Raw genomic sequence first — 42,084 nt, 5'->3', positions numbered from 1 at the left:
CTGCACATCGGCGGGGCCCGCACCGCTATCTACAATTGGGCGTACGCCCGCCGTCACCACGGGTCGCTCATCTTGAGAATCGACGACACCGATCCAGAACGTTCCCGTGAGGAGCACACCCGTCAGATTCTGGAGTCGTTGCGCTGGCTCGGCATCGACTGGGACGAAGGTCCTGACGTAGGCGGCGCGTGGGGACCGTACTTCCAGGCGCAGCGAGGCGACACCTACACTGTCGCGCTCAAGCGGCTCAAGGCCTCAAAAGCGGTCTACCCTTGCTTTTGCTCCCCGGAAGAGCTCGACGCAGCACGCGAGGCGGCTCGGGCACACGGCGGACACATCGGGTACGCCAAGACGTGCCGCGCGCTTTCGGCACAGGAGGTGAGTGAGCGAATCGCCGTCGGTACGCCCCACGCATGGCGGCTGAGAGTGCCCGACGACCGTGGTGCTGTCTCGTTCGAGGACGCGGTGCGCGGTACCAGCACCTTCGCCGCCGACGTGCTCGACGACTTCATCGTGGTCAGATCGGACGCAACACCCACCTACAACTTCGCGACCGTCGTCGACGACGCAGCCATGGAGATCACACACGTGATCCGCGGGGACGACCATCTGTCAAACACGCCCCGCCAGATACTTGTCTTCGAAGCGCTTGGAGCGGCTGTGCCTGTCTTCGCCCACTTGTCTATGATCTGGGGACCGGACGGCAAGCGCCTGTCCAAGCGTCACGGTGCGGCAAGCGTCGAGGACTACCGGGACCTCGGCTTCATTCCCGAGGCGATCGTCAACTACCTTGCCCTTCTCGGCTGGTCGCTCGATGACAGGACGACAATCATCGACCGCGAGACCTTAGTGTCCTCCTTCTCCCTCGAGCGAGTCTCAAAGAATCCGGCCGTTTTCGATGCCGAGAAGCTCGCGTGGATGAACGGCGTCTACCTTCGGGAGATGTCTGCCGAGACATTCGTCGAACATATGGTGCCAACACTTGTTGAAGCGGGTCTGATCTCAAAGGACGAGGCGGATTCCCGGCGTTCGTGGCTCATCGAGCTCGCACCACTCGTATCAGAGCGTGCAAAGCGGCTGGACGAGATCGTGCCGATGGTTGCGTTCCTGTTCTCAGACGCTGTGCAGATCGATGAGGACGCACGGATCAACGTTCTTGGAGTGGACGGGGCCACAGCCGCCCTTGACGCGGCTGCTGACGCACTGGGCACCCTCGACGAATTCACTCCTGAAGCAATTGAGGCCGCGCTCAGGTCCGTGCCCGAAGCGACGGGCGTAAAGGCAAAGATTGCGTTCCAGGCCGTCCGCGTTGCGATATCGGGATCGACCGTAAGTCTTCCGCTGTTTGAGTCGATCGCACTGCTAGGAGCTAAGTCCACGCTTGATCGAATTCGAGCCGCGTGCAACAGCCGATCGGCGGACGCGGGGAACGGCTCCATGCGGTGACTGGGTCAGAACCCGTTCGTGCCCTGTTGACAGGCCCTGTGGCCCCCCGTAATATACCTGTTCGTGCCCTTTGGCGCACAGGCGAGGTACTGGGGTATGGTGTAACTGGCAACACGTCGGATTCTGGTTCCGAAGAGTCTAGGTTCGAGCCCTAGTACCCCAGCCAGAACGGCCCGTTGGTCTAGCGGTGAGGACGCCGCCCTCTCAAGGCGGAAACCACGGGTTCGAATCCCGTACGGGCTACCAGCAACGAAAGAAGACCCCCGCTCATTAGCGGGGGTCTTCTCACGCTTCGGGGAGGCAATTGCGCGGCGGTCCTGTGGTATCCTCGTCCACCATGGATGCGAACACATCATCTCCGCCGGAGCGCTCGGATTTCATTCGCGATATCGTCGCCTCTGATCTTCGCGAGGGCCGTCACCCGAGCGTGATTACTCGCTTTCCGCCGGAGCCCAATGGCTACCTCCACATCGGCCACGCAAAGTCGATCTGTCTGAACTTCGGGATCGCAGGAGAGTTTGGCGGGGCGTGTCACCTGCGATTCGATGATACGAATCCGGTCAAAGAGGAGCAGGAGTACATCGACTCTATTGAAACGGACGTCCGCTGGCTTGGATTTGACTGGGGCAACCACCTCTACTTCGCCTCAGACTACTTCGAACAGCTCTACCAGTGGGCGCTTGCCCTCATCAGGTCTGGTAAGGCGTACGTAGACGATCTTTCCGCCGAGGAGATACGTGCCTACCGTGGAACCCTCACGGAGCCCGGGCAGGAAAGCCCATGGCGTGGCCGTACGGTGGAAGAGAACCTCGATCTGTTCGCCCGCATGCGCAACGGTGAGTTTCTGACCGGGTCGAGGGTCCTGCGGGCAAAAATCGACATGGCGTCCCCAAACATCAACCTTCGCGATCCGGTGATGTACCGGATACTCCACACGGCGCACCATCGCACAGGTGACGCCTGGTGCATCTACCCCTCGTACGACTTCGCGCATGGGCAGTCCGACGCGATCGAGCACGTCACGCACTCCATCTGCACGCTCGAGTTCCAGGACCACCGGCCGCTGTACGACTGGTTCATCGACAATCTGCCGGTCCCGTCCCGTCCCCGGCAGTACGAGTTCGCGCGCCTAAACCTAACCCACACCGTACTTTCCAAGCGCGTTTTATCTCGTCTTGTCAGTGAGGGCCACGTGCGTGGCTGGGATGATCCGCGGATGCCTACGCTCTCGGGACTGCGCCGCCGGGGATTTTCTGCCGAGGCGATCCGCGACTTCGCGGCGATGATCGGGGTCGCGAGAGCGGATAGCGTCGTCGAGGTCGAGATGCTCGAACACGCAGTGCGCGATGTGCTCAATCGCGACGCGCAGCGGCGGTTCGCCGTACTCAAGCCCCTTAAGCTCATCATCGAGAATTTCCCGGAAGGCGAGCTCGAGTACGTCGACGTCCAGAACAACCCCGAGGACCCGGATGCCGGTACACGAAGGGTTCCCTTCTCAAGGGAGCTCTGGATTGAGCACGACGACTTCATGGAAGACCCGCCCAAGCAGTTTTTTCGCCTTGCCCCTGGCCGAGAAGTGCGTCTTCGCTCGGCGTACTTCATTACTTGCACTGAGGTTGTCAAGGACGAGACGGGTCGCGTCGTAGAGCTACGGTGTACGTACGATCCGCAGACACGGGGAGGAAGTTCTCCGGATGGCAGGCGACCGAAAGCGACCCTTCACTGGCTGTCCGCGGAACATGCCATTCCGGCCGAGGTTCGCCTCTACGACCATCTGTTCACTGAGCCGTACCCTGGAAGAGATGGCAAAGATCTGCTTGAAGACCTCAACCCGTCATCAGAAACTGTCTTAAGCGGCTCCTTTGTTGAACCGGCGCTCGCTCAAGTCGAACCTGGCGTCACGGTGCAATTCGAACGCCTTGGATATTTCTGTGTTGACAGGGATTCTCAGCCGGATGCGCCAGTCTTCAACAGGACAGTTTCGCTCAAGGACACGTGGGCCAAACTGCAAGCACGCGGGCGGCAGAGCTAGGTCACCCTTCGACCCCGCATGAACCTGCTAGAATGGTTAGCGGAGTGGGTCAGGCGATCGCGCGCGCACACGATGCGCGTGAGGAAAGTCCGGACTCCACAGGGCAAGGTGCCTGCTAACGGCAGGGCGCGGTGACGCGACGGAAAGTGCCACAGAAAAGAAAACTCCCCCGCACGCGCGGGAGAAAAGCTGAAACGGTGCGGTAAGAGCGCACCAGCGTCACGGCGACGTGACGGCTTGGCAAACCCCACCTGGAGCAAGGGCGAATAGGAGCGGTTAAGGCCTGCCCGGCCGTCGCTCGGGTCAGCCCGCGTGAGGCCGTCGGCGACGGCGGTCCCAGATAGATGATCGTCCTCGACAGAATCCGGCTTACCGGCCCACTCCCCAATTGCATGAGAAGAGGCGGCCACCGTGTGGCCGCCTCTAAAATCCGGAGTGCGTATCGGCGTTCATCGCGCGAATCTAGCGCGGAATAACCCGAACCGCGTTAGGCGCGACGCGTACGATCTCGTAATCCCGTATCGTCGTGTGCCCTCTTCCCGACCAGGTCACGTTGCCAGCCCAGTCGTTCACGCGGAGCCTGTACGAGTACGTTCCGGTGCTGGTTGAGCCGTCGGCGTCGTGTGCGCCGTTCCAGGAGATGTTCGCGTTCCCGGCCGCTCGGCGCCCTTGACGCGTCGCCACGAGTTCGCCATCTGAGTTGTATACGAACAGCATGACGTGGACGTCTTTGGTGAGATTCATGTGGACGGTCATGTTGTCTTTGTAGCCCTCACGGATGATTGGATAGAACGGATCCGGCGCGTCCCGCACATCACGTATGTGCGGAATGATCTTGTCAAGATTGAAGGGCCGGGTCTGCTTGACGATGCGACCGAGCATGTCTTGAGTCTCGACAGTCAATGTATGAGCGCCGTTCCTGTACTTTCGCATGTCGAGGGCCAAGCGGTATGGAGGTTTGGTGACCGTGCCAACCGGGGCTCCATCGATCGAAAAGCGCACCCAGCGGATGCCTGCAAGGTCAGTCGCCTCGGCTTCGAAGGTGTAAAACGCCCCTATGAGAGCGTTATCCTTGGCTGGGCGGGTGATCTTCAACGTTGGCACGTCGGGATCAGAGCGAAATGTGGTGGTGGCCCACGGCCCCGGATTGGTTGCACGGTCTACGGCGCGTACCCGGATCGTGCTTGTACCGGGCGGCATGTCGTGAATCGTGACGTAGGGCTTGGTGGGCGGCAGATAGAACACCGGCTTTCCGCGTGTTTCGCCGTTGACCTGCACCTCGAAGTTCGCGGTGCCCGACAGGTCGTCGTACTGACGGTCCTCCCAGAAGACGAACGCCTGTGTTGAGGCGGTCCATGGACCGGTGGGGCCCGTGTACCGCTCCGACGGTTTCGCTGTAAGTGTCCGCACCTGCAGTGGCGCAGTGACGTCGATGCCTAAAGTGATCGGGCCGATGGTGTTGGACGACAGCACGCTTTCGTTGCCTAACGGGCCATCAGCCTCAAAACGGTATGCAAAGCTCCAGATCCCCTCAAAGGGGTGCTTCTGAGCCGCGAGCGGAACGTAGCCCCACGCCGATTCTGGTTCCAAGTACCAGTGAGATACGAGGTCCTTCTGGATATCGACGACGCCGTCCGCGGGAAATACCGTGCTCATGTCGACGCGTTCACCGCCAGGTATGACATCCCGAACGAGGAGGCTACGGTCGAATCGGTAGTGCACGTGCCGGATGTTGCCCTCGCGGGAGTGGTCGTACTCGTCCATCGCTGGAAGGTTGAGCAGGTACTTAACCGTTGTCGAATTGCCCCATCCCTGACGCCAGTTGAGGTCCGGGTTGTTCCAGTCGACCCACCCGTGGGGGTTAGTGACAAATTCGCCGAGGGGGCTCGGGATGTCGCTCACCGAACCAAAAGCGGGCTGCGGGATAAGCGACACGACCAGGAGGGCCGCGACGAACACGCTACAGACCTTGCTGCGACTAGAGTGTGACATGATCTCCCCGTTTCAGAGGCGCGCGTACACGATCCATACTACTGTATCGGCCCAGAAGCGTCACCCTTGAGCCCACGACCGTGAAGAGACGGGTGCGACGACGGCCCTACGTTTCCGAGGGAAGGAACACAAGGTGCGCTAGATCGGTCTCGATCCTTACGCGGACGTCCGGCGCGAGAAGCCGGGTGGATGACATGAGTGAATGAAAACGCAACCCGTTTTCCAGCTCTAGGGTGTAAAGCGCGCTTCCGCCGAGGAATTCGATGTCGATGATCCGCGCGATGCCGAGCGGGTCTTCGGCGATCGTGATGTCGTCGGGACGAACCATCAGTTTGCCGCTGACGCATCCGGCAGGTAATGGGGAACTCGCCAGGAACTCCCCGAGTCCCGTGATCAGCCGGTCTCCGCATACCTCGGCAGGAAGAAAGTCCACTTTTCCCGTGAACTCCGCCACAAACGCGTTGACGGGATGATGGTATACGTCATAAGCGGCCCCCACCTGTTCTAGCAGCCCATTGTTGAGCAAGCCGATGCGATCGGACAGTGAGAATGCTTCTTCCCTGTCGTGTGTGACGAGGATCGTGGTGGCACCTTGGGACTTCAGTATCTCGCGGGTCTCTTCACGAAGTGATGCCCTGAGTTCGGCGTCGAGATTCGAGAACGGCTCGTCGAGCAGCATGATCTCGGGCGCGGGAGCCAGTGAGCGCGCAAGCGCCACACGTTGTCTCTGACCTCCGGAAAGTTCGTGTGGATAGCTGGAACCCAGAGACGAGAGCCCCACAAGGCCAAGCAACTCTGTCACGCGGTGCCGCACTTCAGCTTTTGGACGCCCGTGGAGGCCGAAAGCGATGTTCTCATCGACGGTCATGTGGGGAAAGAGCGCGTAATCCTGGAAGACGATCCCAACATGCCTGCCCTCGGGTGGCGTGTGTGAGGTGGCGCTCGCTACCTCCATCCCGTCGATCAGGACCGAGCCCTCCGTCACCGTTTCTAGTCCAGCGATGAGTCGAAGGGTCGTCGTCTTTCCGCATCCCGATGGGCCGAGTAGAGAGAAGAACTCCCCCCTGCTAACCGTAAGGCTGATCCCATCGACCGCGGGAACACCGGATACGTACTCCTTGCGCACCGCGGTCAGGACCACATGTGGCGAGGAGTCAGGCGATGTTGTTGAGGGAGACTCAATCTTGTTCATGACACTACCGCTTCCTTTCATGTGTCTCGCTCGCATCAAGCAGTAGCTTGACGGGGAGAAGGCCGGTCACGACGATCGCAAGCGCTGGCAGCGCTGTGCTCGACCACAGTGACTCGGCGGCCATCTGCCACACCCAGATCGCCAGGGTGTCGTAGCCAAATGGGCGCAGGAGAACCGTTATTGGCAGCTCTTTCATGACATCGACGAAGACGAGGATCGCACCGGCGGTGATGCCAGGGATTATCAGCGGCAACTGTATGCGATAGCCAACCCGAAGCGGTCCCGCTCCCAGGGCGCGTGCCGCGAGTACCGTCTGTGGAGCGATCTTTTCCATGCTGGAGTCAATGCTACTGTGGGCAACAGCCATGAATCGAGCGGTATACGCATACACAAGCCCAACGAGGGAACCGACGAATATGAGGCCTGGAGCCACACCGAAGAGCACCTCTCCGGCACGATTGGCGGTCCTGTCGAGTGCGGCGAGAGCGAGGATGACGCCCACGCCGACTACCGCGCCTGGCATCGAGTACCCGATCGACACGAGGGCTGTCGCTGCCCGTGTGATGCCGCTAGGACGGACGCGCGAGAGCGCCGCGAATGTCAGGCCGACGAGAGCGGCGCATCCGGCGGCAAGCAAGGCAAGTGTGAGACTGTTGAGTGCAAGCTCGCCATAGGTGCGCAGTTCACCGCGCGTCGCGTCGCCGATCTCCCGGTAAGCCCAGATGAGAAGTTGAGTAGCCGGTATACCAAAGGCGATAGTCACCGTGGCGGCACACACCGAGGTCGCCCCTGCCGCACTCCATCCCTTGAGACGAGTGACTGGTATGCCGGGAATTCTGCCCTTCGACTGATGGTACGCCCGTCTGCGTCTTGAGCTGCGCTCCAGTAGCAGCAAGACAAGGGTAAACATGGCAAGCACGCCCGCGAGCTCGGACGCGGCCCCCAGGTCCATCAGTCCGTGCCAGACTCTCAACACCCCGTCCGACACGGTCGGGAAGTTGAAGTACCTCACTGTCGCGAAGTCGGCAAGCGCCTCCATTGCCGCAAGTCCGGCACCTGCCGCGATCGACGGACGGGCGAGCGGTAAAGCGACTTTGAAAAAACGCCGTGATCGGCTCGCTCCGAGCGCGCGCGCCGCCTCGAACATCGATCCGGATATCTCGTCGAATCCCGCTTTAGCGAGCAAATACACGTAGGGATAGAGAACAAGCGTCATGACGGCGATCACGCCCGCGGCTGACCTGATCTCAGGAAACGCGGCCGTCTGAACACCCGCGTCGCGTAGCGCCGATTGGAGTGGGCCCGAGCCGTCGAGCAGCGCGATGTAGATGAATCCCATGATATAGGCCGGAACCGCCATGGGGAGCACGAGCAGCCACTTGAATGTGCGGCGGCCCGGAAACTCGTACGCGGTCACGATCCAGGCGAGGCCAGTTCCCAACACGAGCGTGCCGCTGACGACGCCGGCGATGAGCAGCACGGTGTTCAGCGCCATTCTGGGGAGAATGGTCTCCCACAGGTGTGACCACACTTCGAACGTGGGTGTCAGCAGAGAACTCGCAACAACTCCCACGGGAAGGACGGCGAGACCAGCGATCAACAGCGCGACGAGAGGTGGGGCGCTGTTCGCGCCCCACCTCTTCATGATCTTTCGCGTGACTCTACCGTGACGCTCTGACATCAACCGTTCTTGCCTCTATCGCACACTACTCGTAGCCGACAGTGTTTAGTAGCTTAACCGCGTCAGCCTGAAGGCGTCCAAATTCTCCCTTGTTAAGCGGGTCGGCCTTGAACGGACCGAACTCCTGAATGATGGGATGTGCTTCAGCTTCCGGGTTGGCAGGGAACTCATGGTTGCTGCTCGCGAAGATCTCCTGTCCGGTTCCGCTCAGCCACTCAAGCAACGCAAGCGCGTTGTCGCGATTTGGTGCGTTTGCGGTAATACCGGCTCCACTGATGTTGACGTGAGCTCCACGATCATCCTGGTTCGCCCAGAACACGCGAATCGGGAAGTCGGGGTTTTCTTCAAGCAACCTGCCGAGATAGTAGTGGTTTGTGATAGCGACGTCACCCTCGCCTGCCGCCAGAGCCTCGAGGATCTTAGTATCACTGTCGATGTAGGTTGGCTGGTTCGCCACCCAACCGCGCACGATCTCCTCGGCACCTGCCGGTCCGTGCTCTGCGATGAGGCTCGAGACCAGCGATTGAGTGTAGGAGTGAGTCGAGGGACGCATGAATAGGCGGCCGTTCCACATTGGATCGGCGAGCGCCTCGTACGTCGACAGCTGCTCGGGAGTCACTCTGTCAGGGTGGTAGAGGATAGTGCGCACGCGCTGAGTGAGGCCGAACCAGCGCCCGTCAGCATCGCGCAACTCCTCGGGGATGTTGTCCCGTAGCGTTTGACTATCGATGGATTCCAGGAGTCCGTCCTCGGCGGCGAGCCAGAGGTTGCCCGCGTCGACAGCGATGTACATGTCAGCGGGCGTGTTCTCGCCCTCCGCCTTGAGGCGTTCTCTCAGAAGCGCGTCGGCACCACTGGTGAAGCGGACCTCGATGCCGGTCTCCTCCGTGAAACGCTCGAACACAGGCTCGACACCGTAGTGACGGGACGTGTAGACGTTGACAAATTTGGGTGCCTCGTCAGGGCTCTCCGCGGTTGGAGTCTGCTGCGGTTCGGCGCCACCGAGAAATCTGCCGGCCACGAAGGCCACGGCGACGAGGACCACGGCGAGGACCACGTACATACTCTGCTTGCTCATGCGTCTGCTGCCACCTTTCTGTTGAGCGTCTCGCTTGTGTAACCGGTACACAAGCGAGACATTCGTGTGTACGGTGCACACGTGTTCGTACGTGCTAAGTACAAAATGTTATGCGACAGAAGGGTGCGTGTCAAGCAAGACACGAAAGAATGACGATTACGCAGGTAGAGGCGGAATGAGGCGCGCTAGAGCAGGTGGGTGTCCTACACCGATTTCCACTGGAATGAGCCGCACGACGCGGGAGTGCTCTCCCCCTTCTTGGGACACGTGTTCAGGTAGACACATTCATCGCACGTGAGATCGGCGATATCCGATGAGCCCGGCTCGTATTGACCGGTATCGTCGGATACGCCGATCTCTTCGAGGTCGGCGAGCAAACCGGAGTCATTCTGGACGGGAGCTTGTGGTGGGCGCGTATCCTCCACACCCCCTGTGAGGTCCATCGATTCTTCAGCCGCAACAAACTCCCCGGGGTCGTTGTACGCTCCCATTATCACGGGGCGGCCAAGGGCGATCGCCTCATCGGAACCGTCGGCGCGGACGAGGTCATCGACATCACGGGCGGGTTCTTCCAGCGGGTCCGGCACGTACTCGACTATCGCAGCCGGAGTGTCGCCCACGGCGATATCATCATCGGCGCGAGCGTGTGAAGGCGGCTCGACGAGACCAGCGTTTCCGTCTACTTGAACGTCTGTCTCTGAGACATCCCACGGCCAGGCAGCTGAGTGAGTGACAGCCGAGTCTGCGGCAGGGGGCGCAGCCGGGACCGACTCTGGCGCGACGATGCCGGAGGACTCGAGGGCTCCAGCAGCCCTTCGCAGCGCGTCCGTGAGGTCTCCCACAGGCGCCATGGGTGGGGCGAGTAGCGCCGCTGCTTCTTCGGCGTCCATGTCCGGAACACCGTCCGCTGGTGCCTGAGGCGTCTCGGGCTCGAGCTGTTCGACAGTGGGCGTCTCCCACGCTCCGGCACTTGCCTCGGAAGGCGATTCCGAGCGCGCCACCGGATACGGCTGCGGGACGATGAGGACGGGCACGGCGTCATCGAGATCGGCGATAAAAAACTCCTGGGAGTCCGTAGCGGCACTTACATCCGGCAAGGCCCCCAGCGCCTCCTTGCGGGTCTCGAACGCCCGCCCGGCAAGTAGTTCGACGTCAAGACCATCACGTGAAAGCAGGATGAACGCCATCGAAGGCACCTCTCATCATTATCACACTGACCTGTCATCGCGCCTCCTATGCTAGAGGCACACGCGTATGCGGGCAACCGTCGAGCTTGGCTGATCCGCTTGGCGCTCCTTTCGCGTCTGTCCTCAGGCGCTTGAGGCGTCCAATGTTCTCCATATCCTTTATCGGCACCTCGCCTGGCATCTCGGTGAGGATACACACGTCCTCGTCGAGCGGTGCTCCCAACATAGCCGAGAACCCCTGGTATCCGATGGTGCCATCGCCTATCCAGGCGTGACGGTCGCGCTTCGACCCGAACGGATACATCGCATCGTTCGCGTGCAGCGCGCGTATCACCCCTTCGCCGCAACCTGACTCAACAGCGGCAACGAGCGCGCGCCATGCATCCGGGCTGCTTACGTCGATACCCGCAACGTGGGCGTGGCAGGTATCGATGCACACTCCGAGTAGGGGCCGAACTTCAGGTGATGCGGCCGAGAAGACCGCGGCCAAGTCAGCGACGTCACGCCCGTACGTTCCACCGGCACCAGCGGTGTTCTCTAGCAAGAGCCGGGGGGTGCGCGCGCGGTCAGCTTCTACGCTCGCCTCGGCAAATGCTGCCTCGATTGCGCTTGCTATCCGCGAAGCGGCGCTACCGCGATCACCGTAGGGATCGGTACCGAGGTGCGTGATGACAGCGTCGGCGGCGAGCAGACGTGCGCGATCGATTTCATCGGCAAGGGCTTTGATCGAACGGGAACGCGCGTCCGGCTCGACAGCGGCGAGGTTGATCAGATACGCGGTGTGAGTGAACACCGCGTGTACGCCGTACTCGGCGCGATGCTGTGCGAACGCGCGGGACGCCTCGACATCGGGGGTCTTTCCCACCCACCTGCGAGGGCTCTTTGCGAAGACTTGCACGCACTCGCAGCCGACATCGCGCGCGTAGGCGAGCGCCGCGAGCGGGCCTTGGGCCATCGAGATGTGTGCGCCGATGCGCATGTGACTCCTTTAAGACGTCGTGGGCGGGTACACTGTGAAGCAGTATGGACGAGACGTCGACACCGTGGACAGGCCGAGCGATTCTTCACCTCGACATGGACGCGTTCTTCGCCGCCGTCGAGCAGCTCGACAATCCGGCTCTGCGTGGGATGCCCGTTATCGTGGGCGGCGACCCGGCTGGCCGGGGGGTTGTTTCGACCGCTTCGTACGAGGCGCGTGCCTTTGGGGTGCGCTCTGCGATGCCTGCCTCACGCGCCGCGTCGCTGTGTCCAGGGGCGATCTGGGTCAAACCACGATTCGGGCGCTACGCGGAGCTATCCGAAGCGGTGCGTCGCATTCTCGAAGCCGAGACGCCCTATCTCGAACCGGCGTCCATCGATGAGGCGTATGCCGACATTACTCCCGGCAGAACCGGCTCGCACCCGGTTGTTGTCGCTCGCCGTATTCAGACCGCCGTGGAACGGCTTGGCGTCACCTGCTCTATCGGGCTTGCGACTTCGAAGACGGTCGCGAAGATCGCTTCTGACCATGTGAAACCACGCGGATTGACCATCGTCGCCCCCGGAACGGAGAGCGCGTTTCTCGCGCAGCTTCCGGTTCGCGCGCTTCCGGGTATCGGTGCGGTGAGCGCTGAGCGGCTCGAGCGTGCTGGTGTCACCACGCTCGGCGTACTCGGCGCACTCGATCAGCTGACAGCAGGCGAGCTTCTCGGCTCGCACGGTTCTACTATGGTTGCTCGCGCAACCGGTGTCGACGACCGTCCGGTCGCTGTGCGTCAAGGCGCGAAGTCTGTTTCCAATGAGCGGACGTTCGCTGTCGACGTGCGCGAGGCCGCCGAGATTCGATCGGCCATCATCGCACTTGCACGAAAGGTCTCGGCGCGCCTGCGTCGCAAAACATCGGCTGGACGAACGGTGACTCTGAAAGTGCGATACAGTGATTTTACGACTCGCACCGCGCAGCGTACCCTTCCGGTGGCGACTGCTGATGCCGATGAGATCGTGGCAACAGCGCTCGACTTGCTTTCTGGAGTATGGTCTCCTGGCGTCGGGATCCGGCTGCTCGGAGTTGCCGTAAGCGGGTTCGAGACGCCATCGACCCAGCTCGATTTGCTCGGCGAGGTTGTCCACCACGAGAGTCGTGAACGTGAGCGGCTCGCGCGAAGCATCGAGTCGGTCAAGGAGCGGTTTGGCGAGGACGCGATTCGCTCAGGCAGGACGATAGGTGGACGCCCGACGCCGTGAAGCCGGTGTGACAATCGGGAAGATTACGGAGGATGTCGATGGTTACTCGGATCGCGATCGCTGCCGTGCTTGTGTCAATTGTCATGATCGGCGGATGCGGGCGGGAGAACGCTCCGTCCGTCACGCAACCTTCCGGGAGTACCCAGGCCGTTGATCCCCCCGGTCTCTATGAGATCGATGAGACGACCGTACGCGCGGTAGGCATCTTGGATCGTGTCGAACTAGAGGGTGGGTTTTGGGCGGTCACGGGCGTAGCGAGTTCCGACGGTGCCGAAAGCACGGTCATCGCCGTGATCGCCAACGCTGACACAATCGAGTCGGAACTGGCCAACTTGCGGGGCTTCTACGTCGAGGTGACCGGTCGTCGTTTCGACGGTGTCTCCATTCGTATGGCAGGACCTGAGATCATCGCCGATGAGGTCCGAGCTCTCGAAGGCGTCATCGAGGGCGACGCCGAGTAGCCGGCCAAAGCCGTCCTCACCCCGCCGCTTCCCACGAGTCTTCTTCAGGCGCGCCCGCCCCGCCGAGCGCAGGACCCATCGGACCGCTCGGCACGCCGCGCCGCAGGCGCACAGGGTCTCCTGCGGCGGTGCGCACGACGTACGGCACGACCGTCTTCGCGACGATAGCCAGACCGCGCTCCGGGTTGTTTTGGAGCACGCCTTCGATGAGGTAGCAGCGATGTTTCACGATCGTCTCCCCCGCCTTGTCGAGCACATCCTCGAAGATGACGATGTCGAGCAGACCGGTGGCATCCTCGAGCGTAAGAAAGCACGTGCGCCTGCCTGAGCGCGTGCGCGGCGTTTGCGCCCGCTCGCGCACCCCGCACACGCGGACACGCGTGCGGTCGGGTGTCGCGGGCAGGTCGCGCGCGAACGTCACCCCCCGAGCGTGAAGGTCGCTTTCGGCGATTTCGAGCGGGTGACACGTGAGCGACAGGCCGAGAAGTTCAAGCTCCGCCGAGAGACGCCGCACCGGCGACCAGCCGCTTACGTGCGCGGGATCCTCGATGGGGCGCGACGGTCCCGGCGCGAGGAGCAAGACGTCGTCGGCGGCACCGCTCTCGCGCGCGACCGTGGCTTTTAGCTCGGGCAGGAGTGCGAGCATCTCGTCGCGGCCGGGTGGCGTGCCGTGCTCGCTGACCCCGAGCCCGTCGAGCGCCCCCACGCGCACGAGGCTCTCAGCCTCCGAGAGCGTGGCGCGTGTGCGCCGCAGAAAGTCGCCGAGGTCACGGAAGGGTCGCACCGCCCGCTCGCGCTCGATAGCTGAGAGCAGCCGCGCACTCATCTCGTGGATGTCGCGCAGCCCCACACGGATGGCGGCACCGTCGCGCTCGACCGCGTAGCGGGCCGCAGACGAGTTCACGTGAGGCGCGAGCAGGCCGATCCCGTGGCGGCGCGCGTCGTTGACGACGAGTCGCGGCGTGTAGAACCCCATCGGTTCGTTGTTGAGGATTGCGCACGCGAGCTCGGCTGGGAAGTAGGTGCGCAGCCACGCGCTCGCGTACGAGACGATCGCGAAGCACGCCGCGTGCGCCTTGTTGAAACCGTAGGCGGCAAACCCTTCGAGCTGGCGGAATACCTCCTCGGCAACGTCGAAGGCGACCCCGCATCCGAGTGCGCGGTCGATGAAGTGGCCGCGGATCTGCACCATCTCGGCGCGGCTGCGGCCCTTGGTCATCGCGCGGCGAAGCGAGTCCGCCTCGGCGAGGTCGAACCCGGCGACGACACGCGCGACGAGCAGCACCTGCTCCTGGTAGATGATGACACCGTAGGAGTCTGCGAGCGGCTTTGCCATCGCGGGGTGCGGGACGGTGACGGGCTCGATGCCGTGCCGGCGGCGGATGAACGGCGTGATCATCTCGGCCTCAAGCGGACCGGGGCGGAAGAGCGAGATCGCCGCGACGATGTCGTCGAAACGCTCCGCGCGCAGGCGCGTGTTGAGGTTGCGCTGGCCGCTCGACTCGAGTTGGAAGACGCCCACGGTGTCGGCGCGCGCGATGAGGTCGTAGACGCGCGGGTCGTTTGGTGTGAGCTCGAAGGGCTCGGGCACGGCCTCCTCGCCGACGCGCGCGCGGGCGAGTTCGACCGCCTCGCTGATCGCCGAGTGCATGCGCAAACCGAGGATATCCATCTTCACGAGGCCGAGCGCCTCGATGTCATCCTTATCGTACTGACTGACGACCACGCCTTTGGCCGCCCACTGGAGCGGCGTCCACGTGCAGGTGGGCTCGCGCGTGATGATGAAGCCGCCGAGATGGGTGCCGAGGTGCATCGGGCACGCGTCGAGCTGTTCGGCGATTTCGACGATACGCGCGTGGCGTGTTTCGCGAAGTGGGTGGTTCGCGCACTCGGGGTAGGTCGCGAGCACTTCGCGCAGGTGGCGCGCGGCGACCCACGGCAGGTGCCGCGAGAACGCGTTGACCTCGGCGAGCGGGTGGCCAAACGCGCGAGCGGCCGTGCGCACCGCGCTGCGTGCCGTCATGGTGTTGACGGTCGCGACCATCGCGACGTGCTCGGTGCCAAAGCGCCGGTAGATAAAGTCGATGACCTCGTCGCGCCTGGCCGAGTCGAAGTCCACGTCGATGTCGGGCATCTGGCGGCGCGCGGGGTTCAAGAAGCGCTCGAAGAGCAGGTCGTAGGCGACCGGGTCGGCGTCGGTGATGCCGAGCACGTAGGAGACGATGCTGTCGCCCGCGCTCCCCCGCCCCGAGCAGCGGATGCCGCGCTCTTTCGCGAACCGCACGATCTCATCGACGATAAGGAAGTACTCCGAGAAGCCCAGCTCATCGATGATGGCCAGTTCGCGGACGAGCCGGGCGTGCGCCTCACCGTCACCGGGCCGGTAGCGCCAGGAAAGTCCCTCGTGAGAGCGCCGGGCGAGCGCGGAGGCGGCCGTCACGCCCGCAGGGAGATCGGCCGCCGGGAAGTGGAACTCGCCGAGCCCTAAGTCGAGATCGCAGCGCTCGGCGATTTCGAGCGTGGCGTCGCACGCGTGCTCGCGGCCGGCGAACAGGCGGCGCATCTCGGCAGCGGGCTTGAGCCACAGCTCCGCGTTGGACCGCTGAAGCGGCCCGGGCAGCACGCTGCGCGAGGAGGCCGAGGCGAGTACGTCGTGGATGCGGTGCCCAGCCGGAGTGAGGTAGTGGACGTTGTTGGTAGCAACCACCGGCAGGCCGCAGCTCTCCGCGAGCGAGGAGAGCGCGGAGAGATAGCGCGGAGAGTCGGGTGCGAGCAGGTGCATGAGTTCGACGTAGAACGCTCCGGGCTCGAAGCATGCCGCGAGGCGCTCGAGTGCCGCCCGCGCACGCGCCCGCCCGCTCCCGTCCGCGAGCACCGCGGAGCCCACCTCGCCGCCGGGACACCCGCTCATGCCGATGAGCCCCGCTGAGTGGCGCGCGAGGTCATCGAGGGTGACGAGACTAGGCTCGTTTTGTGCCCGTACATGTGCGCGGGAGAGCAGGCGGCAAAGCGAGCGGTAGCCGGTGATGTCGCGCGCGAGCAGCGTGATGTGGAAGCCGCCGTAGCCCGCACCCCGCCCGAAGCCCGCAGGCGGCGGGTACGCGAGCCGCTCGCGGGGCGGCAGGTCGCACTCGGTGGCGCCCGTGCCCACACCGGCGATGCCTGCCGTCTCGACGACCACCTCCGCGCCGATGATGGGACGGATGCCCGCGGCGCGCGCCGCCTGGTAGAAACGGATGGCGCCGGAAAGCCCTTGGTGGTCGGTGAGCGCGAGCGCGTCGAAGCCCAGCTCGGCGGCGCGACCTACGAGCGCGTCGATCGACGCCGCTCCGTCGCCAAAGCTGAAGTGCGAATGCACGTGCAGATGCGTGAAGGAAGAGCCGCTCACGAAGGTTTACCGGCCGCTAATCGAACACGCTAAGGAGGAGCCAGGTCCCGTTCACGCGATCGAACGCAAGGTCATACGTGGCGCCTCTGCCGGTGAGCACGCGCCAGCACCGCATGCTCACCACATTGACAGCGTCCCACCACGCGCGCTCGACCGCCCACATCTGCACTATGCTGTCGATATCGTAGACGCGTGCGCGCCACAAAAACGCTGTCGGCGCGCGGCGCGCGGCGTCCCACGTTACGGTGACTGGCTCGATAACGCGTTTGCCGAGCCCCGCGCTCCCAGGATGTGCGAGTTCAGCTGCGCGTACGAACCACGGAGTCGTGCGCAGGTCCGTGATGACAGGCGTGCGGCCTTCTCGGCTAGAGAACAGATCGTCAGCGCGCCCCTCGGCGAGCGGTGCATATTGCTTGATAGCGGTGTTGCGACCCACGGGAGACCTCTCGACCGGAGGACCCTACTATACCGAACATGTGTTCGATATATCAAGAGGATCCTCCGGCGGTGAGAGGGTATCGCCGACCTCACGATCAGCGGCGACGAACTGTGTGCTCCCCTACGGCAAGCGGTACTTCAGCTTGAAGGCGACCAGGCACAACAGCCACCCTACGATGGTGAACGTTCCTGCGACCGCGAACGGGACGATATACGTCCCCGCCCTGTCGTAGAGAAGCGCTCCTGTCATCGGACCAAAGAACGCTGAAACACCGAACGCCGTGAAGATTCCTCCATACACGGCCCCGAGGTTCTTCGCCCCGAACGACACAGTCGCGAGGACGGGAAAGAGGCCTAGCGTGACGGCAAACCCGATACCGAGCACGAACGCGCATGCGTACAGCGTGACGGCGTTCGTCGCGACGGTGTTGAAAGCCAGGTAGGTCGCGGCGGTCACGACATAGGTCACAAGCATCACGTTGACAGGGCCAAACCGCTCCGCGACCAGACCCGCGATTGGCCTGCCAAACCCGTTTGCGAGACCAAAGAACACCATGGCGAGCGCAGCGTCAGCTGGCTCAAGACCGATGAGCTTTCCATACGGCGTCACGTGCGTCATCGCCATGAGCCCACCGAAGATGATGGCGGCGAAGCCGAGCCACAACAGGTAGAACAGCGGCGTCCGGAGGGCATCTTTAAGGGTTGTCTCCGAGCGGGACGCGAGGATGTTTACTCCGCCGTTGACCTTCGAAGCATTGCTCTGTGTGGTCGTTGGCGTCCAGTCAGGCGCCGGAAGCCTCATCAACCACGCGGCGAAGAACGTCACCGTGCTTGTCACGATCCCGAGGAGAAGGAACGTGTTTTCTATCCCGACGGTACCGATGAGTCTCGTGATCCAGGGAGCGAAAATAACCGACGCGATCCCGAATCCAACAAGTCCGAGCGTGATCGGAAACCCTGGCCGGTCCGGGAACCACTTCCTGATGGTGGGGACCGCGACACAGTACGCGAGCCCGCAGCCAAATCCTCCGATGACCCCATACGTAAACACCAGCCACCACGGGGACGCAACCGCGCCGACCTGCGAGGCAAGCAGGTATCCCACCAGGAACAGCGCACCTCCTGTTGCTGCGACCTTACGAGGTCCGTGCCGATCCTGAAGGATCCCGCCGACGATCATCGATATACTGAACACGGCCAGATAGATCGAGACGGGCAGCGCCGCCTGCGCACGAACCCAGCCAAACTGTGTCTCCAGCGGGACGATGAAGACGCCCCACGCGTATGCAATCCCACCCATCAAAGTCAGAAGCAGGCCAGCGACGGGAATCGTCCACCGGGAGAGTACATACGTAGGAGCGACGAGAACGGGTGTTGGCGTCGCGGCCTCGGCTTGAGAGACAGACATCGTGATCGTTCCTTCCCGAACGGCAAAGCGCAGCTCCAGTGTGCAGCTGTCCCGTGCCGCTCTGACTCGAGAGACCATTTCATGAGCCGACTGCCGTGCCGTCGTGTGCCTGAATACACTGCGGAGCGGAAGTCGTTGACAGAGCGTACGCAACAGGAGTGAGCAAGAGGAAGACACGTCCCGGCAGACGGTCACATGCTTCGGCCAAAGGTGCATGTGAAGCGGTTCGTGGTGATACGTGAACACTGGTTCACTCTAAGTAGCCGCTGGCCGAGGTTTCGGTACCGTTCGCCAAGCGCTACGCCAGATTAGAAGTGATGATGGTCTGTCACGATTGGGACGGGGCTACGCTTGCCACGCATCCTCACAGCTCAGGACCATCCTGACCATTAGGTTGTACGACAGGCTGCGCTTCTTGATCTGGTTGATCGTCCCTGACACGTATAGATCGAGCTTCGGAACGTAGAACAGTACCGCGCCGGATGCCCCTGAGTGCCCCACCATAAACGGCACCTTCCGAAAGATCGTGTAGTAGCGCGGGAGAGCGAACCGCATGAGGCCCACGCCGTACTCGAGCGGGGGGAATATCGGGGTCCATCGCTGCTGCATCTCATCAAGGTACTCGACTGGGAACAGATGTCCGCGCATGAACGCACGCAAAAAGACGAGGCCGTCTCCGGCGGTCGAAACCATGCCTCCGTCAGCGCGAACCGACGCCATCGCCTTGGGGATCCGCACCAGGCACGCGCCGTGCAACATCGCGGCCACACTGTCATATCGATCGATGGTTTCGCGGGTGAAGGGGTAGGTGTCGCTTAGCCCTAGCGGACTGAGGATGCGCTCAAAGAGCGCCTCCTCGTAGCTGCAACCAGTGACTGCCTCGATTACAGCGCCAAGAATCTGGAAGTTGGTGTCCGAGTAAAAGGCCTTACCAGGAGTTCCAGGTGCAAACCGCGGGATCAGTTCGCTCCTCGTGATTCGCAAGACATCGTCGAGCGTCCACGAGAAGTCCTCGCGCAACGCGTGAGTAATCTGGCTGGAACCGTCTCCCCTTCGTTGCTCGAAGTAATCCGCGATACCCGAGGTATGGCTCAGCAGCTGGCGAAGCGTGATCACACCGCTCGAATCGACCCCATTCAGGACATGGATGCCGCTCATCAGTGAATCGCCAACGTACGTGACCACCGGTACGTCGAGATCAACCGAACTCTCGTTGCGCAGCTGCATGACAAGCGCGGTCACATAGAGCTTCGTGGTGCTCGCGATGAAGTACTGCTCAGGAGAGCCAGTTGATTCCCACTGCCAGTCGAAGTTATGACTTGGCGAGGAAAGTGCGAACCGCACATCGTTCGTGTCGCTTCGAGCGTCATAGCGAGCGGCAAGCCTACCGAGCTTCGATTCAAGCGGCGCACTCTCACTGGCGCCCTTCATCGTGATGCCCCTCCATGACAGTCGAGATGCCCTCGTCGAACCTCTCATCAACTCCGCAACGCGTAACTGACCAAAGTCCCGACTCCTCTTACGGGCGGCCGGTAGCCAGCTCCACCACGATCCGCTCGGCGACATCGCGTCCCAGTGCGTGAGTGACCCCATTTACCTCGACGAGCAGCGGTCCCTTAAACGGCGCGACCTCGCTCACGATCACCTCGGTTCCCGGATACATGCCGATGGAGCCCAGGTACGTGAGCATCGCATCATCGTCTTCCGGAACTTGGAGAATACGTGTGGCGCCACCGCGGTCAACATCGCTCAGCAGGCGCCCTTCAACCTTCTTGATTGCGCCGAGCGCGTCCGGAATGGGGTGACCGTGCGGACAGAACTCGGGACTGTCGAGAAACTCTTGCAATGCGTGCAATACCCGCGGTGAGAGCGCGTGCTCGAGCGCGCATGCGTCTTCGTGAGCGTCGTCCCACTTGATACCTAGCACGTCGACGAGAAACCTCTCAGCGATACGGTGCCTTCGTATGATGTCGACCGCGATTGTGGTACCTTCGCCGGTAAGTACGACTCCGCCGTTTGACCGGGTGATCAGTCCACGCGATTCCAGTCGCTTCAGGGTCGCGGTCACCGTCGGTCCGGAGACGCCGAGTTGCTCGGCGATGGGGGTCGGGCGGACCTGACCGCGCTCTGATAGCTTGTAGATGACTTCGAGGTACTCTTCGAGTGTCGGGGTAGGCATAGCGGTCCCTCCCTTCACACGTGTGGCCGAGTCAGAGTGGTGTGTACTGACTGAATGACTTCTGTTAGGTCATTCTAAGGGATTCGGTCAGTACGTCCATAGGCCGACACGCGGTACTCGTGAGAAATTTGCCGTCTAGTCCTTGAATGGTACCGCTCGGCGTGCGTCTGCTACCGTTCGGCGTGTTCTGAAAGAAATCTTTGAAATCCTCTTGACCCTCGGTTCGCGTGCCTGTAGTGTGACAGCTGTCCCGAGAAGTCGGATCGAGCGAGTTCCGAGGGACGGCGTACCAGTAGCCGCCGGCGGGAAGCCGAGAGCAAGGGCACGACGCAAGTTGGCCTGAGCGACACGGTTTCGCAATGGAGGGAAACGGGAAGTCGTCCGGTAGGTACCACGCAGACGAGGTTTCTCGGGACACTCTTTGTTTGGCACAACTCCCCCACCCAGATACTTGCGCGCGGAGTCCGTGCCATACCCTCGCATCGCCGGTGTTACCTCCGGTACACGATTTTCGCGACCGGAGACTCCCACACCGCCACCTCCGTGACGGTCACCTCCGGACCCACACGCGCACTGAGCGCCTCGAATACGACTCGCGCGAGGTTTTCCGCTGTGGGATTGAGAGTGTCAAACGGCGTGACTTCGTTTAGGTACGCGTGGTCATACGGCTCGAGCACCGAAGCGAGATCGCTCTTCAGGCGCTTGAAGTCGTAGACAATACCAACCTCATCGAGGTGTTCGCCCCGCACGCAGACTTCGACGTCCCACGTGTGACCATGGAGCTCACGGCACTCTCCCGGGTACCCGTAAAGCGCGTGAGCCGCGTCGAAGTGCCCCTTGACGGTGAGCTCGTACACGTTGACCTCCTCAGAAGAGCGTTCCTTGTGGTCCGCGAGCATCGCCGGGCGCGTCACCCACGTCCGCCTCGGCATCCATGGCGTCGTTTGCCATTTGGTCCGCGTCACGGTTGTCCTCGCGACGCACGTGCGTGAACCGCACGCGTGTAAACCGTGAGGCGAGAGCCGAAGCCTCTAAGAAGAGAGGCTTGAGGTTCTCGTTCTTGACTCGATAGCGGCCGGTCATCTGCCGTACGATGAGTTCGCTGTCCGAGCGCACCTCGACCGAAACGCATCCCGCAGCCAGCGCGGCGGTCAGACCGCAGATGACGCCGTGGTATTCCGCTACGTTGTTGGTCGCCACGCCGAGAAATTTCCCGCCCGAAGACAGCGCTTTTCCCGTCTCGCCCACCAGGACCCACCCCGCCCCGGCCAAGCCTGGGTTGCCCCGCGCACCGCCGTCAGTGTAGATGACGCAAGCTGGACGGCCCTCACTCATCGTCAAAGCCTCGAACTACGATTAGACGCCTGCATGTCGGACACACGCCCACATCCGGCCCGCCGAGCAGCTCGTGCACTCGCTCACGTGGCAGGTCTACGCGACACGCGGTGCACATTGTGTTGTCCAGCCGCGCGGCGCCGATTCCTCCCTTGGCCGCGCGAACGGACTCGTAGCGTTCACGGAGAGCGGCGCCAAGGACCGTTGCGAGCGCGTCACGTTCTTGGCGCCGTCGCTCAAGGGTGCGCTGGAGCTCTCCTCCCTTAACACGGAACTCATCGATTAGCGCCGACTCCTGAGAGCTTAGCGCGGAAAGCGCAGCGTCGATCTTTTCCGCCTGCCCGAGGGCCTTTTCATGTCGTTCCATCGTCTGCAAGGCATCGTTTTCGAGCTTGTCCTTGCGCCGCTTGAGCGCGTCCATTTCGCGTGCCAAGTTGTGGACTTCCTTGGGGTTTGTGACTCCGCCAGAGTCGAGTACCGCCTGGACGCCGGTGATCTTTGCGTCAATCAAAGCGATCTCATCGTTGGTAGCCGCAATGGCCAGTTCGTGACGGTGGGCAAGCCCCTCCGCCTTTGCGCGCAACTGCCTGACCTGCTCGGCTTTGTGACGCAACTCGAGGATCGCGCGCTTTTCGGGAAGCTCATCGAGACGCTTCTCGTCGCGGCGGATCTCAAGGTCGTGCTCTTGCAGGTCGAGCAAGATACGCGCCTGGTGCATCCCACCATCTCCTGTCACGGTGTCCAGTACCCTGGTGCCGGGCGGTCAACAATCACGTTTGCGGAGTCGAGTCCCGGCGTTGTCCGTACCGCTTCGGCAAGTACGGGGACAAGCGGCCGCTCGGAGGCGTCGTGACCCAGCTCGATTATCGCGAGCCCGGCTTCGACGGCGCTCGCCGCGTCATGATAGCGCACCTCACCGGCAACGAGCGCTTCGGCTCCCGCCGAGAGTGCGGAATCCACGAGTGATCCCGCCGAGCCCGTTACCACCGCCACTCTCTGAACCCGGTGGTCATGCGTGCCGCGGACACGCGCCGCACAGCACGCAAGTCTTCCGGCGAGTGCGGCAAACTCCGAGAGCGTCATCGCCTGATCGAGATCGCATACGCGCCCCATCCGCGCGTCTCCGCGCGCAATCACTGCATCCGTCACGACCACGAGGGGCTCCTCGTAAGGGTGGGCGTCGCGAACAGCGGCGATCACCGACGGCGCAAGCGACCTGGGACACACCACTTCGAGGCGGGTCTCGTTCACGCTAGTGGGCGATCCGGGTGAGCCAATTGCGGGACGCGAACCATCCCTCGGAGTGAAAGATCCGGTTCCCTCGACAGAAAACGAGCATCCGTCGTATCGGCCGATTCTTCCCGCGCCAGCAGCCATCATAGCGCTTTTGACCTTTGCGAGGGCGTCGTGCGGGACGTACACCATCACAGACGACATCGGCAGCGCGGTCTGTTCGAGCGGGGCTCCACCCTCAAGACCGAGAAGTGCGGGCAGCGCGGTCGCGCCAGATGGGGCCCGGTCGAGATTGGTGTGGGCGACCACGACGGCGACACCTGCGGTCAATGCGTCGAAGAGCGGACCCGCGACGCTGGGAGTCAGGCGCTGCGGCGGGTCGAGAAACGGCGGATGGTGGGTAGCGATGACATTGGCCCCGAGCGCCAAAGCACGCGAGACGGCGCTACGAGTGAGATCGAGGGTCACGAGCACCCTTTCGCATCGTGACTCCGGATCGCCGGCGAGCAACCCGATCCGATCCCAGGACTCGGCCCACTCGGGCGGAAACGCATCGGCTACAGCGGACACGACGGATCCAACGGTGGGAACAACAGGCAAACTCGTGTGATTCACAGCGGCACCTCACGCTTCTCACGTCCGACGAAGTAGACGACGCGCGTATAGCCCGCGCGCACGAGCGCCTCGCGGACCGCATCAAGCCCAACACCGACCTCTTCGGGTGTGTGGGCGTCAGACGCGGTAGTGGCGGGGACTCCCGCTCTCGCGCACGCCGCAAGCAAGCCATGTCCAGGATAGATTTCGCTCACCGGTTTGCGCAGACCCGCGGAGGAAACTTCGATAGCCACACCCGTGCGTGCAAGCTGCGCGGCAACATCGTCGTACAGGGCAAGGGGCTCCTCGGCGGGCCTGTGACCGAACTTTTTGATGAGGTCAGGATGAGCGAGCACATCGTAGAGTCCGCTCGCGGCAGCGTCACAAAGCTCGGCAAAGTAGCGCTCCCACGCCTCGACGACGTCGCGCGAATCCCACATGTGGATGAGGTCGGGATCATCAAAGGTCCAGCCGTCGATCATGTGGACAGAGCCGAGGACGACGTCGAACTTGCGTCCTGCGAGCATGCCCTCGACGTGACCCGGGTGCGAGGGCAGCCAGTCGGCTTCGATCCCTACACACACGTGCACGCCGTCAGAGTTCGCCGCGACTTCGTGCAATTCCGCGAGATGGGTTTCGAATTCACTGATCGGCATCGCGTAGCACACTGCCGGGTCGAGGCCGGAAGGGAGCGGAAGGTGGTCGGTCAGTCCGATCACGTCGATACCGGCGATGCGGGCGGCCGCGACGTACTCCTCGGCGGTGCCTGTCGCATGACGGCATCGCCACGTGTGAGTGTGCAAGTCGATCCTCATCGCGTCTTGCTCGCCACCCCTCCTCCTACGACCGTGTCTCCCCGGTAGCATACGACAGCCTGCCCGGGTGCCACACCGGCAACCGGCATGTCGAGCTCGATACGCAGCGTGTCGACCCCATCGCCTCCACGCGGGCGCGCCGGTGTGAACGTGGCGATAGCCGAAACCGGTGCCATCCGATATCGCGTCTGTACGGTGACTTGCAGTCCTTCACGGTCAACGTCTTCGCCCAGTCCCCATACCGCGTCCGTCGCAACGACCAAGCGCTGTTCCAGGAGCGCTCTTGGCCCAACGTGCACCGTGTGTGCGGTCGCGTCGATCGCTGTGACGTAAAGCGGCTCTGACGAGGCGATTCCGAGTCCTTTTCGCTGGCCTACGGTGTAGCGGGCGATCCCGCGGTGGGAGCCGCGCACGACCCCGTGCTGATCGACGATCGGTCCTGCGGCAAGCGCATCCTTTACGCGAGCGCCTACGAACGCGGGCACTCCTGATGCGGGCACGAAGCATATCTCCTGCGAGTCGGCCCGCTCGGCGGTGGGCAGTCCCCAAGCGGCGGCTTTCGTGCGGACCTGCTCCTTGTGCATCTCCCCCACTGGGAAGACCACGTTATCGATCGCCGGGGACACGAGGCGATACAGGAAGTACGACTGGTCTTTGCCCGCGTCGGCGCCACGAGCGAGCCGCGCTTTTCCGGCGCCGTTACGTACGATTCGTGCGTAGTGTCCCGTAGCGAGCGCGTCCGCGCCGAGCGTTCTCACTCGTGCCAGGAGGACGGAAAACTTGACGTGGTCGTTACACGCGATGCAAGGGTTTGGCGTCATCCCCTGCGCGTACGCTCGTACAAACGGCTCGATAACGTGAGTCGAGAACACCTCACGCATGTTCAGCGTGTAGTGGGGCACGCCGAGCACATCACAGACACGACGCGCCGAGCGGACCGAGTCGTCTCCGCAGCACTGCCCGGGAGCGTCGCCTTCTGGCAAGAGCTGCATCGTGACACCGGTGACGTCGTGACCGGCCTCGACAAGGAGCGCCGCAGCAACCGACGAGTCAACCCCGCCACTCATCGCAACAAAAACTCTCATGGCGTGTCGGCTATCCTTCGACCTCGCACGCGTCGTCGTGATCCTCCGCGTGGGGATCGAAAGCCGGGTCGTCGTGGGCTATCGCGCCTGCCGCGATAGGCTCGCGTCCGTTGCGGACGAGAAAGTCGTCCACCGCCCTTTTCAGGCCGTCGGTCGCGAGCACGCTACAGTGCATTTTCGCAGGCGGCAGGCCGCCAAGTTCGTCGGCGACTTGCTTCTTGGTGATGGCTACCGCTTCCCCGAGCGTCATGCCACGTGCCATCTCAGTGACGATCGATGATGTGGCTATCGCCGCGCCGCATCCCAACGTCTGAAACCGGATGTCTTCGATGCGGTCATCTGCGACTTTAATCGAGATCTTCATCATGTCACCGCACACAGGGTTGCCTACCTCACCAACCCCGTCCGCGTCATCGAGTACCCCGACGTTGCGTGGATTGTTGAAGTGGTCCATGACTATGTCACTGTAGAGCACGGTACGATCCCTCTCTCTTCTGGGGTTTAGCGTTCCGGCGAACCGAACATCCGCCCATACACCGGCGACATCTCGCGAAGTCGCTTGACGATGGGCGGGAAGACCTCAAGAAAATACTCGACATCCGCGGCCGTTGTGAATCTTCCGGCCGACAAGCGCAGCGAGCCGTGGGCGAGTTCAGGAGGACATCCGATGGACAACAACACATGGCTCGGCTCCAGACTACCCGATGAGCACGCCGAGCCGGTCGACACGGCGATGCCCTTCGCGTCAAGTTGCAGTAGCATCGCCTCGCCTTCCACGCCCTTGATGATGAGGTGGGCGATGTTGGGCAGGCGCTCGGGATAAGAAGCGCTCAACTCCGTGTTCTCGAGCGTAGTGGTGATTCCTTCGACCAGGCGGTCCCTCAGAGCAGCCAAACGAGGGGACTCCTCGGCCATCTCGGCTGTCATGAACTCAGCGGCCGCGGCAAGACCGATCGCTCCCGCGACGTTTTGGGTCCCGCTTCTGCGTTTCGACTCCTGCCCGCCGCCACGAATGAGCGGGGCAAGCGGGGTGCGGCGCTTGATGTACAGCGCGCCGACACCCTTGGGCGCGTAGATCTTGTGTCCAGAAAAAGTGGCGGCGTCAACACCGAGTGCGCCGACGTCCAACGGCACCTTCCCGAGGGTCTGAGCGGCGTCGGTGTGCATGTACGCGCCACCCTCGTGCGCCACTTGGGCGATGCGGGCTATCGGCTGGAGCGTTCCGATCTCGTTGTTAGCGTGCATGACTGAAACGAGAACCGTGTCGGCGCGCATCGCGTCGCGGACATCGGCTGGATCGATGTAGCCTTCCGGACGCGGCTTGAGATAGGTCACGTCAAACCCGCGCTTCTCGAGTTCGTGCGCCGGCTCCAAAACCGCGTGGTGTTCGAATGCCGAGACAATCACGTGTCCGCCTTCTGGGCGTGCCCTGAGCGGAATGCCGAGAAGCGCCATGTTGTCGGCCTCAGTGCCGCCCGCGGTAAAGATGACCTCCCCGGGTTGCTCGGCGCCGATCACAGCTGCGAACCGCTCGCGAGCGTCCTCGAGGGCTGTGTACGCCTCCCGGCCCCGTTGATACAGACTGTTGGGATTGCCCCACTTCTCGGTGAGATACGGCATCATCGCATCGACGACGCGCGGGTCTACCGGCGTTGTTGCCGCGTAGTCCAAGTAGACATCACGAACCGCTTCCATCACGAGCCTCCCGAGTTCTTCGTGTCGCGAGCGGCGCGGGGAGCGTCAAGCCGCTCCTGGGCGCTTGCCAGCTCGGCGAGCGTAGTATTCTCAAACACTGAGCGGACCGCTTCGGTTGCACGCTCCCAGACAGCCGCCGCCGCACATGCCTCGTTCTTCCCGCACGAAGCGCCCCTGTCCCCGCCGCACACCGTGGTTTTCAGGGGTCCTTCGAGCGCTTCGACCACGTGCAGAACAGTGATCTGTGACGGATCACGAACGAGGATAAAGCCGCCCCGTGCTCCGCGGACAGCCGTGACGAGTCCGGCCTTGCGCAAGCCGGCGAATAGCTGCTCCAAGAACTTCGCCGGTATGACTTGACGCTCAGATATCTCGCGGGCGCTCACCGGGCTTACTCCACCACGGCACGCGAGATCCATCATCGCAAGCAGTCCGTACTCACTTTTGGCGGTAAGTCTCATTGACGCGGCTCCGGCACATTAATCCTTACCGATTCAGTATGATTTCTGCACGATACGCGCCGCTCACACGCGTGTCAAGGACACGCGTGAAAGGAGGATCGGGGCGGATAACGTTCAGGCGGTGGAATCGCCGGACTCGCGATTTGCGGAAGCGCTCAAGATGGAGAGCACCTCGCCGACGTCGATCCCAACGAGAGGACTCAGCAACACGAGGGCTCGAGCATGATCGATCGCCCCGCCTGCGACGAGAGTGCGAAGTTCCTGGAGATTGCCCACCGAAATTGTCCTCATCACGTCGTAGAGCCGACGGTGCCGGATGGCGACTTTGAACACGTCAGCCGCCTCCTGGGACTCTACAACAAGAAGTGCGGAGCTCTCGCTGTCAGCGGTCTCAAGCAGTCCCGCGATCTTATCTATCGCATCGGTTGCCGAGGCTACAGTGGGCACGCGTTCCACAATACGTGTGACGAGCGAGATGCCGGTAGGCGACAACCACACACCGCCTGGCGCGGTTTCAAAGCCCATGGCGCGCGCGAGCGCGTCTGCGCGGGCTCGCAATTCCGTTCTCGCACGAGTCACATCGTGGTCGTGTGGAGACTCGGGCGCAATCATGACATCCGGCAGCGCTTCGGCGAGATCTTCGCGTACCCGCCTCAGGGCGGCGGGATCGGCCAGTTCGCGCACGTCTGTGCCCAGGGCGTGTGATGCCTCCATCGTCAGCACCTCGGCAAGGCGAGGACTCCTGACCTTGAGCTCGATGCCAAAAATCTCCATCACCGTGTAGGCGTCGGAAGTCTCTTCATCGTGCGGCACACGGGAGTCTCCGAGAGCAGAGTTCACGTCTTGCGAGGTGTTCGCGGCGACGTCACGCTGGCCGGTATCGTCCATTGCGAATCTCCTATCGCCGCCACTCATCCAGAAATCTCACTCGTCGATAGTATACGACCGCACACAATCGCACACGGCCCCTTTACCGTATTGCTTCTACCGTTCGTCGAATCGAACACAGGGTCTCTTGTGTGCGCACGGTGCCTCTGATATGTTGTGACACCCGCCGCTCAGGCGGATCCCGTGCTCAACGGTCCACGGCTGACAACCACAGGGTGGTGAGAGCCCACTGGACACGGAGAAGGCCCCGCGACTGAATGGTTGCGGGGCTTTCTCGTAACCGGGCTACACGCCGAGCGCTCACGGAATCGTCTACGCGTTCAGTGTTCTCATTTGTTCGCGAGCGAGTCCATGAGACGCGCCATCTCGATAGCGCCGATCGCCGAGTCCCATCCCTTATTGCCCGACTTGGTGCCCGCCCGTTCGACCGCCTGCTCGATGGTGTCGGCGGTGATCACACCAAACAGCACAGGGACATCAGTGGCAAGCGAGGCCTGTGCTACTCCCTTGGCGACCTCGGCTGCTACGTAATCGAAGTGCGGGGTGCCCCCGCGTATGATCACGCCCAGCGCGATCACAGCGTCGTACCTGCCACTGGCGGCGAGGCGCTTGGCCACAAACGGCAGTTCGAAACCTCCGGGCACCCAGGCTACATCGATGTCTTCCGCATCGACGCCGTGGCGGTTGAGCGCATCTGCCGCGCCCGAGAGAAGGCGCGAGGACAGCAGCTCGTTGAAACGGCTGACCGCTATGCCAAACTTAAGACCGGTCCCGATCAGATCACCTTCGTAGACTGTCATGAACGCTCCTTTCGGCGGGGGGCGGATTCGTCCGCGAGTATGAGGGTATGCGCCATCTTCTCTCGCTTGGTGCGCAGGTAGGCGAGACTCTCGGGGCACGCGGGAACCTCGAGTGGAACCTGCTCGGTCACGGTAAGACCGTATCCTTCGAGTCCAATGATCTTGGTGGGGTTGTTTGTGAGCAGCCGCATTGACGTCAATCCTAAGTCGGCGAGAATCTGGGCGCCGATCCCATAATCCCGGAGGTCAGGAGCGAAGCCCAGTGCTTCGTTGGCCTCGACGGTATCGACTCCGCACTCTTGGAGCTCATAGGCTTTGAGCTTGTTCGCAAGCCCGATGCCGCGGCCCTCGTGGCCGACGATGTAGAGTATGACGCCACGCCCCTGGGACTGCACGCGGCGCATCGCTTCTTCGAGCTGGTCCCCGCAGTCGCACCTCAGACTGTGAAAGACATCGCCCGTCAGGCACTCGGAATGGACCCGGACGAGGACGTCTTCTGCTTTCGCGACATCTCCGACCACGAGAGCGACATGCGTCGAGCCGTCGAGCGTGGACGTATAACCGTGCGCGGTGAACTCGCCGTGCTTCGTGGGCAATCGGACTGTTGAGGTGCGCTCGACAAGACGCTCAGTACGCCTACGGTGACGGATGAGATCGGCGACGGTGATCATCAGCAAACCGTGTTCAGCCGCGAAGGCCTCAAGTTCGGGCACGCGGGCCATCGTGCCGCTTGCGTCCATGATCTCGCAGATGACACCTGCGGGATACAGACCCGAAAGCCGGGCGAGATCGACCGCCGCTTCTGTGTGACCGGCACGTTCGAGCACCCCGCCTGAGCGGGCGCGCAGCGGAAATATGTGACCGGGCATCGCGATGTCGTCCGCGGTAGTGGCAGGGTCGATGGCTACCCGGATCGTCTCTGCACGGTCCGGTGCCGAGATACCCGTCGTGATGCGGCCCTTTGCGCCGATCGAGACGTGAAAAGCGGTCTGCTGCGCCGATGTGTTGTCGCGGGTCATCGGCGGGATTCGCAGCTCGTCGAGGCGTTCACCTGTCATCGGCAGGCAGATCAGTCCCCTACCGTGGGTAGCCATGAAGTTGATCGCGTCAGCGGTGACCTTTTCGGCGGCCATGACGAGATCACCCTCGTTCTCGCGGTCGGCGTCGTCGACAACGATCACCATGCCTCCAGCGGCAATCTGGACTGCGGCCTCCTCAATAGAGGCGAACACATAGGTGTCGGCGGAGCGCACCCGGGTCACCTTCCGTCCGTAAGTTCGCGGAGCATGTCGCCGAGCCCGCGGCGGCCAGCGCGGGGCTCTTCGTCGTCGACACCGGCGTAGAGCGCCACGAAACGCTTCACGTACTTCGCGAGCATGTCCGCCTCGAGATTGACCGGCGTGCCTACCGTCTTGGCGCCAAGCGTCGTCGCCTGCTCGGTGTGAGGGATCACAGCCGCCGCGAAACCGTCTCTCCTCGTCTGCGCGACCGTCAGAGAGATGCCGTCGACCGCGATCGATCCCTTAGGCACGATGTAGTCCATAAGCTGCGGCGGCGCCGCGAACTGATAGACAGTTGAGTTGCCCGCCGGGTGTCGCATAACAAGCGATCCTATCGCGTCGATGTGGCCGGTCACGATGTGGCCGCCAAGACGATCTGACAACCTGAGTGCGCGCTCGAGGTTTACCTTGCCGCCTTGCCGCATGCCGCCCAGCGTGGTCTTTGACAGCGTCTCCTCGCTCACGTCGGCGATGAATGCGCCGCGAATGAACTTAATTACGGTAAGACACGCCCCATCGACAGCTATCGAGTCTCCAATCGACATATCCCGGCCAAACTCCGGCGCATACACCTCAAGCCGAGCGCCACCGGCGACCCGTTCGATCCGGGTGATGATTCCTTCAGATTCGACCAGACCAGTGAACATCGAGACTACCGACCTTCCTTTCCTGCGACACCCTCGCGCCGCTCCTTAGGTCTCCACACACTTACGGCATCAGTGCCTGCCACTCCGGATTCAACCGCGTACATAGGACGCGTGAGTCTAGAGGCCACATTCCCTACGTCTCCGAGATACATACCCGGAGCCGATACGCCTGCCATGCCGCCGGCGTGCACGATAACGAGCTCGTCAATCAAGTCCCCGTCCCACAAGGCAGTGAGCAATCTGGGGCCAGCCTCGACCAGCAAACGATCGACACCGCAGTGAGCTATCGCCTTCAAAGCGCCAGAGACACCCTCGGAGGGCAGGTATTCCAGCAGTCTGACCGTTTCGGGAGGCCCAGACACAGCGGTCCGAGCATGACACGCGAGCGCAACGGGACCGCGAGCGTCATCAAACAGCGGCACCATCGCTGGCACGTGATCGCGCGCGAGTACGATCCGCAGTGGCTGGTGCGGCGCGTCGATTCCGTCAGAGTCGCGCACCGTGAGCGTGGGCTTGTCGATCTCGGCGGTCCGCGCCCCTACGAGCACGGCGTCGGCCGCAGCGCGCAGCCGCATCGTCACCGCCAGCCCTCCGGGTCCTGTGATCTCGCTACGAATGCCATCCGCAAGCGTGAGGGCGCCGTCGAGAGATGAGGCGACCTTCACCTGGACCCATGGCAATCCCGACGCGACACGGGTGAGCCATGGGTCATTGAGCGTTTCGAATGGAGCCGGATCATCGGCGAACGTGACCTCAACACCTGCCTCAGCGAGACGTCGCGCTCCTCCCTGAGCAAGAGGTGTGGGGTCTGGCATCCCGATGAAAACGCGAGCCACGCGTGCGGCGATGAGCGCGTCTGCGCATGGTGGCGTGCGACCGTGGTGTGCGCATGGTTCGAGGGTGACGTATGCGTCCGCGCCATGCGCCATGCGGCCAGCTGATCTCAGAGCCGCGATCTCGGCATGCGGGCCGCCTTCGCTCTCGTGGTATCCCTCCCCGATGACGACGCCATCGCGTACCAAGACGCAACCCACCATCGGATTGGGAGCGGTCCTGCCGCGTCCCCGCTCGGCGAGCTGGTACGCTCGGCGAAGGTGCGGGTCAGCAACGGTCGACGACACGTCAGAAAACAGGCGCATACGCGCGTTCCTTCCTTCTCCCATCCAGACTGTTACTGTCGGCCCCGGAATTCAACCGGGTCGACCCCTTTCGGGGTTCGCGGGCTCTGACCGCCGGTGGGGACTTTCACCCCGCCCTGAAGAAAGTGCGTGCAGATTGTACTACACGATCGCCGATTCCGCCGCGTGCCGGATCTCGCGGAGAGCGCGCGCCGGATCATCGGCACAGAATACCGCGCTTCCGGACACCAGCACGCGCGCCCCCTCTGCCACGACGAGGGGCGCCGTTGCCAGGTCGATGCCTCCATCGACCTGGATAAGCGGAAAAACGCCTTCTTCGGCGCACATGTTCGCAAGCATGCGAACGCGTCGCGTCGTTCGCGGGATGAATGACTGTCCGCCAAAACCAGGGTTCACGCTCATGAGAAGCACCATGTCAACGTCGGCGATCACGTCGCGAATGTGCTCGATTGGAGTTGCGGGGTTAAGACTTACCGCCGGGTGCGCGCCAGACGCGCGGATGTGGCTCACGATCCTGTGGAGGTGCTCGCACGCCTCGACGTGCACGGTGATCCAGTCAGCGCCTGCTTCAAGATACTGATCGACGCTTACCTCGGCGTTGGAGATCATGAGGTGGACGTCGAGCGGGACGGTGGCGACGCGTTTGAGCGCCTTGACGACCGGCGGCCCGATGGTGAGGTTGGGTACGTAGTGCCCGTCCATCACGTCGACGTGAATGAAGTCCGCGCCAGCCTCTTGCACGAGGCGTACCGCCGCTCCAAGGTCGGTGAAGTCCGCCGAGAGGATCGACGGCGCCATCATGACACGTTCCGGCATGCGTGCCTCTCCTCCTCAGATGTCGATCAGGTCCATACCATGGAGCTCATCGGTCGCGTCGCGACCCATCAGCGCCGCGGCGGCGGATGCCAGGGGGGCTCCGTCGTGAACGATCGCGCGGACCTGGTGCGTGATCGGCATATCGACGCCATGCCGCACGCCGAGCTCGTCGACGGTAGCTGAGCTCACCGCACCCTCCGCGACCATATGCGTCTCGCGTTCGAACTGGGCCACCGTTCCTCCCCGCGCGATCCGCTCGCCGAGCGCCCGGTTGCGGCTGTGACGCGACGTGCACGTCGCGATGAGGTCACCCATCCCGGCCAGACCCATGTACGTGAGCGGATTGGCGCCAGCCGCCTTGCCCAGCCGACTCATCTCGGCAAGTCCTCTTGTCATGAGTGTGGCCTTGGTGTTGTCGCCAAAACCGAGGCCGTCAGACATGCCAGCCGCAACCGCGATAACGTTCTTGGACGCGCCAGCAAGCTCCACCCCCACGACGTCAAGGTTCGTGTACGCCCGAAACGATGACGTCATGAACGCCGAGCGCAAAGCGACACCGATCTTTTGATCGTACGCGGCGATGACAGTGGCAGAGGGTATCCCGACCGATACCTCCTCGGCATGGTTGGGTCCTGAGAGCACCGCAAACATCTCGCGGTGCCCGAGAACATCGGTGAGCACCTCAGTCATGCGATACAGCGAGCCGCGCTCGAGTCCCTTCGCGAGCGAGACCACCGGCGTGGACGTGTCCCAGTAGGGGCGAATCGACTCGGCGGCTTCACGGATGGACTTGGACGGCGTCGCTAACACGACCATCTCGGCATCTCGCAACGCCTGCTGGACATCGGTGGTCGCCCACACTTCCGGCGGGAGGACGACACCCGTAAGGTAGCGCGGGTTGCGGCGCACGGCGTTGAGCGCGTCGGCGACCTCAGCCGATCGAGCCCACAGTGCGGTTGATATACCCTTGCCGCCGAGGACAGATGCGATGGCCGTCCCCCACGAACCTGCGCCGATCACAGCCGCATGCTTCACTCCGCTTTCCCCTCCCGCTCCCGTACGGTCGCGACACCCTTCCCAACGCTGATTCTATCCTCTTGACCGCGAATGATGCGGCCGATGTTGGACCGGTGACGCCAGACCACAAGTGCGGCCGTTACGAGCGACAACACGATGAGCGCGGGCCGGTCACCGTAGAGGAGCACAACGAGTACCGGAAACTGGAGTGCGATGATGACGGAACCGAGACTCACAAGACGCGTGAGGTAGACGACAAGAACGAAAGACACGAATAAGACAGGCCACGCGAGCGGAGTGACGACAAGCAGCGCACCGGCGGCCGTGGCAACACCTTTACCACCAGTAAAACGCACGTACGGCGAGTACGAGTGTCCGAGCACCGCCGCAAGCATCGTGCCTAAGAGGACCCAGTCGTAAGCCGAGGGCGAGACATAGGCCGCATGGAAGAGTATCCCGAGTCCTACAGCCGCCGCTCCCTTCGCGATGTCGAGGGCGAACGTGGCAAGAGCCGCTCTCGCACCAAGGACTCGAAGCACGTTGGTGGCGCCTAAGTTTCCCGAACCGTGCTCGCGAACGTCTACGCCGTAGTAGCGTTTTCCAATGATGAGCGCGAACGGTATCGCGCCGATGAAGTACGCGGTAACCGCCCCGGCCGCGATCCGGATCGCGCCCTCATCAATCATTTCGTGTCCCTGCCCATCAGGTGTCCTTCGACTTAAACTTGAGCATGATAGGTGTGCCGGTTAAGTCGAACGCATCCCTAAGACGATTTTCCACGTAGCGTCTGAACGAGTCGTCGGCAAGCGAAGGGTGATTGGCAAAGAGCGTGAAGCCCGGTGGCTTCGTGCGTGTTTGTGTCATGTAGTTGATGCGGAGTGTTCGCGGCCCTTTGGTCACCGTGTGGCCGAACTCTCGCATCTCAGTGAGAACCCTGTTTAGGGCGCTCGTCGAGATTTCACGAGTGTACCCCTCCCACGCGGTGTCGATCGCCTGGAAGACCTTGTTGGCGCGCAAACCTGTGAGCGCGCTCACCCGCACGACGGGCGCGTAACTCACGAAGCCGAGCCGGTCAGTGAGCTGGTATTCAATCTCATCGCGCCACTCCTGACCGTCGACGATATCCCACTTGTTGAAAACGATGATCAGTCCGCAACCTCGCTCGGCTGCAAAGCGGGCGACTCGCTGGTCCTGATCGGTTATGCCCTCGGTGGCGTCGACCACGAGCAGCGCCACATCGGCCCGGTCTATCGCGCGCATCGCGCGAACAAAGCCGTAGTACTCGACGTCTTGGTCTATGCGTGCCTTACGCCGGATACCCGCGGTGTCAACAAAACGGTACGCCGTGCCGCCGCGGTCGACCAGCACGTCGAGCGTGTCTCGTGTGGTGCCTGCGGTCTCGCTCACGATCGCACGGTCTACTCCGGTCAGACGGTTGAGCAGCGAGGACTTGCCAGCGTTAGGCTTGCCTATGATCGCCACATCGATCGCGCCGCTCTCTTGATGCGGCTCAGTGTCAGGCAGAAGGGCCACCACGGCGTCTAGCAGATCACCCGTGCCGTGACCGTGAGTCGCCGAGACGGGCCACGGCTGCCCCAATCCGAGCGACCAGAACTCGTGAATCTCATCGTCACGGTTGGGGGTGTCCATCTTGTTCACCACGAGGAAGACGGGAGGTCTGGCGCGCTTGAGGAGCCGTGCGACCTCCTCGTCACCTGGAGTGACGCCAGTGGTGCCGTCGACGAGCGCGATAATGATGTCCGCCTCCCGGGTCGCGACCAACGCCTGGGCCTTGATCGACTCGGCAAACGGGTCGTTCGTGCCGGTCTCGATGCCCCCGGTGTCGATGAGCATGAACTCCCGGCCGTTCCAGTCGCCCCGGTGATAGGAGCGATCCCGGGTCACGCCGCGAGCCTCGTGGACTATTGCGTCCCCGGTCTGCGATATGCGATTGACGAGGGTCGACTTCCCAACGTTGGGTCGGCCGACGACAGCTACAATTGGCAGGGCCACGTGTTCACCAGGATTCTGGTCAAAGGGTGTGCGGTCTGGCTCGCGTCAAGTACGATCCGCGGCATTACACGATACCACGCACCCTGCGCCATCAGCACGCCGCCCGCCGCAACGCGCCGAGCAACCCTGCGGGCCGGGGATCGACGAATGCCACGTCCGTCCCATTCGTCGCGGCACGGATATCCTCAACGGTCATGTCATCGAGGGTCACGCCGTCTGCGTTAAGCATCACATCAGGGGCCACGTAGGCCGTTTGGCCGCACATCGCGTCTGCGGCGATGGCAGTAACGATGTCGGTTCCGGTAAGCAGCCCGGCGACGGTAACGTTGCCCCCGAACAGGCGATTTGGAGTGGCCAGCAAGCGCACCTTGCCAACACCGCCAACAGCTTCCAGCGCACCAGCGAGTGTGGAGGCGGCGAGCTCACCTGTCACGAGCGTCACCGACTCAGTCTCTGGCATGGCAAGGAGCGCCGACGTGAACTCCGCCTTAAGCTCGATCATCTCCTCGACAAACGCCGGAACGATGCCGATGCCGTTTTCGTACTGCGGGAAACTGTCGTACCACTCGGTACTTGGGAAGGGTGCACAGGCGTTGAGGTAGAACTCGTCAGCGAGGTATACCCACGTCACCCCGTCTTGCTGGCGCATCGCCAACTGCCAGGGCTGCACACGCTCGATCATACCGGACGCGGCGGCACGGTCTTCATACGAAGCCGAGTATCGCTCTTGGTGCGCCGTATAGCCGAGCGGGACGACACCCACCGAACGCACGCCTTCCCGCGCGGCGAGCCACGACAGTGTCGTGTCGAGCTCGTCTTGGTCGTTTACGCCTGGGACCGCAACGATCTGCACGTGGGTCTCAATACCTGCCTCCACGAGCGTATCGAACACCTCAAGGGCGCGGTCGGTCCCGCGAGCGCACACCAAACGTTCGCGAATGCGTGGAGTCACCGCGTGCAGCGAAACGTACAGCGGCGAGAGACGCCGCTGTACGATGCGTCGCACATCCGTGTCGTCCAGATTGGTCAAGGTGACGAAGTTTCCCTGAAGAAACGAGAGCCGGTAGTCGTCATCGCGCACGTAGAGCGCGCGCCGTAACCCCGGGGGCAGTTGCGACATGAAGCAGAATGCGCAGCTGTTGACGCAGGTGCGCACGCCGTCAAAGACCACCTCGGCAAACTCGATTCCCCACGCCTCTCCCGGCGCGCGAGTAAGTTCGAGACCGGTGCGCCCGTATGAATCACCTGCGGAATCGGGGCGCAGTAGCAGTAGTGAGACCGCCGGACCGTCCGTATGCCACAGCCAGTCGACAAGATCCCGAAGCAGGTGCCCGTTCGCACGATCGATGATGTCGCCGACACGTACCCCCGCGCGCGCCGCGGGAGAGCCGCGATCAACCGCGGCTACGAGTGCGCCCTGAGCGCACGCCGCGCCCATGCCGTATCGACGGCGGCCGTCCACTACGCTATCCAAGTGACTCGATGGCCGCTATCACGCCACGCATCTGCTCGCCCGGGGTCGAAGCGCCGGCCGTCACGCCAACGACGTTAGCGCCTGCAAACCAGGCGGGATCGAGCTCCTCGGCGGTCTCCACATGGTAAGTGCGCGGGTTGACCGCTGCGGATATCTCGGCGAGGCGACTCGTGTTGCCCGAGTTGTGACCGCCGACAACGACCATGACGTCGACTTCTCGAGCAAGCGTGTCGGCGGCGCTCTGGCGTTGCGTCGTGGCCGAGCAGATCGTGTTAAAGACGCGCAACTCCGAAACGCGTGGCAAGAGCGCCTCTATCACTGCCGAAAGACGCGCGGGCGGCTGTGTGGTCTGGACGACGACTCCCACTCTCCCGCGACGCATCCGTTCAGGCACCTCAGAAGGTTCCTGGACGGTGATCGCGCCGCCGCCCGCATGTGCGCGAATCCCTGCTACCTCGGGGTGGTCTGACTCACCTACGATCACGACGATGTACCCTTCGTCGTGCAAAAGCCGAGCCGCGTCGTGCGCCTTGCTGACGAACGGACACGTCGCATCGATCACGTTCAGCCCGCGCGCCTTGGCTGCGGCTATCACCGTGGGCTCGACTCCGTGCGAGCGGATGACGAGGGTTCCGTCATCGACGTCGTCAAGTTCTCGTACAACCTGAACGCCGCGCGCCTCTAGTGCGGCAACGGCCTGAGGGTTGTGTATGAGCGGGCCGAGGGTCAGTACGCGCGCGTGGCCCTCGGCGGCTTCTTGCGCAAGTCGCAACGCGCGCTCGACGCCGTAGCATACGCCCGCGTGCCGAGCCACCTTGACGTGCATCGCTATCGCTCCCTCGCCTGTGAACGCGCCGTGGCGATCGACTCCATGATAGCGGCAGTCATCGCGGATACGCGCTCCTTTCGTCCACCGGTGGCGAATGCGGCCGGATGGATGGGGGGACCGTACACGAACGTGACTCGCGGAAACCGGGGAAGCCGAGTCCCAGGCGGCATTGCCGCTTCCGTGCCTGCGATCCCTACAGGGATAACCGGCACATCTGCTCGCATCGCGATGAAGGCTACCCCCTCGTTGGCTTCTCCAAAAGAATCGTCCGCAACACGGTGCCGAGTCCCTTCAGGAAAGATGCCGACGAGTTTGCCCTCTTGAAGCAGGGTAGTGGCGTTGGAAATCGCGCTCCTGTCAGGTTCTCCGCGACGTACGGGTATCGCCCATAGCCGCGGAAGCACCCATCCCACTACTGGCACGGTCCACAGATCGGCCTTTGCCATGAAGTGGATCGGACGAGTGGCCCCACACCACAACAACACCGGGTCGAGGTAGGAAACGTGGTTGCCAGCGATGAGGGCGCCGGTCGCGGGCACGTGATGGGCGCCGATGAAACGGGTGCGGTAGATCGCAAGGACGAGCCTGGCGACAGATGCCCTGAGTATGCGCGCCATAAGCCACTTCATCGGTGTCGCTCCTCCACAAGGGAGGCGATCTTTGCGACGACTTGGGCAACCGATAGCCCGGTCGTATCGAGTTCAACGGCGTCAGCGGCGATCAAGAGCGGAGACGCGTCGCGAGTAGAGTCCGCCTCATCGCGGTTCGCGATGCCCGCGAGCACATCAGCGTTTTCTACGGCATGACCCCGGCCGGTCATCTCGGCGTGACGTCTTCTCGCTCGCTCTTGGGGAGAAGCGGTGAGGAAGACCTTAACAGCGGCGTGCGGGAAGACGACCGTGCCGACGTCGCGGCCCTCGGCGACCAACACCGGCTCGGCTGAAGCGATCTGTCTTTGACGGCTGACGAGTATGGCGCGAACGCCCGGCGTCTTTGCGACCGCGCTCACGGCGGCATCAACTTCTGGCGTGCGAATCGCGGATGTCACGTCTACGCCGTCAAGAAGCACCGCTGTCGGCAACGGGGAGCCGCCGGTGTGCTCGAAGGTGATAGTGAGTGCAGCGGACAAACGGGTGAGGGCCTCCGTGTCATCGAGGGATATCCCACTCTGGAGAGCGGCAAGGGCGACCGCCCGGTACATAGCTCCGGTATCGAGGTAGTGCGCGCCGATGGCCGTGGCGAGCATTTTGGCGACGGTCGATTTGCCCGAAGCAGCCGGGCCGTCGATCGCGACGATCATCGTGGTCCTGTCCGTCCAAAGGTGGGAAGGCCGCCGAATCATACCACGCCAGGGCGCGTGTTCTCTTGGCGTTCCCATACGCCGTCCTCTCCTACCGGTCCAGCCCCCTAAGTGCCGCGATGTCCCGCGCAAATCCTGGGTATGACACCTCAACGGCGTCGAAACGGATCACTTCAACGGGTTGCTCGGCCGCAATTCCCGCAAGCGCCCACACCATCGCGAGCCGGTGATCACCCATGCTGTCGAGCACGACCCCGCCCTTGAGTCGCGCTGGACCCCGCACGTATAGCGTGTCTTTCTCGGCGCGGGCGTCGACTCCAAGAATGCGAAGGCCATCAACAATGGCGGCAAGCCTGTCGGATTCCTTGACTCGCAACTCACCTACGCCGAGAAAGACGGTCTCGCCCTCGGCGGCGGACGCAAGGAGCGCGAGCACGGGGATCTCGTCGACGAGCGAAGGAACCTCCTCGGCGGTAACGATCGTGGGCATCAGGTGCGGCGAGTGGCGAACCGTGATGGAACCGGCGGGCTCTCCTCCGTACTCAGCGTCAGGAACCGTTGTGATCGATGCGCCCATGCGCCGCATCACCTCTATGAAGCCTGTACGGGTTGGGTTCAGGGCGACGTCATCGATGCGGACCTCGCTTCCCGGGACGAGTGCGGCGGCCACAGCTATGAACGCCGCCGAAGAGGGGTCTCCAGGGACGCGAACACAAGCGGCCGACGGTGTCACCGGACCGTCGACCCACGAGGAGTTGCTGTCCCAGTCGCTTCCCACCGTCACACCGAACGCGGGAAGCAGGCGTTCTGTGTGATCTCGCGACCGCGCAGGTTCGCGGACAACTGTGCGTCCGTTAGCACGAATACCGGCGAGCAGTATCGCTGTCTTGACCTGAGCGCTCGCGACGGGAGATTCGTACACGAGCGGTTCGAGCGTTCCACCACGGATTGTAACGGGAAGGTGTCCCCCGGTGGCTACGCACGTCGCGCCCATCAGGGCAAGCGGCCACGTGACCCTGCTCATCGGACGCCGGGAGAGCGACTCGTCGCCTATGAGCGTGACCTCGACATCCCACCCAGCCATCACGCCGAGCAACAGGCGCGCCGTAGTGCCGCTGTTCCCGCAGTCGATCGGACCTGAGGGTCGCGCGGGACCCGTTGCCCCCCATCCGGTGACCGACGCCTCAATCGAGCCATCTTGGGCCACGTGATCCTCTACGCGCGCTCCGAGCATCTGGCAGGCGTCTATGGTCGACCGGACGTCCGCACTGTCAAGAAGACCGCACAGAACCGACGTCCCTTCTGCCATTGCCGAAAAGAGCACCGCCCGGTGAGAGAGGGACTTATCACCAGGGACGCGAAGCACGCCTGAAAGCCCCTTGTCACTGGCGAAACGTGAAAAACGCATGAACCCTCACCCCTCCTTGCGGATGTCGATGGCGCCCACCCGGGGCGAGTAGCCGATCTCGACAAGTTCGGCAACGAAGGCGTCGATGTCACCCTCATCGGTCAGAACGAGGAGAAGATCCGCGCTCGCCTCCGAGCGATGATCGATCTCGATGCCCTCGATGTTGCAGCCGTGTCTGCCTGCGGCCATGGTCACCTCGGCCACTACACCTGGCCTGTCGAGCACCGGAACGGCCACCTCGGTAAGTTGCGCGGTAGCCGGAACCCACTGGGCCGGAAGCGAACGGCGGATGTCGGCAGCCTCGGCAAGCCACGCCCGCGTGGCCTCGACGTCTCCAGCTTGGAGCGCTGTTGTGAATCGCTCGAGTTGATCGCAAAACTCCCCGATCCCTGAGATGACCGCGGGAGCGTTGTCAAGACAGATGCCCGTCCACAACTCGGGACTGCCCGCCGCTACTCGAGTGGTGTCCTTGAAGCCGCCAGCCGCGAGGCGAAGGGTGTCGGATCGCCCAATCGCGTGGTGCGCGACGAGGTTTACGAGCGCCGAGGCG

General features: G+C 62.9%; 39 protein-coding genes, 2 tRNA genes, 1 other RNA gene and 1 riboswitch (1 of these 43 cut by a window edge). Of the genes, 7 read left to right on the top strand and 35 right to left on the bottom strand.

What is annotated here, in order from left to right; translation table 11 throughout:
- The 5 genes from KGZ40_02220 to rnpB all read left to right on the top strand — a co-directional run.
- Positions 1–1,446: glutamate--tRNA ligase (locus KGZ40_02220; protein ID MBS3956338.1), on the top strand; the 1,446-nt coding region annotated here is incomplete at its 5' end.
- A 90-nt stretch (positions 1,447–1,536) separates the two neighbouring features.
- Positions 1,537–1,612: transfer RNA gene (locus KGZ40_02215), tRNA-Gln, on the top strand.
- A gap of 4 nt (positions 1,613–1,616) precedes the next feature.
- A tRNA-Glu gene (locus tag KGZ40_02210) sits at positions 1,617–1,692 on the top strand.
- Between the two features lie 91 nt (positions 1,693–1,783).
- Complete coding sequence (locus tag KGZ40_02205) at positions 1,784–3,478, top strand: glutamine--tRNA ligase/YqeY domain fusion protein (protein ID MBS3956337.1); 1,695 nt, start codon at positions 1,784–1,786, stop codon at positions 3,476–3,478.
- Between the two features lie 41 nt (positions 3,479–3,519).
- Positions 3,520–3,866: RNase P RNA component class A (gene rnpB, locus KGZ40_02200), an RNA gene on the top strand.
- 74 nt (positions 3,867–3,940) lie between these two features.
- On the opposite strand, the gene KGZ40_02195 is transcribed toward rnpB, so the two are convergent.
- The 6 genes from KGZ40_02195 to KGZ40_02170 form a co-directional block, all read right to left on the bottom strand.
- Positions 3,941–5,470 carry a hypothetical protein gene (locus KGZ40_02195; GenBank protein MBS3956336.1) on the bottom strand — a complete coding sequence of 510 codons (1,530 nt, stop codon included), beginning with the start codon at positions 5,468–5,470 and terminating at the stop codon, positions 3,941–3,943.
- 106 nt (positions 5,471–5,576) lie between these two features.
- On the bottom strand, positions 5,577–6,662 hold the full coding sequence (locus tag KGZ40_02190) for an ABC transporter ATP-binding protein (protein ID MBS3956335.1): 1,086 nt from the start codon (positions 6,660–6,662) through the stop codon (positions 5,577–5,579).
- A gap of 4 nt (positions 6,663–6,666) precedes the next feature.
- A complete protein-coding gene (locus tag KGZ40_02185; GenBank protein MBS3956334.1) occupies positions 6,667–8,343 on the bottom strand; it encodes an iron ABC transporter permease in 1,677 nt (558 codons plus the stop codon).
- 25 nt (positions 8,344–8,368) lie between these two features.
- The gene (locus KGZ40_02180) at positions 8,369–9,421 is read right to left on the bottom strand and encodes an extracellular solute-binding protein (protein ID MBS3956333.1); all 1,053 of its coding nucleotides are present in this window, start codon (positions 9,419–9,421) and stop codon (positions 8,369–8,371) included.
- Between the two features lie 203 nt (positions 9,422–9,624).
- A complete protein-coding gene (locus KGZ40_02175; protein ID MBS3956332.1) occupies positions 9,625–10,608 on the bottom strand; it encodes a hypothetical protein in 984 nt (327 codons plus the stop codon).
- 46 nt (positions 10,609–10,654) lie between these two features.
- Positions 10,655–11,587 (bottom strand): deoxyribonuclease IV, encoded by a 933-nt coding sequence (locus KGZ40_02170; GenBank protein MBS3956331.1) that lies wholly within the window; start codon positions 11,585–11,587, stop codon positions 10,655–10,657.
- A gap of 44 nt (positions 11,588–11,631) precedes the next feature.
- On the opposite strand from KGZ40_02170, the gene dinB reads away from it, so the two are divergent.
- Together dinB and KGZ40_02160 are read left to right on the top strand one after the other, a co-directional pair.
- The gene (dinB, locus tag KGZ40_02165; protein MBS3956330.1) at positions 11,632–12,831 is read left to right on the top strand and encodes a DNA polymerase IV; all 1,200 of its coding nucleotides are present in this window, start codon (positions 11,632–11,634) and stop codon (positions 12,829–12,831) included.
- 38 nt (positions 12,832–12,869) lie between these two features.
- The gene (locus tag KGZ40_02160; GenBank protein MBS3956329.1) at positions 12,870–13,292 is read left to right on the top strand and encodes a hypothetical protein; all 423 of its coding nucleotides are present in this window, start codon (positions 12,870–12,872) and stop codon (positions 13,290–13,292) included.
- 16 nt (positions 13,293–13,308) lie between these two features.
- Here the strand turns inward: KGZ40_02160 and KGZ40_02155 are convergent, their stop codons facing one another.
- The 29 genes from KGZ40_02155 to KGZ40_02015 all read right to left on the bottom strand — a co-directional run.
- Complete coding sequence (locus KGZ40_02155; GenBank protein ID MBS3956328.1) at positions 13,309–16,680, bottom strand: DNA polymerase III subunit alpha; 3,372 nt, start codon at positions 16,678–16,680, stop codon at positions 13,309–13,311.
- Between the two features lie 16 nt (positions 16,681–16,696).
- Positions 16,697–17,116 (bottom strand): hypothetical protein, encoded by a 420-nt coding sequence (locus tag KGZ40_02150; protein MBS3956327.1) that lies wholly within the window; start codon positions 17,114–17,116, stop codon positions 16,697–16,699.
- Between the two features lie 123 nt (positions 17,117–17,239).
- Complete coding sequence (locus KGZ40_02145; GenBank protein ID MBS3956326.1) at positions 17,240–18,526, bottom strand: OFA family MFS transporter; 1,287 nt, start codon at positions 18,524–18,526, stop codon at positions 17,240–17,242.
- A 345-nt stretch (positions 18,527–18,871) separates the two neighbouring features.
- Positions 18,872–19,957, bottom strand: a complete 1,086-nt coding sequence (locus tag KGZ40_02140) for a beta-lactamase family protein (protein ID MBS3956325.1) — start codon at positions 19,955–19,957, stop codon at positions 18,872–18,874.
- 88 nt (positions 19,958–20,045) lie between these two features.
- Entirely contained in the window at positions 20,046–20,705 is a 660-nt protein-coding gene (locus KGZ40_02135) for a metal-dependent transcriptional regulator (GenBank protein MBS3956324.1), read from the bottom strand.
- A gap of 491 nt (positions 20,706–21,196) precedes the next feature.
- Positions 21,197–21,562, bottom strand: a complete 366-nt coding sequence (gene queD / locus KGZ40_02130) for a 6-carboxytetrahydropterin synthase QueD (GenBank protein MBS3956323.1) — start codon at positions 21,560–21,562, stop codon at positions 21,197–21,199.
- Between the two features lie 10 nt (positions 21,563–21,572).
- Entirely contained in the window at positions 21,573–22,040 is a 468-nt protein-coding gene (locus KGZ40_02125; GenBank protein MBS3956322.1) for a ribonuclease HI family protein, read from the bottom strand.
- The gene (locus KGZ40_02120) at positions 22,033–22,758 is read right to left on the bottom strand and encodes a hypothetical protein (protein ID MBS3956321.1); all 726 of its coding nucleotides are present in this window, start codon (positions 22,756–22,758) and stop codon (positions 22,033–22,035) included. The genes KGZ40_02125 and KGZ40_02120 overlap by 8 nt, the downstream gene beginning before the upstream one ends.
- A gap of 14 nt (positions 22,759–22,772) precedes the next feature.
- Positions 22,773–23,888, bottom strand: a complete 1,116-nt coding sequence (locus KGZ40_02115) for a Nif3-like dinuclear metal center hexameric protein (protein ID MBS3956320.1) — start codon at positions 23,886–23,888, stop codon at positions 22,773–22,775.
- Positions 23,885–24,682: a histidinol-phosphatase HisJ family protein gene (locus KGZ40_02110; protein ID MBS3956319.1), complete on the bottom strand. Its 798-nt coding sequence runs from the start codon at positions 24,680–24,682 to the stop codon at positions 23,885–23,887. Before KGZ40_02110 ends, KGZ40_02115 begins: the two co-directional genes overlap by 4 nt.
- Complete coding sequence (gene mnmA, locus KGZ40_02105) at positions 24,679–25,767, bottom strand: tRNA 2-thiouridine(34) synthase MnmA (GenBank protein ID MBS3956318.1); 1,089 nt, start codon at positions 25,765–25,767, stop codon at positions 24,679–24,681. Before mnmA ends, KGZ40_02110 begins: the two co-directional genes overlap by 4 nt.
- 10 nt (positions 25,768–25,777) lie before the next feature.
- Positions 25,778–26,242 carry an iron-sulfur cluster assembly scaffold protein gene (locus KGZ40_02100; protein MBS3956317.1) on the bottom strand — a complete coding sequence of 155 codons (465 nt, stop codon included), beginning with the start codon at positions 26,240–26,242 and terminating at the stop codon, positions 25,778–25,780.
- A gap of 26 nt (positions 26,243–26,268) precedes the next feature.
- On the bottom strand, positions 26,269–27,462 hold the full coding sequence (locus KGZ40_02095; GenBank protein ID MBS3956316.1) for a cysteine desulfurase: 1,194 nt from the start codon (positions 27,460–27,462) through the stop codon (positions 26,269–26,271).
- Entirely contained in the window at positions 27,462–27,923 is a 462-nt protein-coding gene (locus KGZ40_02090; protein ID MBS3956315.1) for an Rrf2 family transcriptional regulator, read from the bottom strand. Before KGZ40_02090 ends, KGZ40_02095 begins: the two co-directional genes overlap by 1 nt.
- Positions 27,924–28,037: 114 nt before the next feature.
- Entirely contained in the window at positions 28,038–28,811 is a 774-nt protein-coding gene (locus tag KGZ40_02085) for a hypothetical protein (GenBank protein MBS3956314.1), read from the bottom strand.
- 329 nt (positions 28,812–29,140) lie between these two features.
- On the bottom strand, positions 29,141–29,611 hold the full coding sequence (locus KGZ40_02080; GenBank protein MBS3956313.1) for a 6,7-dimethyl-8-ribityllumazine synthase: 471 nt from the start codon (positions 29,609–29,611) through the stop codon (positions 29,141–29,143).
- Positions 29,608–30,843 (bottom strand): bifunctional 3,4-dihydroxy-2-butanone-4-phosphate synthase/GTP cyclohydrolase II, encoded by a 1,236-nt coding sequence (locus KGZ40_02075; protein MBS3956312.1) that lies wholly within the window; start codon positions 30,841–30,843, stop codon positions 29,608–29,610. The genes KGZ40_02080 and KGZ40_02075 overlap by 4 nt, the downstream gene beginning before the upstream one ends.
- 26 nt (positions 30,844–30,869) lie before the next feature.
- Positions 30,870–31,538, bottom strand: coding sequence for a riboflavin synthase (locus KGZ40_02070; GenBank protein MBS3956311.1), 669 nt, complete (start codon positions 31,536–31,538; stop codon positions 30,870–30,872).
- Between the two features lie 5 nt (positions 31,539–31,543).
- Entirely contained in the window at positions 31,544–32,677 is a 1,134-nt protein-coding gene (gene ribD / locus KGZ40_02065; GenBank protein MBS3956310.1) for a bifunctional diaminohydroxyphosphoribosylaminopyrimidine deaminase/5-amino-6-(5-phosphoribosylamino)uracil reductase RibD, read from the bottom strand.
- A gap of 8 nt (positions 32,678–32,685) precedes the next feature.
- Positions 32,686–32,805: riboswitch (FMN riboswitch) on the bottom strand.
- A gap of 13 nt (positions 32,806–32,818) precedes the next feature.
- A complete protein-coding gene (locus KGZ40_02060) occupies positions 32,819–33,493 on the bottom strand; it encodes a ribulose-phosphate 3-epimerase (GenBank protein ID MBS3956309.1) in 675 nt (224 codons plus the stop codon).
- A 15-nt stretch (positions 33,494–33,508) separates the two neighbouring features.
- Positions 33,509–34,528 (bottom strand): NAD(P)-dependent glycerol-3-phosphate dehydrogenase, encoded by a 1,020-nt coding sequence (locus KGZ40_02055; protein ID MBS3956308.1) that lies wholly within the window; start codon positions 34,526–34,528, stop codon positions 33,509–33,511.
- On the bottom strand, positions 34,525–35,196 hold the full coding sequence (gene plsY, locus KGZ40_02050) for a glycerol-3-phosphate 1-O-acyltransferase PlsY (protein MBS3956307.1): 672 nt from the start codon (positions 35,194–35,196) through the stop codon (positions 34,525–34,527). Before plsY ends, KGZ40_02055 begins: the two co-directional genes overlap by 4 nt.
- A gap of 16 nt (positions 35,197–35,212) precedes the next feature.
- Positions 35,213–36,523 carry a ribosome biogenesis GTPase Der gene (gene der, locus KGZ40_02045; protein MBS3956306.1) on the bottom strand — a complete coding sequence of 437 codons (1,311 nt, stop codon included), beginning with the start codon at positions 36,521–36,523 and terminating at the stop codon, positions 35,213–35,215.
- 91 nt (positions 36,524–36,614) lie between these two features.
- Positions 36,615–37,985 (bottom strand): DUF512 domain-containing protein, encoded by a 1,371-nt coding sequence (locus tag KGZ40_02040; GenBank protein ID MBS3956305.1) that lies wholly within the window; start codon positions 37,983–37,985, stop codon positions 36,615–36,617.
- A 4-nt stretch (positions 37,986–37,989) separates the two neighbouring features.
- Positions 37,990–38,823, bottom strand: a complete 834-nt coding sequence (gene ispH / locus KGZ40_02035) for a 4-hydroxy-3-methylbut-2-enyl diphosphate reductase (protein ID MBS3956304.1) — start codon at positions 38,821–38,823, stop codon at positions 37,990–37,992.
- A gap of 2 nt (positions 38,824–38,825) precedes the next feature.
- Entirely contained in the window at positions 38,826–39,455 is a 630-nt protein-coding gene (locus tag KGZ40_02030; GenBank protein MBS3956303.1) for a 1-acyl-sn-glycerol-3-phosphate acyltransferase, read from the bottom strand.
- Positions 39,452–40,126: a (d)CMP kinase gene (locus KGZ40_02025; GenBank protein MBS3956302.1), complete on the bottom strand. Its 675-nt coding sequence runs from the start codon at positions 40,124–40,126 to the stop codon at positions 39,452–39,454. Before KGZ40_02025 ends, KGZ40_02030 begins: the two co-directional genes overlap by 4 nt.
- A gap of 91 nt (positions 40,127–40,217) precedes the next feature.
- A complete protein-coding gene (gene aroA, locus KGZ40_02020; GenBank protein MBS3956301.1) occupies positions 40,218–41,534 on the bottom strand; it encodes a 3-phosphoshikimate 1-carboxyvinyltransferase in 1,317 nt (438 codons plus the stop codon).
- Between the two features lie 6 nt (positions 41,535–41,540).
- Positions 41,541–42,084 carry the final stretch of a prephenate dehydrogenase/arogenate dehydrogenase family protein gene (locus KGZ40_02015; protein MBS3956300.1) on the bottom strand. The gene runs 593 nt beyond the window's last position, so the window shows 544 of its 1,137 coding nt (coding positions 594–1,137); its start codon lies off the right edge, out of view — the gene reads right to left on this strand; the stop codon is at positions 41,541–41,543.

It is taken from the genome of Clostridiales bacterium (assembly GCA_018333995.1).
In the GTDB taxonomy this organism is placed as follows: Bacteria; Actinomycetota; Coriobacteriia; order Anaerosomatales; family SLCP01; genus JAGXSG01.
Note: the sequence above shows the minus strand (reverse complement) of the source record. Positions and strands in the feature narration are given on the sequence as shown.

Excerpts from the sequence above, each read along its gene's own strand:
- ribD (MBS3956310.1), bottom strand. The coding sequence starts at position 32,677 with ATGCGCCTGTTTTCTGACGTGTCGTCGACCGTTGCTGACCCGCACCTT.
- KGZ40_02160 (MBS3956329.1), top strand. The coding sequence starts at position 12,870 with ATGGTTACTCGGATCGCGATCGCTGCCGTGCTTGTGTCAATTGTCATG.
- KGZ40_02110 (MBS3956319.1), bottom strand. The coding sequence starts at position 24,682 with ATGAGGATCGACTTGCACACTCACACGTGGCGATGCCGTCATGCGACA.
- KGZ40_02090 (MBS3956315.1), bottom strand. The coding sequence starts at position 27,923 with ATGAGACTTACCGCCAAAAGTGAGTACGGACTGCTTGCGATGATGGAT.
- KGZ40_02180 (MBS3956333.1), bottom strand. The coding sequence starts at position 9,421 with ATGAGCAAGCAGAGTATGTACGTGGTCCTCGCCGTGGTCCTCGTCGCC.
- KGZ40_02030 (MBS3956303.1), bottom strand. The coding sequence starts at position 39,455 with ATGAAGTGGCTTATGGCGCGCATACTCAGGGCATCTGTCGCCAGGCTC.
- KGZ40_02205 (MBS3956337.1), top strand. The coding sequence starts at position 1,784 with ATGGATGCGAACACATCATCTCCGCCGGAGCGCTCGGATTTCATTCGC.
- KGZ40_02135 (MBS3956324.1), bottom strand. The coding sequence starts at position 20,705 with ATGCCTACCCCGACACTCGAAGAGTACCTCGAAGTCATCTACAAGCTA.
- KGZ40_02025 (MBS3956302.1), bottom strand. The coding sequence starts at position 40,126 with ATGATCGTCGCGATCGACGGCCCGGCTGCTTCGGGCAAATCGACCGTC.
- KGZ40_02125 (MBS3956322.1), bottom strand. The coding sequence starts at position 22,040 with ATGAGTGAGGGCCGTCCAGCTTGCGTCATCTACACTGACGGCGGTGCG.
- dinB (MBS3956330.1), top strand. The coding sequence starts at position 11,632 with ATGGACGAGACGTCGACACCGTGGACAGGCCGAGCGATTCTTCACCTC.
- plsY (MBS3956307.1), bottom strand. The coding sequence starts at position 35,196 with ATGATTGATGAGGGCGCGATCCGGATCGCGGCCGGGGCGGTTACCGCG.
- KGZ40_02195 (MBS3956336.1), bottom strand. The coding sequence starts at position 5,470 with ATGTCACACTCTAGTCGCAGCAAGGTCTGTAGCGTGTTCGTCGCGGCC.
- KGZ40_02145 (MBS3956326.1), bottom strand. The coding sequence starts at position 18,526 with ATGTCTGTCTCTCAAGCCGAGGCCGCGACGCCAACACCCGTTCTCGTC.
- KGZ40_02095 (MBS3956316.1), bottom strand. The coding sequence starts at position 27,462 with ATGGAAGCGGTTCGTGATGTCTACTTGGACTACGCGGCAACAACGCCG.
- KGZ40_02120 (MBS3956321.1), bottom strand. The coding sequence starts at position 22,758 with ATGCACCAGGCGCGTATCTTGCTCGACCTGCAAGAGCACGACCTTGAG.
- aroA (MBS3956301.1), bottom strand. The coding sequence starts at position 41,534 with ATGCGTTTTTCACGTTTCGCCAGTGACAAGGGGCTTTCAGGCGTGCTT.
- KGZ40_02085 (MBS3956314.1), bottom strand. The coding sequence starts at position 28,811 with ATGGACGATACCGGCCAGCGTGACGTCGCCGCGAACACCTCGCAAGAC.
- KGZ40_02140 (MBS3956325.1), bottom strand. The coding sequence starts at position 19,957 with ATGAAGGGCGCCAGTGAGAGTGCGCCGCTTGAATCGAAGCTCGGTAGG.
- KGZ40_02070 (MBS3956311.1), bottom strand. The coding sequence starts at position 31,538 with ATGTTCACTGGTCTGGTCGAATCTGAAGGAATCATCACCCGGATCGAA.
- KGZ40_02080 (MBS3956313.1), bottom strand. The coding sequence starts at position 29,611 with ATGACAGTCTACGAAGGTGATCTGATCGGGACCGGTCTTAAGTTTGGC.
- KGZ40_02175 (MBS3956332.1), bottom strand. The coding sequence starts at position 10,608 with ATGGCGTTCATCCTGCTTTCACGTGATGGTCTTGACGTCGAACTACTT.
- KGZ40_02185 (MBS3956334.1), bottom strand. The coding sequence starts at position 8,343 with ATGTCAGAGCGTCACGGTAGAGTCACGCGAAAGATCATGAAGAGGTGG.
- KGZ40_02190 (MBS3956335.1), bottom strand. The coding sequence starts at position 6,662 with ATGAACAAGATTGAGTCTCCCTCAACAACATCGCCTGACTCCTCGCCA.
- mnmA (MBS3956318.1), bottom strand. The coding sequence starts at position 25,767 with ATGAGAGTTTTTGTTGCGATGAGTGGCGGGGTTGACTCGTCGGTTGCT.
- ispH (MBS3956304.1), bottom strand. The coding sequence starts at position 38,823 with ATGCACGTCAAGGTGGCTCGGCACGCGGGCGTATGCTACGGCGTCGAG.
- KGZ40_02170 (MBS3956331.1), bottom strand. The coding sequence starts at position 11,587 with ATGCGCATCGGCGCACACATCTCGATGGCCCAAGGCCCGCTCGCGGCG.
- KGZ40_02060 (MBS3956309.1), bottom strand. The coding sequence starts at position 33,493 with ATGCCGGAACGTGTCATGATGGCGCCGTCGATCCTCTCGGCGGACTTC.